Annotated in this window: 50 protein-coding genes (1 of these 50 running past the window's edge); 18 read left to right on the forward strand and 32 right to left on the reverse strand. The window is 43.4% G+C overall.

The window, feature by feature from the left end:
- Positions 1-573: 573 nt before the first annotated feature.
- A complete protein-coding gene (gene pfkA, locus ABDV94_RS17575) occupies positions 574-1,557 on the reverse strand; it encodes a 6-phosphofructokinase (RefSeq protein WP_343748521.1) in 984 nt (327 codons plus the stop codon).
- A 46-nt stretch (positions 1,558-1,603) separates the two neighbouring features.
- Here pfkA and ABDV94_RS17580 point away from each other — a divergent pair, with 46 nt between their 5' ends.
- The 4 genes from ABDV94_RS17580 to ABDV94_RS17595 all read left to right on the forward strand — a co-directional run bounded on the left by ABDV94_RS17580 (position 1,604) and on the right by ABDV94_RS17595 (position 4,840).
- Positions 1,604-2,209 (forward strand): sigma-70 family RNA polymerase sigma factor, encoded by a 606-nt coding sequence (locus ABDV94_RS17580; RefSeq protein WP_343748522.1) that lies wholly within the window; start codon positions 1,604-1,606, stop codon positions 2,207-2,209.
- On the forward strand, positions 2,199-3,245 hold the full coding sequence (locus ABDV94_RS17585) for a tetratricopeptide repeat protein (RefSeq protein ID WP_343748523.1): 1,047 nt from the start codon (positions 2,199-2,201) through the stop codon (positions 3,243-3,245). The genes ABDV94_RS17580 and ABDV94_RS17585 overlap by 11 nt, the downstream gene beginning before the upstream one ends.
- Positions 3,246-3,464: 219 nt before the next feature.
- Positions 3,465-4,337, forward strand: coding sequence for a helix-turn-helix domain-containing protein (locus ABDV94_RS17590; protein ID WP_343748524.1), 873 nt, complete (start codon positions 3,465-3,467; stop codon positions 4,335-4,337).
- A gap of 89 nt (positions 4,338-4,426) precedes the next feature.
- Positions 4,427-4,840 (forward strand): OsmC family protein, encoded by a 414-nt coding sequence (locus tag ABDV94_RS17595; protein WP_343748525.1) that lies wholly within the window; start codon positions 4,427-4,429, stop codon positions 4,838-4,840.
- 52 nt (positions 4,841-4,892) lie between these two features.
- On the opposite strand, the gene ABDV94_RS17600 is transcribed toward ABDV94_RS17595, so the two are convergent.
- The 3 genes from ABDV94_RS17600 to ABDV94_RS17610 all read right to left on the reverse strand — a co-directional run bounded on the left by ABDV94_RS17600 (position 4,893) and on the right by ABDV94_RS17610 (position 7,312).
- Positions 4,893-6,029, reverse strand: coding sequence for a 3-hydroxyacyl-CoA dehydrogenase NAD-binding domain-containing protein (locus ABDV94_RS17600; RefSeq protein WP_343748526.1), 1,137 nt, complete (start codon positions 6,027-6,029; stop codon positions 4,893-4,895).
- A 55-nt stretch (positions 6,030-6,084) separates the two neighbouring features.
- Positions 6,085-6,438 (reverse strand): four helix bundle protein, encoded by a 354-nt coding sequence (locus ABDV94_RS17605; protein WP_343748527.1) that lies wholly within the window; start codon positions 6,436-6,438, stop codon positions 6,085-6,087.
- A 100-nt stretch (positions 6,439-6,538) separates the two neighbouring features.
- Positions 6,539-7,312, reverse strand: a complete 774-nt coding sequence (locus ABDV94_RS17610; RefSeq protein WP_343748528.1) for an enoyl-CoA hydratase-related protein — start codon at positions 7,310-7,312, stop codon at positions 6,539-6,541.
- Positions 7,313-7,659: 347 nt separating this feature from the next.
- Between ABDV94_RS17610 and ABDV94_RS17615 the strand changes: the two genes are divergently transcribed.
- On the forward strand, positions 7,660-8,760 hold the full coding sequence (locus ABDV94_RS17615) for a hypothetical protein (protein ID WP_343748529.1): 1,101 nt from the start codon (positions 7,660-7,662) through the stop codon (positions 8,758-8,760).
- A 6-nt stretch (positions 8,761-8,766) separates the two neighbouring features.
- Here the strand turns inward: ABDV94_RS17615 and ABDV94_RS17620 are convergent, their stop codons facing one another.
- From ABDV94_RS17620 to ABDV94_RS17640, 5 genes are all read right to left on the reverse strand, one after another.
- Complete coding sequence (locus ABDV94_RS17620; RefSeq protein ID WP_343748530.1) at positions 8,767-9,786, reverse strand: WYL domain-containing protein; 1,020 nt, start codon at positions 9,784-9,786, stop codon at positions 8,767-8,769.
- A gap of 34 nt (positions 9,787-9,820) precedes the next feature.
- A complete protein-coding gene (locus tag ABDV94_RS17625; protein WP_343748531.1) occupies positions 9,821-11,584 on the reverse strand; it encodes a sensor histidine kinase in 1,764 nt (587 codons plus the stop codon).
- A 360-nt stretch (positions 11,585-11,944) separates the two neighbouring features.
- Positions 11,945-13,369, reverse strand: coding sequence for a TonB-dependent receptor (locus ABDV94_RS17630; RefSeq protein WP_343748532.1), 1,425 nt, complete (start codon positions 13,367-13,369; stop codon positions 11,945-11,947).
- A 47-nt stretch (positions 13,370-13,416) separates the two neighbouring features.
- A complete protein-coding gene (locus ABDV94_RS17635; RefSeq protein ID WP_343748533.1) occupies positions 13,417-14,496 on the reverse strand; it encodes a cytochrome c peroxidase in 1,080 nt (359 codons plus the stop codon).
- A complete protein-coding gene (locus ABDV94_RS17640; protein ID WP_343748534.1) occupies positions 14,493-15,248 on the reverse strand; it encodes an MbnP family protein in 756 nt (251 codons plus the stop codon). The genes ABDV94_RS17635 and ABDV94_RS17640 overlap by 4 nt, the downstream gene beginning before the upstream one ends.
- Before the next feature lie 104 nt (positions 15,249-15,352).
- Between ABDV94_RS17640 and ABDV94_RS17645 the strand changes: the two genes are divergently transcribed.
- Positions 15,353-18,505: a UvrD-helicase domain-containing protein gene (locus tag ABDV94_RS17645; RefSeq protein WP_343748535.1), complete on the forward strand. Its 3,153-nt coding sequence runs from the start codon at positions 15,353-15,355 to the stop codon at positions 18,503-18,505.
- 136 nt (positions 18,506-18,641) lie between these two features.
- Here ABDV94_RS17645 and ABDV94_RS17650 read toward each other — a convergent pair whose 3' ends face one another.
- The 3 genes from ABDV94_RS17650 to pyrH are packed head-to-tail and all read right to left on the reverse strand — an operon-like array spanning position 18,642 to position 20,299.
- A complete protein-coding gene (locus ABDV94_RS17650; protein ID WP_343748536.1) occupies positions 18,642-19,001 on the reverse strand; it encodes a hypothetical protein in 360 nt (119 codons plus the stop codon).
- Positions 19,001-19,564 carry a ribosome recycling factor gene (gene frr, locus ABDV94_RS17655; protein WP_343748537.1) on the reverse strand — a complete coding sequence of 188 codons (564 nt, stop codon included), beginning with the start codon at positions 19,562-19,564 and terminating at the stop codon, positions 19,001-19,003. Before frr ends, ABDV94_RS17650 begins: the two co-directional genes overlap by 1 nt.
- Before the next feature lie 27 nt (positions 19,565-19,591).
- Entirely contained in the window at positions 19,592-20,299 is a 708-nt protein-coding gene (pyrH, locus tag ABDV94_RS17660) for a UMP kinase (RefSeq protein WP_343748538.1), read from the reverse strand.
- Positions 20,300-20,408: 109 nt separating this feature from the next.
- Here pyrH and ABDV94_RS17665 point away from each other — a divergent pair, with 109 nt between their 5' ends.
- Positions 20,409-20,828, forward strand: coding sequence for a DUF2007 domain-containing protein (locus ABDV94_RS17665; protein ID WP_343748539.1), 420 nt, complete (start codon positions 20,409-20,411; stop codon positions 20,826-20,828).
- A 108-nt stretch (positions 20,829-20,936) separates the two neighbouring features.
- Here the strand turns inward: ABDV94_RS17665 and ABDV94_RS17670 are convergent, their stop codons facing one another.
- The 5 genes from ABDV94_RS17670 to rplM form a co-directional block, all read right to left on the reverse strand.
- Positions 20,937-22,634 (reverse strand): right-handed parallel beta-helix repeat-containing protein, encoded by a 1,698-nt coding sequence (locus tag ABDV94_RS17670; RefSeq protein WP_343748540.1) that lies wholly within the window; start codon positions 22,632-22,634, stop codon positions 20,937-20,939.
- Positions 22,635-22,746: 112 nt separating this feature from the next.
- Positions 22,747-23,577, reverse strand: a complete 831-nt coding sequence (gene tsf / locus ABDV94_RS17675; RefSeq protein ID WP_343748541.1) for a translation elongation factor Ts — start codon at positions 23,575-23,577, stop codon at positions 22,747-22,749.
- A 67-nt stretch (positions 23,578-23,644) separates the two neighbouring features.
- Positions 23,645-24,403 carry a 30S ribosomal protein S2 gene (gene rpsB, locus ABDV94_RS17680; RefSeq protein ID WP_343748542.1) on the reverse strand — a complete coding sequence of 253 codons (759 nt, stop codon included), beginning with the start codon at positions 24,401-24,403 and terminating at the stop codon, positions 23,645-23,647.
- Between the two features lie 129 nt (positions 24,404-24,532).
- Positions 24,533-24,919, reverse strand: coding sequence for a 30S ribosomal protein S9 (rpsI, locus tag ABDV94_RS17685; protein ID WP_343748543.1), 387 nt, complete (start codon positions 24,917-24,919; stop codon positions 24,533-24,535).
- 5 nt (positions 24,920-24,924) lie between these two features.
- Positions 24,925-25,380: a 50S ribosomal protein L13 gene (rplM, locus tag ABDV94_RS17690; RefSeq protein WP_343748544.1), complete on the reverse strand. Its 456-nt coding sequence runs from the start codon at positions 25,378-25,380 to the stop codon at positions 24,925-24,927.
- 373 nt (positions 25,381-25,753) lie between these two features.
- Between rplM and ABDV94_RS17695 the strand changes: the two genes are divergently transcribed.
- From ABDV94_RS17695 to ABDV94_RS17715, 5 genes are all read left to right on the forward strand, one after another.
- Positions 25,754-26,443 carry a hypothetical protein gene (locus ABDV94_RS17695; protein WP_343748545.1) on the forward strand — a complete coding sequence of 230 codons (690 nt, stop codon included), beginning with the start codon at positions 25,754-25,756 and terminating at the stop codon, positions 26,441-26,443.
- Positions 26,444-26,684: 241 nt separating this feature from the next.
- A complete protein-coding gene (locus tag ABDV94_RS17700) occupies positions 26,685-27,323 on the forward strand; it encodes a T9SS type A sorting domain-containing protein (RefSeq protein WP_343748546.1) in 639 nt (212 codons plus the stop codon).
- Positions 27,324-27,335: 12 nt separating this feature from the next.
- Entirely contained in the window at positions 27,336-27,779 is a 444-nt protein-coding gene (locus ABDV94_RS17705) for a lipocalin family protein (RefSeq protein ID WP_343748547.1), read from the forward strand.
- Positions 27,780-27,863: 84 nt separating this feature from the next.
- A complete protein-coding gene (locus ABDV94_RS17710) occupies positions 27,864-28,403 on the forward strand; it encodes a sigma-70 family RNA polymerase sigma factor (protein ID WP_343748548.1) in 540 nt (179 codons plus the stop codon).
- Complete coding sequence (locus tag ABDV94_RS17715; protein WP_343748549.1) at positions 28,390-29,796, forward strand: hypothetical protein; 1,407 nt, start codon at positions 28,390-28,392, stop codon at positions 29,794-29,796. The genes ABDV94_RS17710 and ABDV94_RS17715 overlap by 14 nt, the downstream gene beginning before the upstream one ends.
- 77 nt (positions 29,797-29,873) lie before the next feature.
- Here ABDV94_RS17715 and dinB read toward each other — a convergent pair whose 3' ends face one another.
- Complete coding sequence (dinB, locus tag ABDV94_RS17720; RefSeq protein WP_343748550.1) at positions 29,874-30,953, reverse strand: DNA polymerase IV; 1,080 nt, start codon at positions 30,951-30,953, stop codon at positions 29,874-29,876.
- A 75-nt stretch (positions 30,954-31,028) separates the two neighbouring features.
- On the opposite strand from dinB, the gene ABDV94_RS17725 reads away from it, so the two are divergent.
- The gene (locus ABDV94_RS17725) at positions 31,029-32,075 is read left to right on the forward strand and encodes a DUF2891 domain-containing protein (protein WP_343748551.1); all 1,047 of its coding nucleotides are present in this window, start codon (positions 31,029-31,031) and stop codon (positions 32,073-32,075) included.
- Positions 32,076-32,335: 260 nt separating this feature from the next.
- Here ABDV94_RS17725 and ABDV94_RS17730 read toward each other — a convergent pair whose 3' ends face one another.
- The 6 genes from ABDV94_RS17730 to ABDV94_RS17755 form a co-directional block, all read right to left on the reverse strand.
- Positions 32,336-33,112 (reverse strand): enoyl-CoA hydratase/isomerase family protein, encoded by a 777-nt coding sequence (locus ABDV94_RS17730; RefSeq protein WP_343748552.1) that lies wholly within the window; start codon positions 33,110-33,112, stop codon positions 32,336-32,338.
- A gap of 12 nt (positions 33,113-33,124) precedes the next feature.
- Entirely contained in the window at positions 33,125-33,718 is a 594-nt protein-coding gene (locus tag ABDV94_RS17735) for an RNA-binding protein (protein ID WP_343748553.1), read from the reverse strand.
- A 136-nt stretch (positions 33,719-33,854) separates the two neighbouring features.
- Positions 33,855-34,799: a hypothetical protein gene (locus ABDV94_RS17740; protein WP_343748554.1), complete on the reverse strand. Its 945-nt coding sequence runs from the start codon at positions 34,797-34,799 to the stop codon at positions 33,855-33,857.
- A 131-nt stretch (positions 34,800-34,930) separates the two neighbouring features.
- Positions 34,931-36,490, reverse strand: a complete 1,560-nt coding sequence (locus ABDV94_RS17745) for an aldehyde dehydrogenase (NADP(+)) (RefSeq protein ID WP_343748555.1) — start codon at positions 36,488-36,490, stop codon at positions 34,931-34,933.
- Positions 36,491-36,493: 3 nt separating this feature from the next.
- Positions 36,494-36,745 (reverse strand): phosphoribosylformylglycinamidine synthase subunit PurS, encoded by a 252-nt coding sequence (gene purS, locus ABDV94_RS17750; protein ID WP_343748556.1) that lies wholly within the window; start codon positions 36,743-36,745, stop codon positions 36,494-36,496.
- Positions 36,742-37,611: a CDP-alcohol phosphatidyltransferase family protein gene (locus ABDV94_RS17755; protein WP_343748557.1), complete on the reverse strand. Its 870-nt coding sequence runs from the start codon at positions 37,609-37,611 to the stop codon at positions 36,742-36,744. Before ABDV94_RS17755 ends, purS begins: the two co-directional genes overlap by 4 nt.
- Positions 37,612-37,754: 143 nt before the next feature.
- Between ABDV94_RS17755 and ABDV94_RS17760 the strand changes: the two genes are divergently transcribed.
- Entirely contained in the window at positions 37,755-38,861 is a 1,107-nt protein-coding gene (locus ABDV94_RS17760) for a hypothetical protein (protein ID WP_343748558.1), read from the forward strand.
- A 9-nt stretch (positions 38,862-38,870) separates the two neighbouring features.
- On the forward strand, positions 38,871-44,054 hold the full coding sequence (locus tag ABDV94_RS17765) for a C25 family cysteine peptidase (protein ID WP_343748559.1): 5,184 nt from the start codon (positions 38,871-38,873) through the stop codon (positions 44,052-44,054).
- A gap of 53 nt (positions 44,055-44,107) precedes the next feature.
- On the opposite strand, the gene ABDV94_RS17770 is transcribed toward ABDV94_RS17765, so the two are convergent.
- The 8 genes from ABDV94_RS17770 to ABDV94_RS17805 all read right to left on the reverse strand — a co-directional run bounded on the left by ABDV94_RS17770 (position 44,108) and on the right by ABDV94_RS17805 (position 54,790).
- Entirely contained in the window at positions 44,108-45,700 is a 1,593-nt protein-coding gene (locus ABDV94_RS17770) for a hypothetical protein (RefSeq protein WP_343748560.1), read from the reverse strand.
- Between the two features lie 37 nt (positions 45,701-45,737).
- Complete coding sequence (locus ABDV94_RS17775; RefSeq protein ID WP_343748561.1) at positions 45,738-46,985, reverse strand: PP2C family protein-serine/threonine phosphatase; 1,248 nt, start codon at positions 46,983-46,985, stop codon at positions 45,738-45,740.
- A gap of 4 nt (positions 46,986-46,989) precedes the next feature.
- On the reverse strand, positions 46,990-47,913 hold the full coding sequence (locus ABDV94_RS17780; RefSeq protein ID WP_343748562.1) for an LpxD N-terminal domain-containing protein: 924 nt from the start codon (positions 47,911-47,913) through the stop codon (positions 46,990-46,992).
- Positions 47,914-48,002: 89 nt separating this feature from the next.
- Positions 48,003-48,575, reverse strand: coding sequence for a hypothetical protein (locus tag ABDV94_RS17785; RefSeq protein ID WP_343748563.1), 573 nt, complete (start codon positions 48,573-48,575; stop codon positions 48,003-48,005).
- Between the two features lie 89 nt (positions 48,576-48,664).
- Positions 48,665-50,755 (reverse strand): thiamine pyrophosphate-dependent enzyme, encoded by a 2,091-nt coding sequence (locus ABDV94_RS17790; protein ID WP_343748564.1) that lies wholly within the window; start codon positions 50,753-50,755, stop codon positions 48,665-48,667.
- A gap of 97 nt (positions 50,756-50,852) precedes the next feature.
- Positions 50,853-51,896: a Fic family protein gene (locus ABDV94_RS17795; protein ID WP_343748565.1), complete on the reverse strand. Its 1,044-nt coding sequence runs from the start codon at positions 51,894-51,896 to the stop codon at positions 50,853-50,855.
- 90 nt (positions 51,897-51,986) lie between these two features.
- Complete coding sequence (locus ABDV94_RS17800; RefSeq protein WP_343748566.1) at positions 51,987-54,119, reverse strand: DPP IV N-terminal domain-containing protein; 2,133 nt, start codon at positions 54,117-54,119, stop codon at positions 51,987-51,989.
- Positions 54,116-54,790: a DUF2461 domain-containing protein gene (locus ABDV94_RS17805; protein ID WP_343748567.1), complete on the reverse strand. Its 675-nt coding sequence runs from the start codon at positions 54,788-54,790 to the stop codon at positions 54,116-54,118. The genes ABDV94_RS17800 and ABDV94_RS17805 overlap by 4 nt, the downstream gene beginning before the upstream one ends.
- A gap of 121 nt (positions 54,791-54,911) precedes the next feature.
- Here ABDV94_RS17805 and ABDV94_RS17810 point away from each other — a divergent pair, with 121 nt between their 5' ends.
- From ABDV94_RS17810 to ABDV94_RS17820, 3 genes are all read left to right on the forward strand, one after another.
- Positions 54,912-55,388, forward strand: a complete 477-nt coding sequence (locus ABDV94_RS17810) for a hypothetical protein (RefSeq protein ID WP_343748568.1) — start codon at positions 54,912-54,914, stop codon at positions 55,386-55,388.
- A gap of 333 nt (positions 55,389-55,721) precedes the next feature.
- Entirely contained in the window at positions 55,722-56,102 is a 381-nt protein-coding gene (locus ABDV94_RS17815; RefSeq protein ID WP_343748569.1) for a MarR family transcriptional regulator, read from the forward strand.
- Between the two features lie 142 nt (positions 56,103-56,244).
- Positions 56,245-57,671, forward strand: partial view of a 3-hydroxyacyl-CoA dehydrogenase/enoyl-CoA hydratase family protein gene (locus ABDV94_RS17820; protein WP_343748570.1) — the 5' portion only. 979 nt of this gene lie beyond the right edge of the window; 1,427 of the gene's 2,406 nt are visible here — the first part of the coding sequence; it begins with the start codon at positions 56,245-56,247; the stop codon falls past the right edge of the window.

Consider the following 57,671-nt stretch of genomic DNA (forward strand, 5'->3'; position numbering starts at 1 on the left):
AGCGTTCATCCTGAGCCAGGATCAAACTCTCCGTTGTAAAAAACTTTGAATTTGTTGATGTCTCGTTTAATTTTTCTGTTTACGCTGTTTCCTTATTTCCTAATCTGTCAAAGAACTTTTCTGTAGATTCAAAAGGTGTCACCCTCTTTTAATCCTAAAAACAAACCGCTGCCTGTCTTTCTATTTTTTCATTTTAAAACCGAACCGCTGTTCAAGCCTTTCTTTGTAATGTTTCCCGTTGTTTTCGGGGTTGCAAAGGTAATCAAGTTTTTGTTTCTAACAAGTGTTTGTGAAGAAAATTTTAAACTTTTTTTCAACCCCTCAACTCAATCACCGCTCGTTTGCGGGGTGCAAAGGTAATCAACTTTTCTTTTCTAACAAGCCTTTGTGAAAAATAATTTAATCTTTTTTCTAAAACCCTCAACTCGTCAGCCGCTCGTTTGCGGGGTGCAAAGGTACCCACTCTTTTTACTTTTACAAGCCTTTTTATCACTTATTTTTAATACCAGCTTAAAACGAGCATTTAATGTGCTGAAATACAAATCATTAAACATTAAAACTTTTTCAATGTTTTTAGCCCTTCGTGAGTAATGACTCTAATAATTGAATTCCGGAATCGTCATTCGGCACTGTTCCCGTGGTTCCTTCCAGGATATTATGGGTTACCAAATCCCTTCCGATCTGCCCGATCATCAATGATTTTTTCCCTTCAACCAGCAATTCAACAGCTTTTACCCCCATTCTGGTAGCCAAAATCCGGTCGAAAGCAGACGGACTTCCTCCCCGTTGAATGTGTCCTAAAATAGAATAGCGCAAATCATATCCTTCCAAATACGGTTTCACCTTCGCCATAATCTCTTTCGCCCCACCTTCATCATCGCCTTCCGCTACTATAATAATAGAGCTGCGGATTCCTTTATTCTGATCTTTGATCTCTTTTGCAAGCAACGGAATATCCGTAACTGTTTCCGGAATCAGGACGGATTCTGCTCCGCTGGCAATCGCACTATTCAATGCAATGTAACCGGAGGCCCTTCCCATCACTTCCACAAAAAACACGCGGTGGTGACTCGATGCCGTATCCCGGATCTTATCCACTGCTTCTACTACCGTATTTAAACAAGTGTCATACCCGATGGTGAAATCCGTTCCGTGAATGTCATTGTCAATCGTACCCGGAAGCCCGATTACCGGAACATCGAATTCATTTGTCAGGGCCATTCCCCCGGCAAAGGTTCCGTCTCCACCTATTAATATAAGTGCGTCGATTTGATGCAGCTTCAGGTTTGCAACTGCTTTTTCTCTCCCCTCCCGGGTTTTGAACGCTTCGCTGCGGGCTGTTCCCAGGATGGTTCCGCCGAGATGAATCACATTGTTGACATCTATATAAGAGAGTTCTTTGATCCGGTTTTCGATCATTCCTTTATATCCGTCTTCAATTCCGAATACTTTCAGTCCTTTTCCGATTGCCGCTTTTACCACTGCACGGATGCAGGCATTCATTCCCGGTGCGTCGCCTCCCGACGTCAAAACTCCAATTCTTTTCACTTCACTCATCGTACGTGTAAATTTAAGTGCTTACTTTTAGAGTCATATCAATTTTATGGAATTATTTCATTTCATGCATCTCTATGTCATGATGCTGTTTCAGCGCGGGCATAAGCGATTTCGGTCACTGACAGATCTGGAGTTGATCCATCTGTATAAAGAGGAAGCAAATCTCTTTACGATACCTTTATTATATGAACGCTACGGACACCTGGTGCTTGGAACCTGCATCAAATATTTGAAACGCTATGAAGATGCTGAAGACACAACGATGAAAATTTTCGGGGAATTAAACCAGAAAATTGAGAAACACACGATCCAGCACTTCAAATCCTGGCTCTACCAGGTAACGAAAAACGAATGCCTGATTCATTTGCGGAAACAAAAAACAACACAAACGCCAATTCACGAGAATCTGCTGCAAACGGAACCGCTGGAAACAGAGGAACACCTGGAACGGGAGTTGAAACTGACCAGGCTCGAGCAGGCAATCCAGCATCTGAAAGAAGAACAACGCATCTGCATCGAACTCTTTTACCTGCAGGACAAAAGTTACCAGGAAATCAGTGATGAACTCGAGATTCCGCTCAACACCGTAAAAAGCGCCATTCAAAACGGCAAACGAAATTTAAAAATCTGGATGGAAAGTCATGAAGAATAAAGATTACATATCACGGGATGCATTTGAAAAACTGCTTCGCGACCATTCGGAACATTCTTCCAATGAACAACTGGATGCATTTGACCGGGACGCCCTGGAAGGATGGCAAGAATCTGGCATTTCATTTTCCAGGATAAAACAACTGGATCGCAAAATGAAGTTCTCCAAGCCTTCTGTTACACCTTACATACTAGGACTGGCTGTTCTGATCATCGGAACGCTCGCATTTCTCCTCCTGAAAAACGATCCGGGTGCAATCGCACCTCAAAAACAGCTGATCGTGAAGGTCGAACACACCGATATCCGCATTCCGGAGGCGATTGACACCCTGGAAGTCATCCCGCAAAAGGATCAAATCACTGTAAATGAGGTGAAAAACACTCAAAACGAGATCAAAAACCTCTCTCAGGAGGCAAAAATGGAAGAAATCACGGATATTCCTTTCCCGGAAACCGTTTTGACACCGCTTCCACCGGTGATCGAACAAAAGCCTGTGACTGTTTCGCAGCAAAAACTGGCGAAGGAAATTTACATCCAGGATCTCAAAGCGATTGATTACTCCCAATACCGCGTTAAGCCAACCGTTTTGATCGAACAATTCATTCTTTCGGGAGTCCCCGCAAACCAGGAAAGTAAAGAAACCATTTTACAGGAAGAGCCTCAAATGCAGATGGCGAACATTCCGTACGTGGATTACCTGGAAAAAACACTGCGGTATACCAACCGCGGTAAATGGAAACAGGCACTTTCACGCTTCAACGAGATTCTCAAAACATACCCGGATGATCTGAACGCACGCTTCTATTCCGGCTGGTGTTACTATAATTTAGGCCAGTATGAAGACGCCTGCCTCAATTTCTCTGCCTGCTTACAACTGGAATTCTCCAATTTCAACGAAGAAGCAGAGTGGTATTTAGCACAAAGCCGACTGGCAAACGGGGAAAAATCGCTGGCGAAAGAATTGTTCCAGAAGATCAAAAATCAAAAAGGATTCTATTCCAAGCAGGCTGACAAGGTTTTGAAAACCTGGAAATAGGTTGTTTTTGCAGATCCGATCATGAACATATATTCTCTGCAATGGTAATTTTTGCTCAATCGGGGAAAAATGAAAATACGAATCTGTTCAAAAGGTTTCACGAGCTAAAAAGTTCAAACAGTCTATTGAACCTTTTCAACTTTTTGAACGCTTTCCACCTGTATATGACTAGCAAAAGTTCAAATTCCCGGAATACTGGGACAAAACAGAAATGAAGAAATGAAGGAAACAGAACAAAACAGGCTGAAATTTGAGTCGAACTATAAATCCTTTGAGTCTTTTCACATCCGGAATGAACAAGACCGGGAAATATACAATGCCCAGCCATTTAAAAAGGATATCAGCATCCTGTTTGTTCCCGGTGATTGCAAAATCCGGATTGATTTCCGCGAATTCAGTACCACACAACCTACCTTGTTTTTCTGCGGTTACCAGCGAATCCAGGTTCTTGAAGGCAAAAACATCATCATTCTGAACTACAGCAGGGATTTTTACTGCATCCAGATTCATGATGCGGAAGTGGCCTGCGACGGTTTACTCTTTAATAATGCCGGACAATTTCCCGCAACGGAACTTTCAGCGGTCGAAAATCCGGTGATCGAAAACCTGTTCTCCGAAATCGGAAAAGAATTGAGTCTGAACGATTCGTCGATGGAAGAAATGGTCCGGATCCTGCTGAAGCAAATCATTATCCGCGCAACACGCTTGTGGAAGCGACAGCAACTCCCGCTCCAGGTGTCGGAGTTACCGGCAGAAGTGGAGTTTTACCGCAATTTCAACCAATTGGTCGAGATTCATTTCAAGCAGTGGCACACCGTTTCGGACTATGCGGAAGCAATGGGATTGACCGCAAAAACGCTTTCCAACAAATTCAAACGCCTCAATCTCACACAGCCGAACGAACTCATCAAAGCCCGCATCATTCTTGAAGCCAAGCGTTTACTCTGTTTCACTGATTGGTCTGTAAAGGAAATTGCCTATGAACTGGGGTATGACGATCCGGCTTATTTCAACCGTTTGTTTACCGGGAAAGCCGGAGATAGCCCTGCAATTTTTAAGAAAAAATTCCTTGAAGGGAAAAATGTACAATAAAAACGACTATTTCTATCTTTTCACAGCCACATCACAACTCTATCTTTGTCTCGTTAAACAATTCAAACAATCATCAAAAACGAGCAATCATGAAAAGAAGAGCACAAGCCATCTGGAATGGAACAGTAAAAGAAGGAAACGGACATTTGACCACTCAAAGCACGGTACTAAACCAAACACAATACTCTTTCAACTCCCGTTTTGCTGACGGAATCGGGACAAACCCGGAAGAATTGCTGGCAGCAGCACACGCAGGATGTTTTACCATGAAATTGAGTTTGGATCTGACTGAAGCCGGTTTCGTTCCTGAAGAATTAAAAACTGATTCAACCATTACGCTGGACAATGGAAAAATCACCCTTTCCGCCCTGAAATTGACAGCAAAAGTTCCCGGAATTTCCGATGAAGAATTCCAACGTATCGCAAAACATGCCGAAGAAACATGTCCGGTTAGCGGTGCATTCAGCTTCGATATTACCCTGGAAGCAGTATTGGAGGCATAAAATTCTCCGGTCAAAAAAAATGCTGACAAGCAATTTGTCAGCATTTTTTAGTTTAGTTTGCGAGTCTTTTCAGCAACGGATTCGGTCTGTAACGATCTTCCCCGTATTCAGCAAACAGCTTTTCCAATCGTGAAAGCACTGTTTTCAACCCGATTTCTTCCGACCAGGCGAGCAATCCTTTCGGATAGTTCACCCCTTTGGTCATCGCCGTATCAATATCTTCCCGGCTGGCAATATTCAGGAATAATGCATCGTATGCTTCGTTGATCAGCATCGCCAGAACGCGATCCACGATTTCCTGCCCCAGTTTTTCATCCTTTTTCGGAACCGGCAATTCTACTCCTTCCGCGTAATCATAAAATCCTCTTCCGGTTTTTCGTCCCAGGAAGCCAGCTTCCATGTGGCGTTTTTGCGTAAATGACGGTTTGAATCGCGGGTCGTAGTAAAACGCACCGAACACCGTTTCCGTCACCGTATAGTTAATGTCGTTACCGATATAATCCATCAAAGTAAACGGTCCCATGCGGAATCCTCCCAGTTCGGTCAAAGCCCAATCGATCGTAGCAAAATCTGCCACTCCTTCTTCATAAATCCGCAAAGACTCACCATAGAATGGTCGTGCCACGCGGTTCACGATGAATCCCGGCGTGTCTTTACAAACCACCGTCAGTTTTTTCCAGGAATCAATCATCGATTTTGCCTGCTGCAGAGTTTCTTCACTGGTTTGGACTGCAGGAATAATTTCCACCAACGGCATCAAAGGAGCCGGGTTGAAAAAATGGATTCCAATCACACGGGAAGGGAATTTCAGAACAGCCCCGATCGATGCGATCGACAAAGAAGACGTATTCGATGCAATGATACAATCCAATCCAACTACCTCTTCGATTTCCTTGAAAACGGCATGTTTCACTTCCAGTTTCTCCACAATCGCTTCGATTACCAGCCCAGATCCTCTGAAATCTTCCAGTTTAGCCGAAAAATGCATTCTGTTCAGGATGTCATTTTTTCCGGATTCATCCAGTGTTCCTTTTTCAATCAACCGGTCAAGTACCTTCACCAAAGCAAGTTTCGCTTTATCCAACTGTACCTGGTTTACATCTACCAGAACCACCTCGTGTCCCGACTGCGCTGCAACCTGGGCAATTCCCGCCCCCATTGTTCCTGCGCCTAATACACCTATTTTCATTCTTAATTGACTTAAAGAGATAAGAGGCGTGAGTCAAGACTCATTCACTCTATCTCTATATTGAATTACTTAATTTCTTTTTCAATCCACCGATCAAACGTTGGATATTTTCAAGCTTTCTAACCGAATCTGACGCATCTAGCTCAAACAAATCTGCACAAATCAAAAGTTGTGTTTCCAATTCATAGGCTGAAGAAATCGCTACATTCAAAAAATAAAGAAACTCTTTATCGGTTGTACGACCGGAACCTTCCGCGATATTGGATGGAATCGAAACCGCACATCTTTGAATTTGACTCTTCAACCCGAACTTTTCGTCATTCGGTAATTGTCCGCTAAGAGCATAAATTTCTTTCACTAAATCAAAAGAAACTTTCCACGAAGTCAATTCTCTAAAATTATGTCGCATAGTAATACCTTGAATACTGGTTATTACTTTAATATACGAAATTTTATCTGAAAAACTACTGACTTACAAAGCCTTGACTCCTGACTCTTAGCTCCCGATTCTATTTTCCTTTAAAAACAGGAGCCCGTTTCTCCAAAAATGCAGTAACCCCCTCCTGGAAATCTGCTGATTTTCCGGCCAGAGTCTGCAATTCCTCTTCTACAGCCAGTTGCTGCGTCAGGTTATTCGTAACACTTGCATTCATCGCACGCTTGGTCAGTCCCAAACCGTAAGTAGGCATGGAAGCCAGGTTTTCAGCAAACTTCACGATTTCCTCCTCGAATGAGTCATCGGAAACAGCTTTGTAAATCATGTTCATCGCTTCCGCATCTTTGGCAGATACTTTTTCTCCTGTCATCATCAAGGCCATTGCTTTCTGAGCACCAATCAAACGCGGCAAGAAAAAGGTACCTCCTGAATCCGGGATCAAACCGATTTTAGAAAATGCCTGGATAAAAGATGCCGATTCTTTGGCAATAGCAATGTCACAAGCCAATGCGATGTTTGCTCCTGCCCCTGCAGCAACCCCGTTTACCGCAGCAATAATCGGTTTTTCAATGTTGCGGATGCGCTCAATGATTGGATTGTAATGCTCCTTCACAATGGATTGCATCTCCGGACCATTCGGGTCGGTAGCTTCTGCCAAATCCTGACCGGCACAAAATGCCTTTCCTTCTCCTTTTATTACGATAGCACGAACTGATTCGTCTTTTTCGCATGCATCCAGTGCCTGCTGAAGTGAAAGTGCCATCTCCTTATTGAAACTATTAAAAACCTGAGGTCTGTTTAAGGTCAGCGTACAAACGCCATTTTTGAAATCCTGGATCAGCGTCATTTTATTCTTTTTCTAACAAAGATAAAAAAAGCCTTATCCCGTCAAGTAGAATCGGGGAATTATTCGAGTTTTGAACGCCTTTTCTTTAAACCGGATACTTTTGGAGCATGTTGCCAAAGCAATTCCAATGATTTAGTCATTTTCACCACAAAACTTCCTGATTACACAAACGGATTCAACGAAATAAAATTTCGCCATGAACAAGCAATAAAACATGGTAAAAGCACTCATTATCAACTAATTTATTAAATAAATTACAAGTGTTAAAAATCGCTTTTTCAATGTTAAAATTCTGAAAAACCGTTTTGGAATTCCGTAACTTTGAAGTAACCATTATTTACTCGGTCATGTTGAAGTCCATTATTCTCCCGGTCGCATGCTGCCTAGTACTTGCTCCTGATACCACCCTGGCTCAATGCGCAGGTTCAGGATCAAATTTAGTAGCACCCTATGCCAGCAACAGCTCCAATAAAGGAGTCATGTTCAATATCACTGCGACAAACACAGTGACAATCTTTTGCTTTGATGCAAATCTTCCCGCATTATCCATTGGTGGATATGAAATTTATTACAGATCCGGAACGTATGTCGGTTCCGAAACCAATGCTGCCGGCTGGACACTTCTCGGCTCTGCCGGATCCATCCTCAGTATCGGGTTAAACGAAGAAACTCCGCTTACGATTCCCGTGAACCTGATCATGACTGCCGGACAGACGTACGGTTTTTACATCACGGCCAGCAACCCGATTCTTTCTACCGGTTTACTGACCACAAGCAATGCCGGTTATGGAACCATTAATTCCAATGCAGATATTTCGATTCTCGGAGGAGCAGGAATCACCTACCCTTTTGGTACGGTCACGGCAAACCGCAGTTTCAACGGAACAGTCCGGTATGCTCCCGGAGTAGTGCTCCCTGTTACCTTCAAGGATTTCAATGCTTCAAGCATGAATCAGTTTGCATTGCTGGAATGGAGAATGGAATCGGAAGCAAACACCAATTTCTACTCCATCGAACGATCTTCTGACGGAACCAATTGGGAGGAAATCATTATTACGGAAGCTTCCGAAGGGGATGGCAGCAGCGCACATCTCTACCAGGAAATCGATTATAATCCGCAGGAAGGAATCAATTATTACCGTCTGAGCCAGACCGATAATGACGGAAACCGGGTGGATCTCCAAACCGTTTCGTGGAAAAAAGTCACAGACTTTAGTGAGGGTGAACTAAACGCCTTTCCAAATCCCGGCAAAGAAGTCGTCAGGATATTTGCAAATTCGGCGGAACTAAAAGAACTACAAGTGTTTAATGCCATGGGACAAAACATTTCCGAAAACATTGAAATCCGGAATTACAACGGATACTCGGAACTTCATTTCGGTCAATCAAAACCGGGATTAGTTATCGTGAAAGCAAAAACCCTGTCAAAAAGACTCATGATCGAATAGCTTACGCTACACTTTATACTGGTAGTTTTCAACCATCGCTTTGACGCGTTGTACCATATGGTCGACCAAAAGCGGTGGTTCGAGAACAATCAACTCTCCTCCATAAGACAATAATGCGCGAATCAATTCCTCTGAAATAAAGACGTTCATTTCAAAGGTACTCTTGTTCTTGCCCTCTTTCACCATCTTTTGAGATGCATGGAAAGGTTGTGACTCAATGTATTTGGCTGCAACATTGTCTGCTTTAAACACTACAGTTTCCGGCTTTCCGTTACTTGCCGTGATTCCGATCGCATGCTCAAAAAACTGATCCGGATTGAATGAAACAGGTGACCGAAAAACTTCTTCCGACTTTTGCAGATCGTAAATCCGATCCAAACCGTAAGTAATGATATCTTCCTTAACCAAATCGTAACAGAGTAAATACCAACGGTTACGGTACTCCTTCAGCAACAGGGGGAGTACCTTTCTCGCTTTACGCTTTTGGGTTTGAAAGCTTTCGTAATCAAAATAAAGAATTGTTCCGTCCTTAATGGAAGTCAGAATCGGGTTGAGAAACTCACTTCCCCGTGATGAAACCGGCGTTTCGAATTCCACAAAGCGCTCGATGGATTTATCGTTGATATCGTTCGAAATATTCACCCGGTCTACAATTTTATCAATCGCAAAGCCGAATTGCCGGAACATCCCGACATCTTTAAACTGGCTGAGTGTGTTTGCCGCAAAGCGAATTGCTTCGATATCCGATTCGTTCAATGGAATTTCATCCAGGGAAAACCCTTCATCGCTGTAATAATAGCCGCCGTATTTTTTAGAATATTTGATCGGAGCATCGTGTTCCATTTTCATGGCAAACATGTCCTTTTCAATCGTCGAATCACAAATGTTTTCCCCGTCAACACCTCCAAACAACGCTTCTTCGCATGCTTCACGCAGCATCGCTTTCGAAGGGTAAGGTTTGTATTGATTTCTCAAGGCCCGGTCAATAATCCGGAATCTCAACAAGGCATTCTTAATGTGTGGCATAATTCAACTTTCAATCTAAGATATCAAAAAAATCTCAATTGAACTTGGAATGCCGTTCGTCAATAGCAAATTGAATGAATAATCCGAAACCGGATCCGTCATTGATATAGGAGTACTTCGCATCCAGCTGTTGGATAAACGCGCTGATTATTTCCACTCCGGTGGAAGATTGTTCCAAAAATTCAGTCTCTCCTTTGTAGCCCGCTCCGTTGTCTTTCACCAATAATTCGTAGTTCAGACTGCGTTCCGGGTTGTTTTTCAGCTCTACCTCAATCACGCCTTCTTCCTGGTTTTTGAATGCATGTTTGTACGAATTCGACAACAATTCACACATAATCAATCCCAGCGGAACTGCATAATCAATGGCAAGGTTGATCTCCTCTACGTTGACAATGACCGAAATGTTCTTGTTGTAGCTGGAAAATGACTCCCCCATCTGGCTGATCAGTTTATTCAGGTAACCGCCCATTTCAACATAGGCAGAATCATTATTCAAATGCAATTGATTATGAATCAAGGCAATGGCACGAATCCGGTCTTTTCCTTCTTCGATGATCCGCAGTGCTTCCGGATCGTGTACATTCCGCGACTGCAAATTCAGGATACTGGAAACAACCTGCAGGTTATTCTTCACCCGGTGGTGGATTTCCTTCAGCAGGTTTTCCTTCATCGCCAGCGAATTTGAAATTTCCCGGTTTTTTTCATCGATTTCTTCTTTCTGCTGCTGTAAAATGCGGTTCGAATCGCTTTTCTGACGAATAAACAGGTAGGAAATACTGATGATGACCACAATACTCATCAAAATCAGGATCAGAATCAGGCGCAGCTGCTGGTTTTTACCACGCTCTTCTTCCAGCAGGTATTGGTTCGATTCTGTCTGAAAATCCTTTTCCAGCTCAAAAACCAGGTTTTCACTGCGCAGGTTTTCCAGCAAATCATCAATTTCATTCCGGCGGATCGAATAAAAATAGGATGAATCCATGTTTTTCTTCAGTTCATAGTAATGTTCCAAACATCCGTAGACCTGGAACAAATCGCGCAACTCCGTATTCTGTTCGTTTTCCAAAACCATGTCGAAGTACATTTTCGCCCGATCCATCTGGTTGGTATAAAGGTAAATCTCTCCCAAACTCGCATTCGCATATTGCTCAGCGTATTTCCAGTGATTGGTTATTGCCAGTTGTTTGGCAAAACGGAATTCTTTCAAGGCATGCGCCACCTGGTTATTGAAGAAATAAACCTGTCCGGCAGAATTGGCAACCTGGAATAGAAATGCAGGATTTCCCTTCTTTTCCGCAATGTCTTTAGCAAGTTCGATTTCCCGGATCGCTTCTTCGTAATTTCCGTTTTCGCTGAAGCAATTTGCCAAGACCAAATGGCACTGGAGGAGTAAGTACTTATCCGACTTCTTCGATTTTTGGAGAATCTTCCTGGTTTTGGTGATTAGCAGGTCAAAATTCTGACCGAGACTTTCATATACTGCACCATATAAATCCAGGTAGAGTTTGTCCTGCTCATTTGCCTGGAAAAAAAATTGAAAGCGCTTTGCCTTATTGATTTCAAATTTCACACGGGTATAATCACCGTATGCGCTGAAAAATTTAATTTTTTTGATCGTAATGATGTAGTTGATCTCCGGGTCGTGCAGGTCTTTGTACTTTTTCTCTAAAAAACGGAGCGTCTGGTTCGCTTTGGAAATATCCACGATCATTTCTTCCTGCAGACGCTCAATTTCCCGATGAAATTCGGCACGATCGTATGCTTTCTTCTGGGCAATACCAACTAGGGAAATCTGCAAAAACAGGAAAAGTACAATGAAACGTCTAAATCTGAATAATCGTATGCTTTCCGGACGTAAAATCATGGGTAGTGAAAGTAGCTTTTGACCAAGTTAAGTAATAAATCAGCAATAAATGAAATTTATTCTCAAACTTTTTGAGGAACAGAATCCTACTAACCAATCTGTTAGTTACTACAACACGAATCCTTTGTCTTAATTTTCAATGTCTTTGAAATGACGACACCGAATAAAGAAGAAAAGTCCATACTTCGACAAGCTCAGTATACTTGTTTCAAATGTTTAAATTCAACATTGAACTATTGAACAAACAAAACATCATTCAATAAATTTCAAGCGTATTATAAAACAGTGTTTTACTTAGCAGTTTACCGCATCTTTCTTCTTATCGTAACCGAACAACTCGAAATACTTGATTGCTTTTACCACATTTTCAGGAACATCCTCTTCCCAACTTGAAATCCCGGCTCTGATTTTAGACAATACATCGTCTGACAAAATTTTCAAGGCCTGAGAATCAAATTCAGACAAAGCTGCCAGTTTATTATTGTCTTTCAGGAATTGAACCAATCCGCGCAGGTGCTTCGGAATAGCCAGTTCATCCAGGGTATATAAATCTCCGGTATCGACATTAATCGCCGGGTAAACATACATTTTTACATTGTGCCCGAACCCGATTCCGAATGCTTCCAGCAAACCTCCCGGAAGATTGTCGTAATAGCGCTCATCAAAAATGGTATGCAGGTTATAAATTCCGGCAATGACACCCATTTTCTGACCACGTGCAATAGTTGCCAGGTAATCCAGCATTTTGTAATGCTTCAGGTAATTGGAAATCATGACGGTATACCCCAGTGATCCGAGCAATTCTGCACGATCAATGAAGTCTTTATCAGAAATTTTACCATCTGCAGTCAAATCTTTCAGGGTCAGCTCAAAGATTACAGACAAGTTATCTTCACGCACACCGTCTTCTTTCAAAAACTGCTCGGTTCCGCGTGCGATCATATCCAGGTGAACTTTCGTTACCGGTCTGAAACGTCCGCGCATCAACAAAATATTCTTTTTATACAAAGCAGCTGCAGGCTGGAGCACTGTTCCACACAGGTCGAACATCGTAGCATCTGTCATACCGCGTTTTACCAGGTTCAAAGACAGAATCCGGTTGTCTACCTGTCCTAAATCCGGACCGGTTACACGGAGCATGTCAACTTCCACCCGGTCGCGCGGAATGCGGTGAACCAGGTTCGTCAGGAACTCATCCAGGTCGTCTGTAGAAAAATAGGCAGCGTGAATGAGGTTTACTCCCAAAATCCCCAATGCTTCCTGCTGGGCTTTATGGGAATTATCATGCATTTTTACGTGCAGGATGATATCGTTGAAACCACCGCCCAGTCTGGACTGAAAGCGCAAACCTACCCAGCCTTGTCCCTGGTTGGTTTTGTGGTAATTCAATGCTTCAACAGTATTACAAAATGCGAAAAAGCGTGCTTCCTGCAATTTCTTAGGAAGTCGTTCGCAAAGCGTATTGTACTCAGTAGTCAACATGGTCAGAAGGCGCTCCTCACAGACATAGCGGGAAGCAGCACCATACATGGCATCAGACACTTTCATGTCATATGCCGACTGTGTATAGGCAATCGTTCCCGAACTACCTCCGGCTTTAAAAAAGTTGGCGGCTACTTCCTGTCCTGCCCCAATTTCGGCAAAACAACCATAAATATCGCTTGTTAGATTAATCTTCAAGGCTTTCTCCTCGGTCGTTAATCTTCTTTCGTCTACCATTTCTTCCATTTCACTTCTACAAATGTACTAACATTAGACTTAGTACCCTAGGGGTTTAACGGTTTAAAGTCCGGATTAGTTACAAATTTATAATCTGTTAACGTTAATAAGAAGGCTTTCAGCTGATTGCGCTCTTCTTCATCGAGATGAACACCTCCTACACTCGCAAATTCCATCAGCGGATCAATTGTTGCAGAATGCTGAACACCAGTTGAATAATGCTCGATTACAGCGTCCAGATCCACAAAACGCCCGTCATGCATATAAGGAGCTGATAAAACAATGTTTCTCAGGGTCGGAACCTTGAATTTTCCGTTGTCATTAGCATTGTGTGTAATCGCTCCTCTTCCCAAATCCGTGAACACTGCATCGAGGCCGTTATTGGCAAATTTCTGCACCTGAACCAACACGCCGTTGTGACAATGAAAACAGTCCGCACCATTCAAATCCTGAAACGAGCCGTAACCTGCCCATTCTTCTGCCGTAACGGTATTTTTGACTGCCACTTCCGCCGCAGTCAGCGGAATGTTATTCGCAAATTTGTACATCACGTCGTACTTGGAATCTCCTGAGATCATCGTTCGCAAAAATTGCGCCAGTGCTTTAGCTACGTGCGTCGAATCGAAATCAATGACTCCGAATGCTTTGTAAAACTGGTTCAGGTAAGTCACATCCGATTTCAGACGCGTAACGGCATCTTTCCATTGCAGGTGCATTTCCACCGGGTTCGGCACCGGTTCCAGGATTTGATCTTCCAGTGTTTGTGCTCTTCCATCCCAGAAATAGCTGGTCTGCCACCCCAGGTTGATAAGCGCCATGGCATTCCGTGTTCCAATGGTTCCTCCCACTCCCTGCGAAAATGGTTGAGGGTCGGAGAAAGATGCATCCGGAGCATGACAGGTTCCGCAGGAAATGGAGTAATCCAATGAGAGTTTTCGTTCGTAAAACAACATGCGTCCCAGCAACACGCCTTCTTCTGTCATCGGGTTATCGGCCGGAATGGGCATTTGCGGAAAGTGGCTCGGAATTTTCAGCGTATACGGCGTTGGATCATAACCGACCTTTTCCTTCGTACATCCCAAAAAAAGGATCAACAATCCCAATATGCTGATCAGGAACCTGTTCATAAAGCACTGAGTGAGGCGGCAAAATTCTGTCTTGCTTTCTCGGTTAAAGCGGCTTGCGAAGAAGCACTGTGCGTGGATGTTTCTGTTTTCACATCAATCGGACTCGCCGGATTTTCCACAAAATTCTTCAGATTGAGCTTCAGCCACGCTTCATTCAAGGTACTACTCACAGCCGACCAGTTCAGATTGGAAATGGTTTTAGTTGTGAAGTAGGTATCTGTTCCTACGTGATACACAAGGCTCAGATCACAATTCGTCACTGCATCCACAATCGTATCTGCTTTTGCTTCGATTTTGAAGAAAATATAGCCCGGGTTCCAATCCCAGTGCATGTCGTTGGCAATGGCAATATTCAGCGGGTTGGTATTTGCAAACGTACTTGGGTCGTTGTGATTCACCGAAGACGGCACTCCGATTCCGAATTGAATGGATGTCGGATTCGTTACCACCTGATCTGCCTGGAAAACCAGTGTTCCGTTGTCGCGGTAATTGAACAAGGCAATTTCTTTCAAAACGGTTCCACCGGATTGAATGTCTGCGAAATAAGCTTTCAGTTCCAAAAACTGGATTTTATAGCCGTTGTTTAAGGTGTAAATGGAATCCAGATACAGGTAATCCGAATCAAACATGGGTCGAAGCGATAACCTTGCTTGCTGCACTACCGGGGTGTTCTCAGGCTCATCCACTTTCTTCTTAGCACAGGAAGAAAGCCCGGAAAATAAAAGCAACGCAAGAATCAGAATCTGTTTCATCTGGTAGTTTTACCAAATTTAAAACAATGCTCAGAGAATTCCTAAAAATGCGCCGGAAGAACGGGCTATTTTCGGTATTTTCGAAGGATTATTGATTGAATGGTATGAATTCGGAAGTGAGCAAACCTTTTCTCATCGTAAATGCTTCAGCAGGAAGTGGTAAGACGTACAACCTGGTGCGCAACTACCTGCGGCTTTTACTTTCCGAAGACCAGGATCGGGCCGAAATCAGCCAGATTATGGCGATGACTTTTACCAATAAGGCAAGCATTGAGATGAAAACCCGGATCATGAGCGATCTGAATAAGCTTGCACACGGAGGCGAAGAGAGCCGGAATTACCTGGAAGAAATTTCAACATTCGTTGGCGCAACGCCGGAAGCGGTTCAAAAACGCGCCCGGACCGTTTTGCGGAAGATCCTGCATCAGTATGAGGATTTCAATGTCATGACAATCGATAAATTCAATCTCCGCCTGATCCGTTCTTTTTCGAAGGACCTGGATCTCCCGGAGAACTTTGAGATTTCACTCGACGATACACTCATTTTGGAGAAAGCCATTGACGAATTACTGAGTAACATCGATGCGCGGAACCAAACCAAGCTCTACCTCCTGGCTTTGAATTTTGCCAAATCCAACCTGGAAGAGGAAAACGACTGGAACCTGAAGAAAATCCTCCTTTCGAAAGCCAAGATCCTGACGAATGAGGGGTATTTCCGGATCATCAAAACGCTTTCCAAAACGGATTTCAACAAGGAACAGCTGGATTTATGGAAATTGCAATTCAAGGCAGAAAGAGAATTGCTACAAGAAAAAATGCGGATTCTGAAACGGCTTTTTCACGATTCGGGCGTCGACAGCAATGCCTTTGCCGGAAAAACAACGACTTTCAAACCCATTGTCTTCAACCTTGATTTGAACCCGGAACCTATTTTTTTTCTGCGGGAAAGCAAACGGACGGATGCCAATTACAACAATATTCTCAAGACGATTGACACGGGAAGTGAAACACAATTTGCTCCCGCTTACCTGGATTTCCTGAATTTTATCAACGAGAAAACCGCTTATTGGATTGAACTGGATTTTAAAATCCAGCAGTTTCATTTACTGGCAATCCTGAAGGAACTTGCTCTGAGCATGGACGAAATCCGGAACAAAGAGTCGATTATCCGTGTGAGTGAGTTCAACAAACTGGTGGCGGAACTGGTTCAAAACGAGGATGCGCCCTTCATTTACGAACGGCTGGGTTCGCGCTTCAACCATTTTTTCCTCGACGAGTTCCAGGATACATCGCGCTTGCAGTGGCTGAATATTGTACCGCTGATTCACAATTCACTGGCAGGAAATTACTTCAATTTCATTGTGGGCGACCCGAAACAGTCTATTTACCGTTTCAAGAACGGTGTTGCGGAACAGTTCATTGCGCTACCGGCGATTTACAATCCGGAAGGTGAACCTGCTATCGAACAGCGATCCAAATTCTTTCAGCAAATGGGAAAAGTGGAAGGTTTGGAGGACAACTGGCGTTCGGCAAAAGAAATTGTGGAATTCAACAACCTCTTTTTCCAGGAACTGCTTGCTTTTCTTCCTGAAAACGGCAAGGAATTTTATGCGCACCTGAAACAAAACCCGAAGGGTAAACCGGGTGGTTATGTCGAAATGATTATGCTTCCTCAGAAGGAGATCAACACCACAGAATTCACCAACAATCAATTGCTTGAATGGGTGGAGCAGTGTCTGTCGGATGGGTATAAACCGTATGAGATTTGTGTATTGGGGCGGAAAAAACGAGATTGCAACCAGTATGCGAACTTTTTGAAATCGAAAGGATACCAGATTGTTTCATCGGATTCGCTGCTTGTGAACAGCGACAAATATGTACAGCTGGCAATTTCTTACTGTAAATGGAAGGTAAACCGTTTCGATTTTCAGCGGGCCATGCAGTTTGCCTATTTTTATTTTGAAACACTGCACCCCGAAAATTCTTTTGCCATTTACAACAGTTGTTTCCGGGAAGTAACAGAAGGCGATTCTACCGGCATCTTTTTCCTCGAAGAATTGTTCTTTGAGAACAGTCGTTTGAATGCGGATTTCCTGGATGCCAGTTTTCAAAACATCTACTCGCTCCTGGTCGATTTTCTAAAATTGCTGGAACTTGACCCGATTGAAGATACGTATTTGCAGCAGTTGCTGGATTTGGCATATCAATTTGACACCTCGAACGGGCCGGATTTGATGGATTTCATCCATTATTACGATAAAAACGAAAACAAATTCAGCGTCCAGCTCTCGGAAAACGAGCACGCAATCCAGATCATGACGGCTCACAAGTCGAAAGGATTGGAATTCCCGGTGGTGATCATTCCTTCGTTCCATTTTTTCACGGAAGGAAATCTCCAGGATTCGTTCCTGATGGAAATCAACGAGCACATTGTTGAAACCAAAATGAGCAAGTTCGAATCTGCTATTCCGGCAATCAAAGTGGAAGCGGAAAAAGAAGATGCCGCACAAAAAATGGATGCAATCAACCTGCTTTACGTGGCTTTTACCCGTCCGCAGGATCGTCTTTACGCCATTAACCTGAAAGGATCGCGGAATTCGTTCTACGATAAATTCAATTCAGTATTCCATCAGCTTTTCCCGGATGCGTTTGAGGATGGAAACATGCATTTGAAGTTCGGGGAAATTCCGGAAATCAAGCACCATTCGAAAAATGAATCCGGCGAATACAGTCCGCATTCGATTCAAAATTTCCTGTGGTTTCCTGAAATCAGCATTCAACCAGCAAAGGAGCAAGTGGATGACAGCCTGACCTCCGCACAACGGATCGGGAAGCAATTTCACTTCATCATGGAGAAGTCGCAATCGAAAGAAAGTGCTTTTTCGGCGCTTCGAACAGGAATTCTAAAAGGTCAGATCGAACAGGAATTCGAGGAAACACTAACCAAACTGGTAAATGATGCGTTTGAGAATGAAACGCTGGTTCAGTTATTCAACAGCGGAAAGCATCTCAATGAACGCACCCTGATTTTTGACTCCAAAACCAAGCTTCGTCCGGATAAACTGATCGTTTCAGAAAACAGTACACTGGTCATTGATTTTAAAACGGGTGAACAAAGCACCAAACATGCCGAACAGGTCAGAGGTTATCTGCGGGTTTTGAAGGAAATCGGTATGCCGGAAATAAAGGGATATTTGTATTATACGGAAGGATTGGGGTTAGTTGAGGTTCCGGCGGGCGGAGAGTTGTGGGATTAGAAAATAATTGAAAAAATATGGATAGACATCCATCTATTAGCCCAGTGGTGGCGGGATTTTCACACATCCCGATAGCAGCTATCCGGGATTATAAACTGGTGTTGTTTCCTCCCCAAAAAACAATCGATTGAAAGCATCACTGCTTATCCAGAAACATTACCCCTTCCGATACGCGAACCACCAGCGAATGGTTGTCCATATCTTCTATCAACCAATTGATCGACTCGGTCATCGCAGCTGTTTTGACCTGGATCATGTTCTTTTTGGAAACACGGTACGTCCCCTGAACAGTATCCGCACCATAAACAACAAAAGGGAGATCAGACGCATCTTTATCTCCCCCTGTAAATGCATAAACTTCTGTATGCGATTCATAAGAACCATTGTTCAACAGCATCTTCGTATAATTCCATTTTCCGTCCAAACGGTTTACAATGCGCTGCTTTGCGCAGGAAAAAAGGAAAAAAAACGAAGAAACAAACAGAACGAAACGCATCAGATTGTCATTATATCTTTTTCTTTTGCATCCACCAATTCATCTACTTTTTTGATGAATCCATTGGTGATGTTCTGAATTTCATTTTCAGCGTCTTTGCTCATATCTTCAGAAAGCCCGTCAGCTTTCAGTGATTTCACCATATCCAACGCATCTTTGCGGTTATTTCTCACACCTACTTTCGCGTGCTCACCTTCTGATCTTGCTTTTTTCACCAAATCACGACGACGCTCTTCCGTCAAAGGCGGAATCTGAATAATCAGCTGTTCTCCATTGTTTTGCGGATTCAATCCCAGGTTTGCGTTCATAATTCCTTTCGCGATTTCATTCAGCATGTTTTTTTCCCACGCCTGAACAGTCAGTGTGCGGGCATCCATGGTTCCGATATTCGCCACCTGCTGGATTGGAGTCGGAGAACCGTAGTAATCCACCATGACTCCTGTTAGCATGGAAGGAGTTGCTTTTCCTGCTCTTACTTTCAGCAGTTCGTGTTCCAAGTGATCGAGTGATTTCTGGCTGGATGACTTAAACTCATCATAAATTAGCTGTAACTCTTCAGTCATAATTGATCTAATTGAATCTTTCTCTATTTAATTTCTTACAATGGTTCCGACTTGCTCACCGTCCATCAATCTCAGGAGATTTCCCGGAGTATCCATATCAAATACAATGATCGGCAAATCGTTTTCCATACACAGGGTGAAAGCTGTCATATCCATTACTTTCAATCCTCTGCTGTATGCATCTTCAAACGTAATGACGTCGAATTTCGTTGCCGAAGGATCTTTTTCTGGATCTGCCGTGTAAATTCCATCTACACGCGTTCCTTTCAGGATCACATCTGCATTGATTTCAATGGCACGCAAAGAAGCCGCAGAATCTGTTGTAAAATATGGATTCCCGGTTCCTGCACCGAAGATGACCACACGCCCTTTTTCAAGGTGTCTGACAGCTCTTCTTCGTACATACGGTTCGGAGATTTCTTTCATTTCGATTGCAGACTGCAGCCTGGTTTGAAGGCCTGCCGATTCCAAAGCCGCCTGAAGCGCCATGGAGTTAATCATCGTAGCAAGCATTCCCATGTAATCACCATGAGTGCGGTCCATTCCACCCTCTTCTGCCTGAACACCACGGAAAATATTTCCACCTCCAATAACGATCGCCACTTCAACACCCAAATCGTGAATTTGTTTGATTTGCTGAGCGTACTCACTAAGCCTTTGATTATCAATTCCAAATTGTTTATCTCCCATGAGAGATTCACCACTTAATTTGAGCAGAATGCGACGGTATTTCATATTTTCAGAAAGAAGTTGCGCAAATATAGTGGGAAATCTTCGAAGTTTGGAAACCTATCCCAAAATAGTGACTGATAATACCTAAATTCGACATTCAAAGATTTATCTCATGGGACTTATCACTTTCAAAACATTTGACAACTCCGTCGATGCTCACATTTTGAAGATCAAACTGGAGAGTGAGGGAATCAGCTGCTTTTTGTTTGATGAGCATATTGTATCGGTCAATCCGCTTTATTCGAACCTCGTGGGCGGAATCAAACTGAAAATCAACGAAGAGGATTTGCCGCATGCAAACAACGTATTGTATGAACTGGAACAAACGCCCTATACCACGGACGATGAACAGGTCATTTCCTGCCCGAATTGCCAATCCACACACCTGGAATCGGGTTACAAATCCATGCGCAGTGTTGGAGCGGTGATTTCAGCCATTGCTTCTTTCCTGTTATTCATTTTCCCGGTTTACCGCAAGAACGTATACAAGTGCCTGAATTGCGGACATGAGTTTAACCTGAAGCGCAAATAAAAGAGTCCCTACCGGTCGACTCGAAGTCACTTATTTAGTTGAATACCTTGTTCCAAACTAATTAACAGATATCTTAATCACCTGTCTATTTATGGGGTGGGGAAAACCCTATCTTTTCTGAAACTTCACTGTTGAAACTGTCGTTCCGTCAGACACCCGGATGAAGTACAAACCGGTAGCCAATCCTGAAACATCAATCGGCTGATTTCCTGATCCCGAAAGCATTTTTTCTCCTGCCAGGCTGTAAATCCCGTAATGTTCAATCGGAGAATCCATCAAAACAGTCACATCTGAAGTTGCCGGGTTGGGATAAACCGACATAGTCTGCTGCATCCATTCAGTCATTCCAGCTGTTGTCGATCCATACTCATCAGCGCCGCAATCGATGACGTTTTGCTCCACTCTCAATTCATTGAAATAATCGGTTTCGTCACTCAAAACGGTTGTGGAAGGATTTCCTCCATTTACCGCCGGAGAATTTGCTGCAATGTGAAAATCCGGAGCATTCAACGATGTGGAAGCCAGCAAGGGGTCACCAAAAACCGCATGAGAATTGGTGGAACTTCCGGAAATAAAAGCGGAAAAACTAGTATAAAATGTCCCGTTCCAGTCAACACTTGTTCCGGCATTTCCGCCAGCACTATAAACGACATTGTAATCGAAATACAGCGCAGGCTGCGTTAATTCGGCATAAGCCAGCTGATTTTGTGAAGACGTGTAAAAAATGTTGTTTTCGATCGTACTGTTTTCGCTGTATGTGAGGTACAACTCCCCCACTCCGGAATTGCTGTAATCATTGGAAAAACAGGTATTGTTTCGAATCAGTGCGCGGGTCACTTTTCCCGATCCCGAAGGATAATCAAATCCCCCCATGGCAATGCCGCTAATTTCGTTGTCGTAAAACACATTATTGCGGATGATAATTGAATCGGTTGTTGCTCCTGTTTTTTCACATCCGACTTCAATTCCATACCCGTTGCGATACGACGTATTCTTTTCGACAACCATTCTCTTTGCTCCATCAATATAGATTCCGCCGGAAGTTGCATACGCCGATACACAATGGTGAACGGTATTCATCCTGACAATTCCGTTACGCGCCTGGTCATTGGCGGCGGAAGGTGAAGTTCCTTCATGACCAATTACATCAATCCCGATATTCGTCAAATCATACACCGTATTGTTTGAGATTTCGAATCCGTCCACGTTTCCGTTTACCGCAATTCCTTCGCTGTAGCCCAATCGGCAATTGTATAAGGTATTGTTCTGCAATTTCAGATTGGTCATCGGGGTCGTTGATCCGGTTCCAAAAACGATAATCCCCTGTGCGTTGGTTGTTTCTGAAACAGCTGCATTTGGGTTGGACGAAAAGTGGATGTCGTGAATCACACAATTTTTCACCGTGATATTTGCCCCGCTTCCTTCAATTAAAATGCCCTGGGCATCGTTTTGAATGTTGTTCCGGAGTTCCAGGCCTTCAATAAGGACATTACTCCTGTTTCCAATGTAAACAACCGGGTTTTGAGTGGTGATTCCCGTCGCATCAATAACCGGCAGAGTCGATGAATCATTTTTGATCGTGATATTGTCTATCGGAACAGTAATCTTCTCGTTATAGGTTCCCGGCATGACGTTTAACACATCCGATCCTGCCAGGTGGTTCAATGCGTACTGAATCGTTTGCCAGGGAGAAGATACCGAACCGGTATTCGAATTATTCCCGGTTGGTGAAACATAGTAATTATTTTGGCTGAAAGACATGACTGCACACATCATAAACGGCACTAATACGATCAATCGTTTCATCTTCTTTGATTTTAAACTAAAGCTACAATTTTAATCCGATACTTGATTCAAACAAAAATCCCGTTGCTCTTTCGGGCAACGGGATTTTCTATTTTGTTCGTTTCTGTGAGTCTTAGCTCAAAGACAAACGTTTGAATTCAGTAACAGTCAATCCGTTTTCAGTAGAATTCAGGAACTGCTCAACAGTCAATTTGTTATCGCGGATAAATTCCTGGCTCAACAACGTGTTTTCCTTGAAGAATTTAGCCAAACGACCCTGAGCGATTTTCTCAGCCATGTCAGCCGGTTTTCCTTCCTGGATTGCCAATTCTTTACCAACTTCGATTTCACGCTCGATTGTACGTGCATCAACACCGTCTTTGTCCAAAGCGATCGGGTTCATTGCAGCAACCTGCATAGCCACCTGGCGACCAGCTTCAGCAACTGCTTCACCTCCTTTGTTCAAAGCAACCAAAGTAGCCAATTGGTTTCCCGGGTGGTTATAAGCAACCACAGCATCACCTTTCAATACAGCGTATCCTGACAAATCCAGTTTCTCACCGATTACACCAACTTGCTCCGTGATTTTCTCATCAACAGTCAGTTTGTCATCGTATTTCAATGTTTTCAACTCTTCTGCAGTTGCAGGAAGGTTTTTCATTGCGATATCAACCAAAGACTGAACGAAGTTGCGGTAGTTATCGTTTTTCGCTACGAAGTCAGTTTCACAGTTCAATGTTAATACGACTCCTACAGTTCCTTCAGGGTTTGTCTGTGCGAAGATAACTCCTTCACGTGCTTCGTTCTCACCGCGTTTAGCAGCGATTTTTTGTCCTTTCTTACGCAGGATATCAACAGCAGCTTCGAAATCACCGTTTGCTTCTACCAATGCGTTTTTACAGTCCATCATACCAGCACCTGTTTGCTGGCGTAATTTGTTTACATCTGACGCAGTAATTGCCATGACTATAAATCTTTTAAATGTTTATGCAAAGAAGAGTCCCCGGATTTACTCCAGGGTTACTTCTTTATTATTCTTTTGTTTCTTCTACTTTCGCTGCAACTTCTTCTGTTGTGTCTTCTTTGTCTTTCACAGCAGTTGTTTTGCGGTCATCCAAACCTTCTTTGATAGAAGAACAGATAGCATCCAGGATGATTGCAATTGATTTTGTTGCATCATCGTTTGCAGGGATTGGGAAATCTACCAAACGAGGGTCAGAGTTCGTATCAACCATTGCAAATGTTGGGATCCCCAAACGTTTTGCTTCTGCCAATGCGATGTGCTCTTTCAGGATGTCAACGATGAAGATCGCTGCAGGCTGACGAGTCATATCTGCGATAGAACCGAACGTTTTTTCCAATTTCTCACGCTGGCGAGTCTTGAACAAACGCTCACGCTTGTTCAATGTTTCCCATGTACCATCCGTTTTCATTTTGTCGATAGACACCATTTTACGGATAGACTTACGTGTTGTTTGGAAGTTTGTCAACATACCACCTGACCAACGCTCAGTTACGAATGGCATGTTAATCGCTGAAATTTTATCAGTGATGATTTCTTTTGCTTGCTTTTTAGTAGCAACGAAAAGTACTTTTTTACCCGACTTAGCAATTTGTTTCATTGCCGCACATGCCTGATCAAGATGTGCAATTGTCTTATTAAGGTCAATAATGTGGATACCTTTTTTCTCGTCAAAGATATACGGCGCCATTGCCGGGTTCCATTTTCTTTTCAAGTGTCCGAAGTGAACACCTGCTTCTAATAAACTATCAAAATTTACTTTAGACATAATCTTTTGTTTTAATTGTTTACGTTCCTTAGTAATTTCAGCTGTAAAGGGATCAATCGAAAGACTGACAATACTTTATGCTTGGATACTAAACAACCTTCCCGCCATAACGGGAAAATAAAATTCGAATTAACGTTTAGAGAACTGGAATTTCTTACGTGCTTTCGGCTGACCTGGTTTCTTACGCTCAACCATACGTGGGTCACGTGTCATCAATCCTTCTGCCTTCAACAACGTTTTGAAATCAGCAGAAACTTCTACCAATGCGCGGGAAATTCCCAAACGAATTGCTTCTGCCTGTCCGTTAATTCCTCCTCCTGCTACGTTTACTTTGATGTCGTACTGACCCAAAGTATCAGTCAAGTTGAACGGCTGCTCAACTTTCCCTTGCAAAATAGCTACCGGAAAGAACTCTTTGTAATCACGTTTATTAATTGTCATCTTGCCCGAACCTTTTGTCAGGTATACACGAGCAACTGAAGTTTTTCTTCTTCCTAATGCGTTTACTACTTCCATATCCTTTATTTAATAGCGTTTAAGTTAATTGCTTCAGGGTTTTGAGCGTCGTGTTTGTGTTCTGCACCAGCATACACTTTTACATTTCTGTACAACTGACGTCCCAACGTATTCTTTGGCAACATCCCTTTAATTGCTTTTTCGATTACACGCTCAGGGCTACGCTCTAACAATTCCTGCGCAGTCAACGAACGTTGTCCTCCTGGATATCCAGTGTATCGAACGTACTCTTTGTTCTCTAATTTCGTACCAGAGAACGACACTTTTGCTGCATTAATAACGATCACGTTATCTCCACAGTCAGCGTGCGGTGTGAAGTTAGGCTTGTGTTTTCCACGTACCAACTTCGCTACCTTACTTGCTAAACGACCAACCGTTTGGCCCTCAGCATCTACTAACAACCACTTTTTATCAGCGGTTTCCTTGTTAGCAGAAACAGTTTTGTAACTTAAAGTATCCACTACCTTTTATTTTTTAAATAAGACAATATCCCCAATTTGGGGGTGCAAAGATAGAAACTCTATTTTTTATTAACAAGGGATTTTTTAAGAAAACTGAATATTAATCATTTAGATTCCAAATTCTCATTCATTTTCAGGAAAATCGGCCTTTTGAATTGAAAAGTGAGAAGGGAAAAGCGAAAAGAATGCACCAGATCCTTTACCCCGGCCGGCTATGTGATAAATTGAAAATGCAAAATGCAAAAAACGGAATCGCTGGCAACCCTTTTCAATTCTCACTTTTCAATTCTCTTTGGAGAATCTCCTGTTCCGTCATTTTTATCTTAAATTTACTGCTTAGATCGTCAAAAAACCAACCTTCTAAAAAAGAAGAATGAATAGCATAAATCACATGGAAATGCCTAAAATCTATCTCCTTCTGCTGACAGTTTCTCTCATTGGTTTAACCGGCTGTAAAAAAGAGAAGAACAAATCTGCCTTTATTGCCGATGACATCTACTTTCAAGAGTTTAATCCATTTCCGGAAATCACTTCAATAGACAGCATTCACAACTTCCCCGGAAATCCGGCTCCGACCATTTACCCTTCCGATTCCAGTGCGAGCTATCTCCTGGATATCGACGGGGACGCGAATCCTGATTTCAAATTAACGACGAAACATTGGTATCAATGGGTAAGCAATAGCTCTCCGGGAGCCAACAACAACTTTGAAATTTTTATTGCAGGAATTGATAGCACCTCTGAAATATCGGGTATGACACCTGTAGCAGAAGCTTCCATACTTGGAACAGTAGTTTATGCTCCCGGAGAATCCATTCATGTGAATGCGAAATGGGTAAACACTTCGTGGCTTGTTCGTTCCGGAGGCTCTGTTTATGGCACACAGTATCATTTGACGGGAACCTATTATATCGGACTGCGCATAAAAAAAAGTGCGCTTCCGAACTATTGCTGGCTTAAAGTCAAAGTAGCAGACAATGGGTACCAAAACAACCTGCAAATCATCGCATTCGGCTACAATCATTCGATTGGTAATGACATCTCAGCGGGGCAGCAGGAATAGCGCTGTTTTTTAAGGAAAAATTGAAAAGAATACGTCAGTTCTTGTACATAGCTATGCGTTAAATGCAACATAGAAAATTCAAAAAAAGGAATCTCTGGTAAATCTTGTCAATTCTCCCTTTTCAATTTTGAATTTTGCATTTTCATTTTTTTAATCCTCCCGGGCAACCTTTCCGTTTTCAGTTTTGTATTTAGGAAAACAACACGAATCAATCGTGCACAAAATTACAAATATACAAGCTATGAAAATCAAGCCTTTTATTATCTCAGCATTCCTGCTCCTGGCACTGAATGGATTCAGCCAGATCCCAGGAATAGATAGCGTAAAAATCCTACCCGCAACTCCGCTTGCCGGTGATGAAGTACGCGTAATCTGCTACACGGTTTTTCCATCCGGAGACTGTGAACCAGGCAATCACTTCGTGATGCAAAACGGCAACCAGATTCTGTTGAACATCGAATACGCGCCGGGAATGCTCTCCTACATTTGCCATCACACCGATACGCTTTCACTCGGAAATCAAAACGCGGGAGATTACGAATTGGTTGTGAACCTGATCAAGCAACCTATGGGATACAGCGTTGATCTGGATACCAGTTACTTCACAGTTGGCGATGCACTGGGCTTACCTTCCCTTTCGGCCTCCGATTTGTCCGTTTACCCGAATCCTTTCAACCAGGAATTACGTGTCAAAGCGGCAGTTTCGATCAAAAAAGCAGTGATCTGTTCCCTTTCCGGGCAAAACATCCTGACCTTGAACGAAACCGTTTTTAAGTCCGGTCAACCGATTCCGGTTCCTGAACTGAAATCCGGAACTTATTTGCTCATACTCACTGATGAAAATGGGAACAACTATACCCAACGCATCATCCGGGACTAAATTTTGAATAGTATGAAACAATCTATTTACACACTCGTCCCTTTATTGCTGGTTCTTCTAATGATCAGTTCCTGCAAGAAGGAAACACCGGCAAACATTACACAACCCGTAACTACAGGAACCAATTCGATCAACGGAACCTGGAACCTGATTCGTATCTACGGCGGAATTGCAGGCATCAATGAAACGCACAATAGCGGAGATGTCGAATGGACATTTGACACCCAGGCCGGCACTTTGACAGTCAACGACAATGGAAATTCGTCGGCTTACTATGACCTTCCTTCGGGAACGTACAACTTTCAGCAGATTTCCAGTTCAAACCAGCATTACCTGGCAATTGAAGCGAATGAACTCGGGCAGTTCACCATTTCGGGAAATCAATTAGTGATTGATGAAAACAACAAATCAGACGGAGAGGGAGCCTGCGGGTTCTACATGGTACTGGAACGCTGAGTGAAATGCCGGGAGAACCAACCGTTTTTGCTCAAGTTGCTTTATTTTTGACGAAAACATTGTTTTAAGCACTGTTAAACCAGGATGGAAGAACACATAGAAGAATTTATCAAAGGAAATAAGAAAGCTTTTGACCGGGTGTATGAAAAATATGCCCCTTCTATGTTTGGTATTTGTATGCGTTACGCAAATTGCAGGGACGATGCCCAGGAAATTCTGCAGGAAACATTCATCAAGGTGTATGAAAACAGGGAAAAGGCAAATCCTCAGCTCACACTTGGCCCATGGATTAAAACCATTACTATCCGTACGGCGATCAATTATCTGAAAGCACAGAAAAAGATGCTCCTGCAAGAACACGAAGATTTTTTCGAAAGACCTCAGGAAACCCTGATTCCGGAACAAGAAACCGGGAATGATCAAAACTCATTGCTCCGGCTGTTAAACGAAATGCCTACCGGCTACCGAACCGTTTTCAACCTCTTTGTGCTGGATAATCTGACACACAAGGAAATTGCCGAATACCTGGAAATTACGGAAGGATCTTCAAAGTCGCAATTGGCAAAGGCTAAAAATTGGATGAGAAATAACCTGGAAAAAAAAAGAAACAATGAAAGAGCTTGACGAAATAGACCGCTTATTCCAGTCGGAATTTAACGGGTTTGAGCCCGTTCCGGATCCGGTCGTAAAGGAAAACATTGACCGCGCTATTGCTTCCAAAAAGAAGCGCAGAAAATTCCTGTTTCTTTTATTTCCGGTTCTTTTCATTACTGCAGCAACAGCCGCCGTGCTTTATTCCCATTCTTTTTCCGGTGATGATCGGTCGAAAGCGCTTATTTCTCAAAGCACGAAACCTCATGCTGATAGCGGGCGTAATAGTGCGTTTTTACGTCACGAAAAAAAACAAGTATTGGAAAACAAATCCGATGGCAGCATCAAAAAAAGCATTGAAAGCCCGGATAATCAAACCGTAAAAGAGATTAGCATTGACGGACATAACAACGTACTATTACGTCAGGGAAAAAGTAACTTGTTGCGAAACAAATCCAGGCTGACAACCAATATACATACTGCAAACTCAAACATACACTCTGAAAAACAGCCTGCTGCCAACGGACGTAATAACATCCTATTATACCCAGCTCATCCCGGTTCAAATCCCGAAACAATTACCGGAAGAATCAGTCCCGCAACGCCTCTCATTTCTGATTCAGTAAGCACTCGTCCCAACCCGACAAGTGAAATTGCGGAAGTCAGTAAACCAGACAGTACTTCACTTCCCGCAAGTGATTCTGCTCAAAACACCATTTCTCAATCAACCGAAACATCTCCTCAATCGCTACCAGAACCACCAAAAATGGCTTCGAAATGGTCATGGGCTATTCTCGGAGGCTGGGAAGCAGAGAAAAAAAGATCCTTTGAATCCTTCGATACCACAAACTTTGTTGGTAAACGAAAAGAATTTGCTGCTGTTCATAGCTCGTCGTTCTATGGAAAACTGGAAGCAAACCGGAAGTTAAATCCGCAAATGGATCTCATTCTCGGAATTGGTTTCCGTTCAACGAAAACCACCCAGTACACCTCTCTGTACACAAGAGACAGCGTCATTATTATCGACGGTGTGAGCAGCGCACCGCCAACAGATTCGGTTCATTACTTTATCCGAAATCAAACCGGAACGCAGGTCTACCGCATCCATTCCATCATTGTTCCTTTGGGATTGTCCTGGCAAAAACCGATCAGTTCCAAATTACACCTGCGTTTTTCAGGTGGAGTTGAACTAGCTTATGGCTGGATATCCAAACAACAAGTCCAGGCAGATTTCAGCACACCGAAATTCCAGTCGTTCGGATGCAATCTGTGGCTGCGACCGGAACTTCATTACGACTTCGGAAAAGTCCGTGTATTTGGTTTCGGTACATTGAACCAGGGACTCAGCCAACAATTGAAATGGGATTTTAATGTTCGTCGAAACCCGATGTTCGGAGCGGGAATCGGGTTATTTTTCGAATTGTAGAAACCCGTTTTTTTTCAGGTTTGGGATGCATGTTCGCGATATTGCATACAGGCCCCGTCAAACCTGGGAATCCGTACTTAAAACTGGATTGTCAACTGCGTTTCTTCCTTCGGGTCATCTGTTGCAAATTTCGACAAAGACAAACCCAGCAGGCGGATCGGTTTCTCCCAATCGTTTCCGGCAACCAGCTCCTCCACTACCGGCATGATATCCGCTGCAATCCGCATTTCGAGTTCCCGCGTATACGACCGGGTGATTTGAGTAAAATCGGAAAACTTGATTTTCAACGTCAACGTTTTTCCTCCCAACTGGCGTTTTTCCAGCCGGGTTTCCAGTTCCGAAGCAATGCGTTCCAGCTTTTCCAGCACGGCCCGCTTTGAATGCAGGTCACTTCCATAGGTATGCTCCACAGCCAGTGACTTCCGTTCCCGGTTCGGCTTCACGGCACTGTGCTGAACTCCCCGCACGATGTTGTAATACTGCCTCCCCGACTTCCCGAAATGCTGGATCAGAAAAGCAAGCGATTTTTTCTTCAGGTCTTTTCCCGTGCGCACTCCCAGTTCTTTCATCTTGGTTGCTGTTACCTTTCCGATCCCGAAGAAACGGTCGACGGGAAGTTTTTCCAAAAAGCTTTCGACCTCAGCAGGTGGAACCGTCAATTGTCCGTTCGGTTTGTTGACATCTGAAGCGATCTTGGCCGTAAACTTATTAATCGAAATCCCTGCACTGGCAGTGAGTCCGACTTCCTTCAGAATGCGCTGCCGGATTTCCTGAGCCAGCAAAGTCGCTGATTTCAGCCCTTTTTTATTGGAAGTTACGTCCAGGAAAGCTTCATCCAGGGAAAGCGGTTCAACCAAATCGGTATATTCATGGAAAATAGCCCGTATTTGAAGCGAAATTTCCTGGTAACGATCAAAACGCGGACGCACAAAAATCAAATCAGGACACAAACGTGCTGCCGTAGCACTCGGCATAGCAGATTTTACCCCGAATTTCCGCGCTTCGTAACTTGCAGCAGCAACCACTCCGCGCTGTTTCGTCCCTCCTACCGCGATTGGTTTTCCTTTCAGCCCCGGGTTGTCCATCTGCTCAACGGAAGCGTAAAACGCATCCATATCAATGTGAATGATCTTCCGTTCTTCTAATTGATTTTCCATCGCAACTCCAGAGTGAAAGCAAAGATACTGCGAATAGAAACGAAGAAAAATAATAAATTTGAGAAAATGCAACCCATGAAAAAACTGATTTTCCTGCTACTGTTCGGCTCATCGCACGGCTTTTCCCAACAGATTTCGCTTCCGGAAGCAAAACGCCTGCTTGCGCTCCCGTTAAAATGCGTACAACAGGAATATCCGAATAAATTGGGACAGGTTCTGAACGATCAAACGGATTTAAAATCGCCCTCGGTGCTCCATCCTTCGTTTTACGGGTGTTTCGACTGGCACTCATCTGTCCACGGTCACTGGCTGATCGTGCGGCTTTTGAAGGAATACCCGGAACTGGTGAATGACACCATTCTGACAGTATTAAAAACCAACCTGAGCGAAATCTGCATCACACAGGAAATTGCCTACTTCAACACGAAAAACAATGGTTCTTTTGAGCGCACTTACGGCTGGAACTGGCTACTCAAATTGCAATTGGAACTGGAAACGTGGAAACATCCGATTGCAAAAGAGTTGAGTGATAACCTGCGGCCGCTTTCAGAGCTTTTTTGTCAGAAATACATCGATTTTCTTCCGAAACTCAATTATGCCATCCGTTCCGGAGATCACATCAACACGGCTTTTGGACTCACTTTTGCTTACGATTACGCGCTTGCTCACGGAAATGATTCACTCAAAAATGTCATTGAGAAAAGAGCTCAGTATTTTTACCTGAACGATAAGGCTTATCCGCTTCACCTGGAGCCAAGCGGTTATGATTTTCTTTCCGGTGGTTTCGAGGAGATCGACATCATGCGCCGCATTCTTGCGAAAGACGAATTCAAACGCTGGCTGAAAGGATTCGCACCTCAATTGTTCAGCAAGAAATTCATGCTTGAACCCGGAAAAGTATCGGATCGTTCAGACGGCCACCTGGTTCATCTCGACGGACTGAATTTCAGCAGAGCATGGTGTATCTACGGAATCACGAAGACTTTACCCGAACTCTCGTATCTGAATGCCATTGCCGACAAACACATTGAAACTTCCCTGAAAAATATCGTAGACGGCGACTACATGGGTGAACACTGGCTGGCAAGTTTTGCGTTGCTGGCATTACTGAATAAAAAGTAGATTTCGACTCCGTTCAATCTACTGCTATGTTTGTCCCTAAACTCCCACAAGATTTACTTCTAACTTGATAACAGACTGAGCGGAGCCGAAGGCAGCTATCAAAAAAGCCGTTCTATCCGAACGGCTTCATCTATTTCTTTATCAACGTTTCCCAGGATCGAACAATTGGTGATTGTTCTTCCCGGTCTTCGCTAAACTGTCGTTTTCCCTCGCACTGAACAATTGGTGATTGTTCTGCTCAGTCTTCGCTAAACTGTCGTTTAGCTCTTTTTCTTGAATGAATTGATTGCGTTGATCGTGAAGTCGGAAAGTACCAAGGTTCCACTGATTACAGCTCTGTCTGACAACAACTGATCCCAATTTTCGGTTCCTTCCCAGAAAATTTGTTTCAGTTCTGCCATTGCTTCCGGGTTTGATTTCGCCAAAGTGGTCGCAAGACGTCTGATTTCGTCGTCCATTTCCTCTTCGTTATCAAACACATCTGCATACAAGCCATTTTGCATTGCCCATTCAGCAGTTCTCCACTCTGTAGCGTTGATTGCCAGCTGAGACATTGCAGAAAGTCCCATTTTACGTTGAACCGCAGGGCCAACCACAAACGGACCGATCCCCACTGCCAACTCCGACAATTTCACTTCTGCAAAACGCGTAGCATAACAATAGTCAACAGCGGAAGCAATTCCTACTCCTCCACCTACAGCTTTTCCCTGAACGCGTCCGATGATCAGTTTCGGGCATTTTCTGCACGCATTGATCACTTGAGCGAAACCAGAGAAAAATACTTTCCCGGTGTCCAGATCCTGGATGGAGATCAGTTCGTCAAAACTTGCTCCGGCACAAAATGCTTTGTCTCCGGTAGATCTCAATACAATGACTTTGACTGCAGGATCTTTTCCTGCTTCGGTGATGGTTTCGGCCAGTTTTCTAAGAATTTTTCCCGGCAATGAGTTACTTAAAGGATGTCCGAACTCGATAGTAGCAATCCCGAGTTCATCCACACGCATTTCTACGTGCCCCTGGTTAATAGCTTCTGACATGGTTTAATTTAACTAGTTATCAAATTTTCTGCGTGGTCGCATCTGACGTTCTCCTGAATTTCCTCCTTGTCTGTCGTCGGAACGGTTTTCACCACTTGAGCGATTTCCATCTCCATATCGATTATCACCTCCAGAGCGGTTTTCGCCACCTGAACGATTTCCATCTCCGTATCGGTTTCCACCACCGGATCTGTTATTTCCTCCTTCGCGATTGAAATTCGAGTTACGGTCATTGGATCGGTATCCGCCGCCGCCTTGTCCTCCTGATCTAGGTCCGTTATTAAACTTTTTCTGTCCTCCGAAACCTCCCGGCTTATTCCCGAATGTTTTTTTCGGTTTATCCTCCGGTTTCGGGCGGTTTGCTTTTGGAGATGCAATTTTCACATCCAGCTTGCGTCCGTTTACTTCAAAACCATTCAATGCCTGAATTGCATTAATGGCTTCTTCCGCACTTTCCATTTCAACGTAACCGAAACCTTTTGATTTCTTCGTTTTGGCATCGAACACAACATGCGCAAGGTGAACTGCACCAAACGCCGAAAACGTTACTTGCAAATCCTCTGATGTAATCTCCCAATCGAGATTTGCGATAAAAATATTTGTCATTTACCTAACTTTAATTTGGGAATTGAGTCCCGTCTAATTTACCTAAAAACGCTTCAACGTTTATTATTTTATTGTTAAAAATACAGCTTCGAAGTGAATTAACCCTCCGAAGCTGTAAATCTTTTTGTTTTTCTGCTTATTTCAATGTGAAACTGTCTGATCCGATTGCTTGTCCGTCACAGAAGATTTTCACTTTATAGTTTCCTTTAACCGGCTCTTCTCCGTTGAAATCGTAGAAGATCGTTACGTCAACCGCTTTGTTGTTGTATTGAATATCGCGTTTTGCAGAGTATACGAAGTTTCCTCCGTCTGCAGCACTCGCCGTACCACCTGAACGCCCCTGCAAGGTTTTTCCGTCCGGATCGATGATCTGAAGGTAAACCGTTCTGTCTCCTGCAGCCGCAATCTGGTTTTCACCGATTGAGAAGCTTGATCTTGCCTGAACACAGTTACGTGCTTTGGTTGTAGGTTCTGTTGTATCGTTCAGCTTCATACGCAATCCGGTTGAACTGAATCCGTAAGCGGCCAGTTTCGAACCTTTTTTCACCTGCTCTGCACTTTGCTCTGCCTGGTCTTTGTAAGTATCGCGTTCTGTTTTCGTTTCTGCCAGCTGTGTCGACGTTTCATCCAATTCCGAAGTCAGCTTCAGATTCATGGTATTCAACTGGTCGATCTGCTTCACATAGCTGATCATGATCTGGCGCAACGTTTCGTTTTCACGTTTCAACTTCGCAATCAAAGAAGCCGTTACACGACCATTTTTCTTCGCAGTTTCCAACTCGTTCATCAGCCCCTGGATCTTATCTTTCTGAGCATTCAAACTATCTGATTTCGATGCATCTTTTTTCAATAACGCATCATAGGTATCCATCATGTTGTTGAAATCCGACATCAAATCGTTTGTCGTTTCACTACCTAAGAACGGAGCCATCATCTTGTTCATTTCCGCAATGTCGGCCTGAAGTTCTTCATTCTTTTTAGTGGCTTCTTTCAAAGCACCGTTTTTTGAACTCCACAAATAAGTCATCGTTCCTAACAAGACAACCAACAGCACGATAATCGCTGTTAACACTGGTGTCATGTTCTTTTTTGAGCCTGATTCTAATTCTGACATAATCTAAAATTTAATTACAAATATAAAATAGAATTGAATGAACGATAGGGAATTCATCGAGACAAATAACGTGTTTTTAATTCTACCTATCAATAGGTTTACACGTATTTTCCGTTAAGAAAATGTAAAAAATGGGCGTTTTCGTTGAATTTCAGATGCTTATTTTCGAATGCTCCCGGGAAGTTTTGAAACGTAACGGGTCTCTGAAAACGCTTGATCGCATCCCAGCCCACGGAGGTGAAATACGAGTTCAAACTGCTTGGAAACGGCCCGCCGTGCTGTTGTGCAAAACTAACTTCAACCCCGGTAGGAACACCGTTAAAGATGATTCGTCCGGCTTTCATGGTCATGACTGCCAGCAAATCCTGCAGGTCTTCCTGCTCTTCTGCGTAAACACTCATCGTCAGCTGGCCTTGAAGCGATCGCAGGCAGGATTGAAGCTCCGAAGCATCTTTGCACCGAATAATCGTCAGGTAAGAACCGAATACTTCTTCCTGGATTTTCGGATTCGACAGAAAGGCCTCTCCTCCTGTTTCTGATAAGGTAGGTTGTATGAAATTTCCTTCCGAGCGTCCTTTGTAAATGACTTCCACACACGTTTCATGCTCTTTGGCACGTTCAAAATAGCGTTTGGAAATTCCGGGATGCAGCATACACTGCAATTCGCTTTCGGAAAAATACCGGGAAATTGCTGCTTTTAAATGATTGAGCTCCGCACTTTCTTCTACGAACAGCAAACCGGGAGACGTGCAAAACTGACCTGCATTCAACAGCACCGAAGCACTGATTTGCTTTGCAATTTCGTTGGTGCGGTTTGCAAGTGCGGTTTTAGTCACCACAATCGGGTTTGAACTTCCCATCTCCGCATAGAGCGAAATCGGTTCGGAACGTTCGTTGATCAGATTCTGCAAGGCCATTCCTCCACCAATGCTTCCGGTAAACCCGACGGCTTTTGTACGCAAATCCTGCACCAATTGTTGTCCGACCGTGAAATCTTCTGCCAGCAGGTGCGAAAAAATTCCGTCCGGCATTCCGTGTTCACGGGCCGTTTCAAGAATGAGCTGTGCTGAAAGCGAACTCGTATGCGGGTGCATGGCATGTGCTTTCACCAAAACCGGACAGCCTGCGGCCAATGCAGAAGCCACATCTCCTCCCAAAACAGAATACGCAAACGGGAAATTACTCGCCCCGAAAACAACTACCGGCCCAACCGGAACGTTCATTTTCATCAACGAAGGTTTCGGAGCCGGTTTGCGATCCGGGTTTGCCGAATCGTGTTTTATTTCGAGTGCATATCCGGTAGCAACGGCATCCGCATAATATTCAAACTGGTAACAAGACCGGTTCAATTCTGTTTCGGCACGATCTTCCGGCAAGGCACTTTCGGTGCAAAACCAATGAATCAGGGCTTCTTTGTTCGCCTTCGCTTTTTCGGAAATGGCTTTGAGAAAGGCAACCCGTTTTTCAACCGGAATCAGCCGGTACACTTCAAAAGCCTGTTTTGCTTTTTCAAGTGCTGTATCGACTTCTTCTTTCGTTGCCTGGATAAATGCCGTTTCAAACGGCTCGTTGGTCTTCGGGTTGATCCCCAAAAAAACACGATCGCCAAGAACACTTTCCTGATAACCAATGTGATTTTGACCGAAGATCCGTTTCATGGCTTACGCCTCCTCTACTGTATAGGTGTAGCTTTCCATGATTTGGTTTGCAAGGAGTTTCTTACAAGCCAACTCTACTTTTTCTACTGCCGCTTCTTTAGACGGAGCATCTACGAAAAGTCGTACGTGTCTTCCAACGCGTACACCTGTAATTTCAGACAGACCGATTGTCGGCATACTGTTAGTAACTGCTTTTCCCTGAGGGTCTAACAATGCCTCCAATGGCATCACATCGATTTCAGCTTTGAATTTCATGCGTTCGATTTTTTTCGAAGAATGTGTTGAATAAATGATAATAACAGGTACAAAAGTACAATAATTGGAATGGACCAAATCAATAAAGTTGAAATAAGTATTCCACAACTTATCAAGAAGATGTATCGAAACTCATTCCCTTTCCAGTTGAAGTTCTTGAATTTCAGCGCAAACAAAGGCAATTCCGCGATTAAAAGAAGTGACATAATCACCACAACCGGAACCAAAACTGCCGGTTGAACCAGCCATAGAATCACATCGTGCTCCCAGCCTGTTTTTTCTCCGTATTTCGCCAGCAGTAAAGGGAAAGCCATGAAGAAAATGGTATTTGCCGGCGTTGGCAAACCGATAAACGATTCGGACTGACGTGTGTCAATATTGAATTTTGCCAGTCGGAACATGGAAAAGAACGGGATGATCAAGCCCAGGAAAGGAAGCCAATTGATGTTTTTCCACTCAAAAAATGCCGTTCTCCAGGCTTGCAGTGACATATTCAATGCCTCCAGGCTAAAAAACGATGTTCCAGCCGCTTCGACCTCCACCTTATTAGATGTTGTAATGTATTCGCCGTGAGCAAAAAACAAGCTTTCCGGATCTACAAAAGTAGTTTGACCGACCAAAATGACCAGGATCATGATTCCAGGAGCCAGACCGAATGAGATCATGTCCGCCAGGGAATCCAACTGCTTCCCCAATTCTCCCTGCTGTTTGAGTAAACGTGCCAGGAACCCATCGAAAAAGTCCAAAACAGCCGCCAAAAAGATGAAATAGGGCGCAATGTCAATCCTTCCTGCAAAGGCCAGTATGATTGCAAAAACACCACAAAGCAGGTTACTCGCTGTAAATAAATTAGGTATATTGAACATTTTCATCGGGGTAATGAATATTTTGTTGGTCTCGTACTCTGAAAAGGTGTAAATTTACATTTCGATTTTATGAATAAAACATTCAATTGCACAATTTTTTATAAAAGATGCAGTTAATAGCATTCGTGAGGAACTTAAATACTATGAGATTTTACCTAATTGTTTGCATCATTTGCTGCACTTTCTTGTCATTTGGACAAGGCTCTACTGCTCCTAAATATTCCAACGAATTTTTAGCAATCGGTATCGGGGCTGAGGCCCTGGGGCTTTCGAATGCAGTGGTGGCACAAACAAGCGGCGTGAATAGCGGCTATTGGAATCCTGCAGGATTAACCCGCACCAATAAGTGGCTGGATATCGGTTTGATGCACTCGGAATATTTTGCCGGAATTGCCAAATACGATTACCTGGGACTTGCACACCAGATCGATGAAAAAAGTGCTGTCGGACTTTCGGTGATCCGCTTTGCGGTAGACGACATCCCGAATACGACTCAATTAATCGACAACGAAGGAAAAATCGATTACGATAAAATTACCACCTTCACTGCCGCAGATTATGCCTTTCTATTTTCTTATGCACGAAAAACCAAAGTACCGGGATTGTCTTTGGGAGGAAACTTCAAACTGATCCACCGGAAAGTAGGTGATTTTGCCAAATCCTGGGGTTTCGGACTGGATGTAGGTGCAACGTATGAAAAGAGCGACCGCCTGAAATTCGGAGCCGTGATCCGCGATTTGACCTCTACGTTTAATGCCTGGATTTTCAGTCTCGACGAAACAACCAAAGAAGTCTTCACGCTTACCGGGAACGAAATTCCGAGAAACGGACTGGAATTGACTTTGCCTCGCATCATTTTGGGAACGTATTACAAACAGCCGATCGGAAAAAAAGGCATCTACGTTTCGGGGGAAGTGGACCTGGATATTACCACGGACGGAAAACGAAATACCATCGTCAAAACCAATCTCTTCAGTTTTGACCCGCACTTCGGGATTGCATTCGGATTCAAGGAATTGGTAACTTTACGTGGGGGAATATCCAACATGCAGTATATCAAAAACTTCGATGACTCAAAGAAGTTAACCATTCAGCCAAATATTGGTATCGGATTACATATTAAAGCTGTATATTTAGACTATGCTTTCACAGACATCGGTGATGCTTCAACTGCTTTGTACTCGCACGTTATTTCGCTGCGATTAGCACTTAACAAACCAAAAAATGCTGTGAGAGCCGATGAAGAATAAGAAGAGCCTATGAAGAAACTCTACTTAACACTACTTGCACTTATTGCCATTACTTTTGCGTGGAGTCAGCCTTATGGAAATGAATGGATTGACTATTCCCAAAAGTATTACGGGTTTAAAGTGGTACAAAACGGGTTGTATAAAATCGACTACGCCACCCTGAATTCAAATAATGTTTCTGTTTCGGGCATTACCCCGGCAAGCTTTCAAATTTTCGGAAAAGACAAAGAAGTGCCTCTCTACATGGTAGATGGCGGTGACAATTCGTTCGATCCGGGAGATTACTTCCTGTTTTATGCGTACCGCAACGACGGCTGGCTGGATTCGGTCATGTATCCGCATCCGGACAGCATGGCAAACCCGGGATACAGCCTTATCAACGATACCATTACTTACTTCTTTTCCTGGAAAAATGCAGGAAACGGACTGCGTTTCGTGCTTCAACCCGATCAGAATTACGGGAATTATGCTGCCAGTTCTTTCGTTAGATGCGAATACCAATCTGCTTTCTCATCTACTTATTGTGAAGGACTTGTCGAAGAAGAAGCTTCCGGGTCAATTTATTCTACGGGAGAAGGCTGGGGAAATCCCGAACTGGCAACCACTTCATCGAATGTGTCGGCAGACATTCCACTTCCCACCCCATCGGTTTATACCGGGTTGGGAGCAACTCCTGTAACACTGGAATGCCGGGTTTCGACCAATTCCAACGCACTCGTGCCGAGCATCTCAGATCCCAACCACCATGTCAGGCTGACTTTAGGATCAGGAAACGTTTTGATTAAAGACACCACCCTGCATGGTTACCGCCAGGTTAAGACCACATCGGTTTTCAACGCTTCGGATTTAACGAGCGGGACTACCAATATCCACCACACCATCATTGCAGATTTGAATGTCGCAGTAGACCGCCAGGTTTTTACTTATGCTTCTCTTTCCTATCCAAGACTTCCGAACAGCGGAAACCAGGCATTTGACCGTTTTTTCGTTCAAAACGGCACGGTCAAAAGTCGTGTTGACTTAACGAACTATCCTGGAGCTGCTCCGCTGGTTTTGAGTTATGGTTCGGTTCCACGATATGAAATCCCGGTTGTTTCCAGTGGAATTCTCCAGTTCATAATCCCGAACCATCCGGCCAACAACGAAACGGAAGTAATGGTTGTGGACAGAAATGCGGCGCTTCCGGTCGGAACGATGCAGGCTGTTAACGGATCGGGAACTTTTACGAATTTCAGCACCATGAACCTGGATTCGGCCCTGCTGTTCATTTACCCGCCTTCACTTGCAAGCGGAACGGATTCTTACCGCAACTACCGGACTTCGATTTCAGGAGGAGCGCACAATGTTCTGAAAGCAAACATCGAGGAATTGTACTTACAGTTCGGAGGAGGAGTTGTCAAACACCCGGTTGCCATTCGCCGATTTGCACATTTCGTCTACATGAACAGCGCAGCGAAACCGGAAGGTCTGTTCCTGATCGGGAAAGGAATTTCAGTCGGAGAAACGCGATTCAGCCCTTCTGCAAGCGAACAGTGCCTGATCCCACCGATGGGGTATCCTTCCAGTGACATTGCTACCACTGCCGGGTTAACAACTCAGTATACCTGGGCTCCGTTAATTCCGACCGGGCGAATTTCAGTAACAACCAACGCAGAACTGGAAAATTACCTTTCCAAGATTACCGAGTACGAAGACGCACAGAACAATCCCGGGATAAATTTTGTGGAAACGAAAAACTGGCAAAAACAACTCCTGCACTTTGTGGGAGGATCCAATGCCCTGCAACAAACCCAGTTTCAGGGCTATATGAATATCATGAAAGGCATTGTGGAAGACACCATTTTTGCCGGAAAGGTGACCAATTACTTCAAAACATCGAGCAACCCGCTTGATCCGAATGTCGTGAGTACCGTTACACAAAAAATCGAAGACGGTGTATCGATCATGAACTTCTTCGGGCACGCGGCAGCTTCCAATAACGGATTTGAGATCAACATCGATGATCCGAGCAACTGGAACAATCACGGAAAATACCCGATTGTAATCGGAAACTCCTGTTACAACGGAAATATTTTCAAAACGGGAAGTTCCACTTCGGAGAATTTCGTCAATATCCCCAACGAGGGAGCCATTGCTTTCCTTTCGACTATTTCGGTGGGTTACGATTCCCCTCTGGCCATTTATTCATCGGAATTGTACCGCGAGTTTTCCTATAAAAGTTACGGACAAACGTTTGCAAAACAAATTCAAAACACCGTATACTACCTGCAGCAACAATACAGCGGGATGTCATCCAACACGGTTTACTTTGAATCTGCCTGTACGCAAATGACGCTTCACGGAGATCCGATGCTCAAAGTCAATTACAGCAAAGGACCCGAAATCGACATTCCAGCTTCCAGTGTGAGTTTGTCTCCGAACAACGTCAACCTAAGTGTTGACAGCATCGCACTGACTTTTACGGTAAGAAACCTGGGAACATCGATCAAATCTCCAATTTATGTAGAGATCAGACGAGACTTCCCGGGGTCGAACGTAGACTCTGTTCAGTCTTTGTTTATTTCCCGCTTAAATTACGATACGATTATCACTAAAAAGTTCCCGCTTCAAGCGGCAATCAGCGCCGGTGTAAACACGTTTACCATTACGGCTGATATTCCAAATGTATACCCGGAAGAATATGAAGAGATTTCCAATAACCGGGTCACTGCCAATTTCTTCCTGAATATCGACGGAATGCTTCCTGTTTGGCCATACAATTATGCGGTTATTCCATACGATACCGTAACGGTAAAAGCCAGCACCATCAACCCGATTGCAGCAACGAATACGTATTTGTTTGAGCTGGACACCACAGACACATACAACAGTCCGCAACTGAGACGATTCAGCGTAACCGGTTTAGGAGGTGTAAAACAAGTACACCCGAATCAATGGTTATCTGCAAGCGGCGGTTCATTTCCGTTGGTTTGTACCGATAGTACTGTTTATTTCTGGCGCGTTTCTGTTGACACCAGCGCTCCGAACTGGTCTGAATTTTCCTTTCAATACATTCCGGACAAATGGGGCTGGGGACAAGCTCATTTCTTCCAGTTCAAGAACAACTCTTTCTCGGGGATCAATTACAACAGGAATCTCCGAAAACGGGAATTTATTTTGAATGACTGGCACAAAATAGGCATTCAGGTGATGAAAACATCTGACGCGTATGAATCACTGTTCAATTCCTGGACGATCGATCAAAATATCATGGACTACGCAACATGCGGTTACAATCCATATATCTATGTTGCCGTTGTAGACAATATTACCTTAAACGCCTGGAAAACGCATTGTCCCGGATGTGGAGGCGGTAGCAATAACGATCCGTCGATGAACTTCGGAAACCTGAACAATTTGGGAAGTGCCGGCGGACAAGGATGCAGGGATCGTTACGAGTATTACTTCACGTTCGACCAAACGAGTCCGGCATCAATGAACAACTTCATCAACATGATCCAAAACGGGATTCCCGACAGTAGTTATGTGCTGATGTATTCTCCGTTCACAACGTATTTCAGTTCCTGGAGTGCAAATGTATTTACCATGTTCCAGAATCTCGGATTCCCTACCGTAACCAATTCGCAGCCGAACGATCCTTTTGCTTTGTTTTTCCAGAAAGGGACAGCCGCTATGAATCAGGTGAAGTTCTGGACTGACAGCCAGGTGACTAATGACACTCCTGCCGGGGTTCCGAAAATCAAAATTGATGTCGATGTCTTGAAGCCCTCTTATATTGGTGTGGAAAAAACACCACAGATCGGACCGGCATTTAAATGGGAGACCTTGTACTGGAGAAGAGATTCACTGGAATCGCCTTCTACCGATAGTGTACGTATTTTCATTGAGACGTATGACGTAACCAATACGCAAGTTGGAACAATTGACACCGTTTTCACTCCGAATGATTCCATTATCAACCTTCAAAACCTGGTGAACGCTACGCTGTATCCAAGAATCCGCATTGGAATTACGAACTCTGACAGAACCAACCTGACTCCGGCTCAGATAGACCGCATTCACGTCCTTTATCAACCGGTTCCGGAAGCAGCCATTGACGGAAGCAACGGGTATTACGCATCCCTGCCGGGAGATACCATTCACGAAGGTCAAAGTTATGCCTTCGCTGTAGATGTCGTCAATGTGAGCCAGTTCCCAATGGATTCCCTACTGATTAATTACTGGCTCGACAACCAGCAACACATTCAGCACATTATTCCTTATCCGAGACAGGATTCTCTGCGGGTAAGCCAAACATTGAGAGACACGATCCATTTCAGTTCGGTCGGAAACCCGGGATACAACACCCTTTGGATGGAAGTCAATCCATACATCAGCGGATCGCAGGTCCAGACAGATCAGCTGGAACAATACCATTACAATAACATCTTGCAGCTTCCGGTATACATTGCACAAGACGACAAAAACCCGATCCTGGATGTCACATTCAACGGGCTGCACATTTTGAACGGCGATATTGTGGATCCGACCAGTGAAATCCTGATCACACTGAAAGACGATAATCCTTACTGGGTCATGGATGATGTTTCAGACACCACGCTTTTCGGGATTTACTTAACAGGTCCTGACGGAGTTCAAAAACGCATTCCGTTTATTGACGGATCCGGAAATACGATTCTTCAATGGTATCCCGCAACGTCTCAAAACCTGAAGTTCAAGATTGTATATCCGAAAGAGTTTTTGCAAGACGGTGTTTACCAACTTTTCGTACAGGGAAGTGACCGTTCGGGAAATATTTCCGGAGATTATGAGTACAAAGTGAATTTTGAGGTAATCCGGGAATCTTCCATCACACAAATGATGAACTATCCAAATCCATTCTCTACGAGTACGCGTTTCGTATTCACATTGACCGGTACGGAGGTTCCCGATGACATTATTATTCAAATCATGACTGTATCCGGGCGGGTTGTCCGGGAAATTACCGAAGATGACCTCGGAGTAATCCGAATCGGGAGAAACATTACGGAATACGCATGGGACGGAAGAGATGAGTTCGGAGATCAGTTGGCGAACGGTGTGTACCTCTACCAGGTAAAAGCAAAAATCCTTGGAGAAGACATCAAACACCGCGACTCAGGGGCTGACAAATACTTCAAAAAGAATTTCGGAAAGATGTATCTGATGAGATAATAAAAAAGCCGTTAGTTTGACTAACGGCTTTTTTATTCCAACTTTTTCGTTGTTTATTCTTCAAATTCGACCTTGAACATCATGTCGCTTTTTTGCTTGATGTACATTTCAACGGCAAACGAATTATCCGTCAATCCGATTACACGATATATTGAATACTGGTAAACCGGGGTTCCGTCAATTTTCTTGTACCCGAATAGAGCCAGGTGTTTTCGTTCTCCTGTTTCATTGTCTGTTCTGTAAGCAATCACAAAACGCTCTTTCGCAAAACTTGCGTAAGGTCCCTGATCTTCCGGAATATCTGCATTTTTCGGGTTATCGCTGAATAAGATATAGGTATATTTTTCAGAAGTCATCATTCTGAAAGATTCCATAGTGGATCTTTTCGGGAATTTCTGCATCCATCCCAATTCACCGTTTGCATTGATTTTTACTACAATTACATCATCATAGTGATTAACACAACGCGTATTTCCTTTGGAATCCGTAGTACATGTGACATAGAAAATTTCTCCCGAAATCACAATTCCTCCGTCTGCCAGGATTTCCACACCTCGCATGGATAAATTATTCAAGGCAAGCTTGTCATTTTCATCAGCCTTTTCCATTTTCTTTTTACCCCGTTCTGAAATCCGGTGGTATTTTTTGATAAAGTCCAATGAAAACTCATAGAACTTCGGAGTACTCAAGTTTCCTTTTTTATCAAGGATAGAAACAAAAGTCCCATCAATTCCATACGATTTTGGCTTGCGGTAATATCCTGCACAGATGATATCCCCGCTTTTGTTTTCCTTCATATAAACACGGTCCGTCAGGTATTCGCCCAGGTTAAATTCCACTTCGTTGATGTTTCCATCTGAATTTGCAATTAGAATCGCCAGTGACTGATTATCTGCATGTTCACGGTTTTTACGATTTTGCTCTTCCCGGTATTTTTTGATGAGGAAATACCCGTTCCCCTGAGAATCAACTGTAAAATCCAGATTATCCATCATACTTTCGGTATAGGGCATCTCAAAGTCATTCCCCCATACTTTTTCCAGATTCTGGTCAAAAACCTGTAACCCGATAATATCGTTGTTTTTGGAATCGTCTTTTTCTTCCGGATTATGCCGGTATTTGATCACAAATGTTTCTTTGTCACTGGAAACATCGATGCTGAATTTACCCTGAGCCGCATACCGGTAATAAAATGACCCGCTCACTTTCTTCGGAACAGACACCAACAATTTAGGCTCGCTGTCAAATCCACCTTCGCTCACATGAATACTTTGTGCGAAAAGCTGTTCCGTTGTATTGGCCTTGTCGTAAATCGAATAGAAGAAATACAATTTGTCCTTCAGGCGGATGATGTATTCAAAGTTGAATCCTTTTTCTTCCTTCAACTCTGTTTTGGAGCTTTTCAAGTTCAGATTTTTTCCTGAAAAAACCTGAAAAACAAATTTGTTTTGCTTTTTTCCCTGGATTTTTACTGCAAGTACATTCTGATCGTCAATCGGGAAGTACATTTTAGAATACGCATTAACAACAGGATAAGCCTCGCTTTTGGTGATCTTAACCTCAGACGACCGTTCCATTTCATCATCTTGTGCAAACAAGCAGAAACTTCCCAATAGGAAGAGGAGTGTTAAATTGATTAATTTCATAAGTTCTATTATTTTTTGCGTAAATGTAGCAAAAGTGCTAAAAGAACCGGCAGGAAAAAATCGCAGTATCGTCAATCAGTTTTCGGTTTCCACGCCACTCATCCAGCTTGGAAAACACGATATTATTCATATCCTCCATGCTCAGGCGGTAGAAATTGTGGTAGATTTTGATCAGGCGTTCCAGTTCGAAATGACAATTCCTTTCGTCTTCGAGCTCCACTACTCCATCTGTATACAAAATCAGGGTGGTGTTCGGTTTCAGGATTTCTTTCCCTACCTGGATAAAAGGCATCTCGTCGAACATTCCCAAACCTACACAACCGATGTCTAACAGTTTCTGCTCTTTCCCATTGGTTATGATCGGCTGATTGTGACCGGCATTCACATAGGTCAGCTCCCGCGAAGCCGCATCGTACTCCGCAATGAAGAACGTGATGAACTTTTCTCCTTTTGCACTGGTCATTACTTTTTTATTGAGTTCTTCAATCAGGAATTCCAATGAAAAAGGACGGATTTGATACACCGTTGAATAAAACGTCCGGATGGTGGCCTGAAAATTGGCCATCAGCATCGCCGCACTAATTCCTTTTCCGCTGACGTCTGCAATGCAAATCACGTATTTATTGGCTCCCAAGGGGATGAAATCGTAGTAGTCTCCTCCTACTTCGTGCCGCGGAATGTATTTTGCAGAAATGTCCATTTGTTTGTTGGACGGCAAATCTGAAGGAAACAACAGTTTTTGCATTTCGGAGGCAACTTCCAGCTCTTTTTTCAGGCGCTCCCGCTTGAGTTCTTCCCGCGCCATGCGCTTATTCTCAATTGCCATGACCACCATATTGGTCAGCGTCTGCAAAAAATGCATATCGGCAATCGTATCGTGTTTTTTCACGCCGCTCTCTTCCACCCCCGCAATCAGCAGGTAAGCCAGCGGTTTGTCCTTGTGAAAAACGGGAACAATGATGTCAAATTCATTCAGAATCGCCGAATGACTTGATTCAATGACCGTAATATCACGAAAACGGTAGAGTTCTTTTTCGACGGAAATTTCTTTGACTTTGCTTTTCAGCCCCACTTTCAGCAGTGGACTCCAGGTATTTTCTTTATTGAAAAGCAGAAAACGATCATAGCCAAGCTGTTCGCGCATCACAAACTCAAACAAACGCACAAGTTGATCCACACTTTGATTGGTGGCAATTGCGCGCGTCAATTCGAGTAATGAATTAAGCCGGAATTCACCCGACTCAATTTGCGACTCCAGGTTTGCTATGCGAGTCTCGACTTCCATGTTGTTATTTCCCTCCGCTTTCCGAAAGACGTTTCAAGACGAATAATTCTTTCATTTTTGTTTTGGACTCATCACAAGGACTTCCGAAATAAACTTTTCCGCCTTCCAGTGATTTGGCAATCCCGGATTGAGCCAGGACAACAGCTCCGTCTCCGATCGTTAAACCGGAAGCACAGCCTACCTGTCCCCAAATCGTCACATTATTCCCAATATTGCAGCAACCGGCAATTCCGACCTGGGAAGCAAACAAACAGTTTTTCCCCACAATCGTGTCGTGTCCGATCTGAACCAAATTATCGATTTTTGTTCCTTCTCCTATCCGTGTTATGGCGCTAACTCCAGCATCAATGGTCGTATTCGCACCGATTTCCACATTCCGCTCGATATAGACAAATCCACAACTATGCATACGGTCATATCCGGAAGGTTTTTTCTTGAAATAAAAGGCATAATGTCCGATCACAGCATTCGGGCCGATGATCACATTTTCTTCAATCACCGTTCCGTCTCCGATATATGCTCCGGGATGAACGATCACATTTTCACCGATAATGACATCATGACCAATGAAACAATTGGGAGAAAGATGCGCAGAATCCGCAATCCGGCAATTCTCACCGGTCATAGACATTTGAGGTCTGTACGGTGCAAATTTCCGCGTCAGTTTGTTGTAATCATCAAATGGTTCCGGTGAAATGATCAGCGCTTTTCCTTCCGGAACAGCCACTTCTTTGTCGATCAAAATAAACGTTGCCGCTGAGTTCAGTGCTTTATCGTAATATTTCGGATGATCCACAAAAACCAAATCTCCCGGTTCTACGCGGTGAATTTCATTGATTCCGGTAACGATCAAAGACTCATCTCCGACGACACTTCGCCCCAAAAACTGCGCGATTGCGCCTACTGTATGTATATTTCCGATTTTCATAGACTTACTCAATATAAAAGTAAGACCTATTGCCATTCCTTTCGGGGAATGTTCAATTACTTATAAAACCGGGATTGTTTACAAGTCAGTTACCGGGACATCCGAAGCGCAAAACGGATTAGAAACAAAGTAACCATGAGCACAACTATGATAATTGTTTTGGTATTGTCTTTCTTTTCCTCCTTGTCGTTTTCCGCACGCAACTGGCGCAGGTAGTTATTCAGTTTTTCCTTCTGATCGCTGTTCAACGGCAGATTCTTCTGAATTCCTGCAATACGTCGGCCGGAAGAACCGCTTTCCGGATCCAGGTAGTATCTTTCGAACAATTTGAACTGGGCATTGATCAGGTCAGTATCATTCAACTGATGCATCATAGCCGCAAATCCGGCATGCAGAAACATTTCTGATATTTCCGTTTCGTTTCGCAGGGAATTCAAATAATCTTTAAACTCCTGGATGATTTCCTGGCGAATCTCTGCGCGTTGTTCATCCGAAAACAATGCTGTATACGAATACAAAGCACTCACTTTCGTCAGGTCTTTTTGAGCAAATGCCTGATGAAGTGCCTGCAACAATCGTTTCGTATCCTCCGAGGTCAGCGATTCCTTCAAAGCCGTTGTTTCCGGCAAAGTGCGGATCGCCCCATCAAGTGATATAGACATTTTAACTTCAGACAGATCAGATTTGATCAGCTGAATTCGGTCGAGCATGGTTCGTACTCTAGGTGGAAGGTCTTGACTCATCAATTATTTTAGTAGTTTATTAATTTTTCCAATGCTGTTTTTACCTTTTCGGCATTCGGCAACAATTCTGCTTCCAGGATGGAGTTCAATGGAATGGCAGGTGTATCAATCGCGCCAACGATTTCAATCGGAGCATCCAGATGAGTAAAGCAGTCCCGCTGAATACGTCCGGCCAAACCAAGCGTGAAAGATGCTTCGATTGATTCTTCAGTTACCAGCAATACTTTTCCGTGTTTTTGAACAGATGCGGAAACAGCCTCCATATCCAACGGATTAATCGAACGCAGATCCAAAACCTCTACCTGGCCTTCAAACTGCTTGGCAGCTTCTAAAGTCCAGTAAACGCCTCTTCCATAAGTTACAACCACACAAGATTCTCCTTTTTCGACAGCTGCATCAGAAGCTTCCTGTACAATACGTGCCTTACCGATAGGAATCATGTAATTTTCATCCGGCTCGATAGACATCGCACCTTCCGTTCCAGGGATTTTTGACCAGTACAATCCTTTGTGCTCCAAAATTACTACCGGATTCGGATCGTAATAAGCAGCTTTCAACAAACCTTTCAGATCGGCACCTGTTGACGGGTACACCACTTTGATTCCGCGGATGTTAGCCAAAACAGATTCCACACTCGAAGAGTGATAAGGACCACCGGAGCCATATGCCCCGATCGGAACGCGGATCACACAACTCACCGGCCATTTTCCGTTTGACAGGTAATTTGATCGTGATACTTCCGTAAACAACTGATTCAGTCCCGGCCAGATGTAATCGGCAAATTGAACTTCAACGAATGGTTTCAGTCCAACAGCAGACATCCCGACAGTTGAACCGATAATAAATGCCTCCTGGATCGGAGTGTTGAATACGCGCTCGTCCCCGAAAGTTTGAGCTAACGTAGCCGCCTCTCTGAAAACACCTCCAAGTCTTCCCCCCACATCTTGTCCGTAAAGCAATGCTTCCGGGTGTTTCGACATGATTTCACGAACAGCAAATAAAGCGCTGTCCACCATCACTGTTTTTTTCTTCCCGGATGGTTCGCGCTCGCCTACTTCTTCTGTTACAGGAGTCGGGGCGAAAATAAAATCCGTTACACTTGCAGGAGTTGGTTCTTCCGCGTTCAAAGCACGTTCGTAATCGGCATCAACCAATTTTCGCGCTTCAGATTCTATATTGATTACATCCGCTTCACCTTCCAGCTCGCGGATAATTTCTTTCAATTTCGGGTACGGATCTCTGGTTGCAGCTTCTTCCAAATCATCACGATACCATTCTTTTCTCACTCCTGAAGTATGATGTCCCAAAAGCGGCACCTTCGCATGAATAATAAAAGGTCTTCTTTCTTTGCGGACAATATCAAATACTTCCTGCACCGTTTGGTAGGAAAGATCAAAATCACTTCCATCAATCGTGCGCACTTCAATGCCTTTAAATCCCTGGGCATAATAACTGATATCCTGTGCTCTCGTTTCAGCCGCATTTGCAGAAATATCCCAGCCATTGTCCTGAACCAGGTAAACAATCGGGAACTGCTTCAAAGCAGCCATTTGAAACGCTTCTGAAACTTCCCCTTCCGTACAGGAAGCATCTCCCAAAGAACAAACCACGATTGGATTTTCTCCATTGAAATCTTCTGAAAGTCCCAGTTTCTCTTTGTATTGAATTCCCATCGCAATTCCCGTCGTCGGAATGGCCTGCATCCCGGTGGCGGAAGACTGATGTGGTATTTTAGGCATGTCATCACGTTTCAGAGACGGGTGCGAATAATAGGTTCTACCTCCTGAAAACGGGTCATCTTTCTTTGCAAAAACCTGGAGCATCAACTCGTAAGGAGTCATCCCGATCCCCAAAAGAATACTATCATCGCGGTAATAAGGAGAAACCCAATCCTGCGGCTTCAACTGCAATCCTACAGCTAGCTGAATAGCTTCATGTCCTCTGGAAGTTGCATGGACATATTTCGCTGTAACTTCTTTATTCGCTTCGTATTTCTCCGCTAATGTTTTCGCTGTAGCCATCAAACTAAATGCTTTCAGGAAAACGTCTTTGCTTGTACGTGTAGTAGATTCTTTTGTCTTTGAAAGAATATCTGACATTTGGAATGTTTTTCCAACAAAGATAAGATTCAAAAAGTAAAAGCGCCGAATAAATAAGGAATATTCGGCGCGATTTTTTGTGAATTTTTGCGTTATCTTACTTCAAAATGGATAAGTACCTTTCAAGACTTTGCTTTTCGATCTCTGCAACAAAACGAATGAAAGAGTCTTTCTTACCGGATGTCTGTACATCATCCAGTGCCTCATAATAGGAAAACCTGGAAGGATTATCTCCTTTAATATTTGCTATCACAAGCCCGTTCTGAAGCAGAATCATATTCATAATCAAACGGGAAGTTCGTCCGTTTCCATCAATAAAAGGATGAATCGTAACTAAACGCTCGTGCATTTCAGCTGCCAACACCACAGGATGCAGTAAGGTTCTGTTCCGTTCATACCAAATGAAATAGTCTTCCATTTGTTTTTCCACCAAATATGGAGCCGGAGGCAAATGGGCGCTCCCTTGTATCATCACCTGGACACGACGAAATTTCCCGGCTTCTTCCGGGTTTATTCCCCGAAGTATCAGATTATGTATAGCCAAAAGCTCTCGTCTTGTAATGACGGATTCTTTTGCCACCAGGTCTTTCATGTAATGGATCGCATCTCCATGGTTAATTGCCTCCAGGTGTTCTCTCATGCTTTTCCCTGAAATAGTCAATCCACGATTGACGACCAAATCTGTTTCACGGAGCGTAAGGGTATTTCCTTCGATCCGGTTGCTTTCAAAAGTGTACTCCAATTCCAGAGCTTCTGTAATCCGATGATTCTCAAATGAGCGGATATTATCCAGCTCAAGTTTGAGCTTATCGATGTCTCCGAGTATTTTTTCGACAGCCTGGTCTTCAAATTCTCTTTTAGGGTAATAACTTGCCAGTTCTTCCTGAACCATTCCTAATACCTCATCGGCAAAGGCATACTGCTTCACTTCCAACAATACTTTTTCTTTCAACCAGGCTTTCACCAATTGATTCAAATCAATTGAAAGGATATTGGCTATTTCTATGATTTGTGATTCGGTTGGAATCCTTTTTCCATTTTCGAACTTACTAATCAATGACTGATCAATTCCCAGCAAGTTGGCCAGCTCACGCGAGCGCATGCCTTTCTTTTTTCTTGCTTCCCGAATAATGGTTTTCATTTCTTGACTTACATTTTCATGACTAATTTAGTCATGTTTTTTGGTTTTTCCAAAAAAAAGAGAAGATTTAACATCTTCTCTTTCTCTGTGTTACTTATTGTGCTCTATAATGTAATCTAAAACTTTCTGCATCAAATGCACCCGGTCTTTTCCAATAACATTGTGTTTATGCATCGGATAGTGGAAAAAGTCTATCTGAATTCCAAGTTCGATAAATCTTTTAAGTAATGCATCATTATGTTGCGGCACAACGACGTCGTCAACCGTTCCATGGATCAATAACAAGTCTCCTTTCAATTTATTGGCATGCGTAAATAAAGAGGCTTCTTCATATCCTTTCTGGTTTTCTTCCGGGCGATCCATATAACGCTCTCCGTACATCACTTCATAGTATTTCCAATCGGTAACAGGACCACCTGCAACCCCCACCTTAAAGGTTTCTGCTTGCTTCAGCATCAACGAAGTTGTCATAAACCCGCCAAACGACCAACCGTGAACAGCAAATCTGGATGCATCTACATATGGAAGAGATTTCAGGTAATCGATTCCTTTCATCTGATCACTGATTTCTACGGTTCCCAATTGCCGGTGGATTTGACTCTCAAATGCAAAACCGCGCTCTCCTGATCCCCGGTTATCTAAAGTAAACACTAAATACCCCTGCTCTGCCATCCAATACATCCAGAGGTTTGCACCGTCGAGCCAGGAATTGGTAATCATCTGAGCATGTGGACCTCCGTAAACATACACCATGACAGGGTATTTTTTGTTCGGATCGAAATTGCTCGGTTTAATCAAACGAGTATATAATACCGAACCATCTTCCCCTTTGATCTGACCTATATCTGCTGTTCCAATTGCGATGTCGGCCAGTTTGTTTTTCGCGGTCAGTAATGTTTTGGTAAGCTTACCACTTCCTGTTTTCAATTCCACTTTTCCAGGCACGGAATGAGAAGAATACGAATCAATGAAGTTTGTTCCGGCATCATTAAACGCAACGGTATGCGTTCCTTCTTCTAGAGTCAGACAGCGTTGCTTTCCGTTTAAATCAACTGCATAATAAAGGGTGTTCAACGGACTGGTTCCCGTTGCAGCAAAAATGATTTCCTTTCCTTTATTCACGGTTTGTAAAATTTCCTTCACCACAAATTTATTGCTGGTCAACTGCTTGATCAACTTACCGTCAATGGAGTAGTAATACAAATTATTGAATCCGTCCCGCTCCGAAATCCAAACAAAATTCGTTGAACCAGGCATCGGGAAAAACGCAGGATGTTCCGGCTCTACCCATTTTTCATTTTGCTCTTCCAAAAGCGTCCGTACAAAATTTCCTGTCTTCGCTTCATACACATTCAACCACATATGATTCTGTTCGCGGTTCACTTCCGCAATCAACACAAAATTTTCATCCGGTGTCCAGCTCAAATTGGTCAAATAACTGTCTTTTGCTCCCTTCGGCGAAATGTAAACTGTTTTCCCGGCAGCAACCGAGTAAATCCCCACTTTCGGTTTTTCAGAACCCTGACCAGCCATCGGGTATTTGATATTCATCAATTCAGCCGGTATTTTCGTAATGTCAACAAGCGGGTATTCCTTTACTTCTGATTCGTCTTTTTGGTAAAATGCCAGGAAACTTCCTTTCCCCGACCAAAAAATCCCGTCTGTAATTCCGAATTCACTCCTGGCGTAAGTCTGTCCCGAAACAATGTTTTTATCCGTATTACTTGTTACAGCGATTTTTTCTCCTTTTGCATTAATGATCCACAAATTGTTTTCTACCGTATAAGCCGTATTTCCAGATGTCATTTCATACTCGGCATTTGCACCTTCTTCCGGAACAGAAACCAACTTACTTCCAGCTTTTGTTTTCAAGTTATAGCTGTAGTAGTTATTCCCATCTGTCAATACCAACTCATCTGCATTTCGGAATGAAAACCCGTAAAAGTTATACAACTGAGCACCCAAAGCAGTATTGGCATCCTGAATCGATAGAAGCTTCTCAGGATCCGTTTTTTTGACCGATCCCTGATACATGACCTGATAATTGTTACTCAGGTAAACATATGAATCCGTTCCCGGAATCCAGGTAAAAGCATTGAATTGCTCATCTCTGAAAGCTCTGTTCTGCTGAAGAACGGCATCAGAAAGCGTTAATTGTTTTTTTTGTGCGAAGGAGAAAACTCCCGCAATGAAAAAGACGAAAAGTCCGAAATACTTCTTCATGGTCTTTGAATGAATTTATTGAAAAATGTTTCGAGTGGTAATCCCGCACGGAAACAACTATCGATTGTCTCCAGCAGGTAATCCTGTAAAATCAGGTCGGAATCAAACTCCGTCATGAAATACCACTGCTTGTTTAAAATATAAGGTTGTTTTTCTGCCGCTTCCTTGAATTCTTTCGGAGCGATTTTGTTTCGTTCTCCACGAACTTCCCCGAAGACATCCACAAAATTCTTATCCGAAATCAAACTTTCAAATTCTTTTTGATTCTGCGCAATTCCTTCACGAACGGCATACAAATCATCTTTCTCAATCTCGTAAATTCCACCGTAAACGCGCACCGCTTCAGGTCCGAATTCAAAATACACGCCATGAATGCTTTTCGACTTTTTTCCACTTGGAGCCACAACCGCCGAACACAATAGCTTATACGGTGTTTTATCCTTGGAAAAACGGATATCCCTGTTAATTCTGAAAATGCATTCGGATGCTGTCAAATCCTTGAAAACAGGATACGACTGTGCCAAATGATTGATGAACGTCTGAACAAAATCAGCAAAGGGCTTCTTTACGGAAGTTTCATAGCGCTTTCTGTTCGAATCAAACCACTCTTTGTGATTGTTCGCCGCTAATTCGATGAAAAAATCGAGATAGTCTTTTGTAAAATGTGCCATGACTCAAAGATAGTATTAATCCGATTCACAAACTTGTTGATTTTTACCGATCTTCATTGCCCCGATTAATACCGGCAAATTCACCAGATTAAATTACATTTGTATCAAACAATTTAAAAGCATGGCACAAGTCTCTATCGGACACATTGAAGCTGCAATCCAAAAAGTGGACAGCTTAGACGACAACGCATTGGACAGATTATCCGAAGCACAAACAACGGCACAACCTGTTCTTTTGGGTTACATCATGTCGGCAGCCCAGGAATACCAGAACGAAGGATTGGAAAGCCTGCTGATTTATTACTTCACAGTGGTTCTGGAAGCATTTTCCCTGGCGGAGCTGCACCCGAAGAGCGTTTCAGACGAAATGATCGACGAATTTGAAGAACCATACTTTCAATTACTGGACGAGTACTTCGAAACAGAAGACGAAAGCATCCTGGAAGAATTCTCCGACCAGCCTGACCTGGTGAAGTTCATGGCAATGGAAATCGGCATGGAAGACGCAGAAGGAGTTACACTTGACGATGAAACAGCAACACAATTGTTCATCGTAATCCTGGCAATGATTTCACTTCTTTCCAGATCTTTGGATTAAAACAATCTTCAATATATCGTAAAACGAACCGACAAAATCCGGGTGTACCTCAAAAGCATCCGGATTTTTTATGTTTTCGCCCAAACAATCGCGCGATATAATTCAAGCCTGCGAATCAATCATTTAGCTTGAGAATTCAAAAAAGTTTAGTACATTTAACAAAACCTCCCATCCACATCCCGACCCTCAGTCAATCACTGAAAAAAAATCCATTTTTTATTATGCATACATAATATTATTTTGTACATTCGTGACAAGAGTCATCATATGCAAAATAAGCCCCAATATTTAATCGACTTAGATGTTCGATTAACGTGGCACAAAATGTCACGCATGTATAACCAGCGAGCAAACAGCTACGGGATCAGTATGTCTGTCGGCTTTATCCTTCTGCACATCGATAAAGAGGGAACTCCAAGCACGCAGCTGGGTCCAAGAATGGGAATGGAACCAACCAGCCTTTCAAGAACCCTCAAAACCATGGAAGAAAAAGGATTCATTCGCCGGGAGGAAGACAAACTCGACAAGCGGATCGTACGCATTTTCTTAACGGAAGAAGGATTAAAGGCCCGCTACATTGCCCGCGACGTTGTTTTTGAATTCAATAACAAAGTCATTGAACGCATTCCGAAAGAACACATTGAGATTTTCGAATCTGTGATCAACCAAATCCAGGAGCTTATGGATGAGGAAGAATCAAATCCGTCGGAGTAAGAGAAAGCGCAGCTTTCGATTAAAGAACAAACGTTAGTGCAGTACTAAGAAAATTTTCGACCAGAAACAAACAGTTAATAACGAATTGCCGTGAAATAAATACAAAAACGGATCACGGCAGAATCAATAAAAAGAACCGATTATGAATAGACACATCAAGAAAGTGGCCGTTTTGGGATCAGGAGTCATGGGATCCAGAATCGCCTGCCACTTTGCCAATGTAGGATGCGAAGTGTTATTGCTTGACATCCTGCCGAAAGAGCCCAACGATGCTGAAAAAGCAAAAGGTCTGACACTGGAGAGTAAAGCTGTCAGAAACCGCATCGTCAACGAAGCATTGCAATTCGCTTTGACATCTGCACCTTCCCCGATCTACAGAAAATCATTCGCATCCCGGATCCAAACAGGGAATTTCGAAGACGACATGGCAAAAATTGCCAATGTAGACTGGATCATCGAAGTGGTAATCGAACGCCTCGACATCAAGCAGCAAGTGTTTGAACATGTGGAAAAATTCAGAAAACCGGGAACATTGATTTCATCCAACACGTCCGGGATTCCCATTCACCTGATGCTCGACGGCAGATCAGATGATTTCAAAAAACACTTTGCCGGAACCCATTTCTTCAATCCGCCAAGATACCTTCCTTTACTGGAAATCATCCCAACAAACGAAACCGCTCCGGAAATCATCGATTTCTATATGTCTTTCGGCTCCAAAATTTTGGGTAAGAAAACGGTTTTGTGTAAAGACACTCCCGGATTCATCGGAAACCGTGTTGGTGTTTACTCCATGGGGAAAGTCATGGAATTAGCTCAGGATCTTGGTTTGACCATCGAAGAAGCGGATTTATTGACCGGAGCAATCCTGGAACGACCTAAAACCGGAACCTTCAAACTCTCCGATTTGGTAGGTTTGGATACCGCTTACAACGTTACGAAAGGTCTGCAGGCAAACCTGCCGAACGACCAAATGGTCAAAGACATCAAAGATTCGAAAGTATTAAACTTCCTGATCGAACATAAATTCCTCGGAGATAAAACCAAAAAAGGATTCTATTACAAAGAGAAAGATGCATCCGGTGCAACCAACCGATTTGCATTAGACCTGGAAACGTTGGAATACCGTCCGATGCAGAGAGCCAAGCTTCCTGTAATCGAAATGGCGAAACAGGCTCCGGATTTAAAAACACGTTTGGGCATGTTGCTGCTGGACAAAACCAAAGCCGGCGACCTGTTAAGAAAACACTACGCGTCGTTATTTGCCTATGTTTCTCAACGCGTTCCGGAAATTTCAGATGTGCTTTTCAGCATTGACGATGCCATTCGTTCGGGTTACGCCTGGACATATGGTCCGTTTGAAAACTGGGATTTGGTCGGAGTGAAAAAAGGAATCGAATTAGCGGAAAGCGAAGGTTACACCGTAGCCGATTGGGTCAAAGAACTCGTTGCTGCCGGGAACAATTCATTCTACAAATCGGAAGGAGGTAAAAAGTACTTCTACGACATAGCTTCCAAATCATACAAAGTCATTCCGGGAACAGAAAACCTGGTAATTCTGGATGCTTT

It is taken from the genome of Fluviicola sp. (assembly GCF_039596355.1).
Taxonomy (GTDB): domain Bacteria; phylum Bacteroidota; class Bacteroidia; order Flavobacteriales_D; family Crocinitomicaceae; genus Fluviicola.

Excerpts from the sequence above, each read along its gene's own strand:
- pfkA (WP_343748521.1), bottom strand. The coding sequence starts at position 1,557 with ATGAGTGAAGTGAAAAGAATTGGAGTTTTGACGTCGGGAGGCGACGCA.
- ABDV94_RS17580 (WP_343748522.1), top strand. The coding sequence starts at position 1,604 with ATGGAATTATTTCATTTCATGCATCTCTATGTCATGATGCTGTTTCAG.
- ABDV94_RS17585 (WP_343748523.1), top strand. The coding sequence starts at position 2,199 with ATGAAGAATAAAGATTACATATCACGGGATGCATTTGAAAAACTGCTT.
- ABDV94_RS17590 (WP_343748524.1), top strand. The coding sequence starts at position 3,465 with ATGAAGGAAACAGAACAAAACAGGCTGAAATTTGAGTCGAACTATAAA.
- ABDV94_RS17595 (WP_343748525.1), top strand. The coding sequence starts at position 4,427 with ATGAAAAGAAGAGCACAAGCCATCTGGAATGGAACAGTAAAAGAAGGA.
- ABDV94_RS17600 (WP_343748526.1), bottom strand. The coding sequence starts at position 6,029 with ATGAAAATAGGTGTATTAGGCGCAGGAACAATGGGGGCGGGAATTGCC.
- ABDV94_RS17605 (WP_343748527.1), bottom strand. The coding sequence starts at position 6,438 with ATGCGACATAATTTTAGAGAATTGACTTCGTGGAAAGTTTCTTTTGAT.
- ABDV94_RS17610 (WP_343748528.1), bottom strand. The coding sequence starts at position 7,312 with ATGACGCTGATCCAGGATTTCAAAAATGGCGTTTGTACGCTGACCTTA.
- ABDV94_RS17615 (WP_343748529.1), top strand. The coding sequence starts at position 7,660 with ATGTTGAAGTCCATTATTCTCCCGGTCGCATGCTGCCTAGTACTTGCT.
- ABDV94_RS17620 (WP_343748530.1), bottom strand. The coding sequence starts at position 9,786 with ATGCCACACATTAAGAATGCCTTGTTGAGATTCCGGATTATTGACCGG.
- ABDV94_RS17630 (WP_343748532.1), bottom strand. The coding sequence starts at position 13,369 with ATGGTAGACGAAAGAAGATTAACGACCGAGGAGAAAGCCTTGAAGATT.
- ABDV94_RS17635 (WP_343748533.1), bottom strand. The coding sequence starts at position 14,496 with ATGAACAGGTTCCTGATCAGCATATTGGGATTGTTGATCCTTTTTTTG.
- ABDV94_RS17640 (WP_343748534.1), bottom strand. The coding sequence starts at position 15,248 with ATGAAACAGATTCTGATTCTTGCGTTGCTTTTATTTTCCGGGCTTTCT.
- ABDV94_RS17645 (WP_343748535.1), top strand. The coding sequence starts at position 15,353 with ATGAATTCGGAAGTGAGCAAACCTTTTCTCATCGTAAATGCTTCAGCA.
- ABDV94_RS17650 (WP_343748536.1), bottom strand. The coding sequence starts at position 19,001 with ATGCGTTTCGTTCTGTTTGTTTCTTCGTTTTTTTTCCTTTTTTCCTGC.
- frr (WP_343748537.1), bottom strand. The coding sequence starts at position 19,564 with ATGACTGAAGAGTTACAGCTAATTTATGATGAGTTTAAGTCATCCAGC.
- pyrH (WP_343748538.1), bottom strand. The coding sequence starts at position 20,299 with ATGAAATACCGTCGCATTCTGCTCAAATTAAGTGGTGAATCTCTCATG.
- ABDV94_RS17665 (WP_343748539.1), top strand. The coding sequence starts at position 20,409 with ATGGGACTTATCACTTTCAAAACATTTGACAACTCCGTCGATGCTCAC.
- ABDV94_RS17670 (WP_343748540.1), bottom strand. The coding sequence starts at position 22,634 with ATGAAACGATTGATCGTATTAGTGCCGTTTATGATGTGTGCAGTCATG.
- tsf (WP_343748541.1), bottom strand. The coding sequence starts at position 23,577 with ATGGCAATTACTGCGTCAGATGTAAACAAATTACGCCAGCAAACAGGT.
- rpsB (WP_343748542.1), bottom strand. The coding sequence starts at position 24,403 with ATGTCTAAAGTAAATTTTGATAGTTTATTAGAAGCAGGTGTTCACTTC.
- rpsI (WP_343748543.1), bottom strand. The coding sequence starts at position 24,919 with ATGGAAGTAGTAAACGCATTAGGAAGAAGAAAAACTTCAGTTGCTCGT.
- ABDV94_RS17695 (WP_343748545.1), top strand. The coding sequence starts at position 25,754 with ATGAATAGCATAAATCACATGGAAATGCCTAAAATCTATCTCCTTCTG.
- ABDV94_RS17700 (WP_343748546.1), top strand. The coding sequence starts at position 26,685 with ATGAAAATCAAGCCTTTTATTATCTCAGCATTCCTGCTCCTGGCACTG.
- ABDV94_RS17705 (WP_343748547.1), top strand. The coding sequence starts at position 27,336 with ATGAAACAATCTATTTACACACTCGTCCCTTTATTGCTGGTTCTTCTA.
- ABDV94_RS17710 (WP_343748548.1), top strand. The coding sequence starts at position 27,864 with ATGGAAGAACACATAGAAGAATTTATCAAAGGAAATAAGAAAGCTTTT.
- ABDV94_RS17715 (WP_343748549.1), top strand. The coding sequence starts at position 28,390 with ATGAAAGAGCTTGACGAAATAGACCGCTTATTCCAGTCGGAATTTAAC.
- dinB (WP_343748550.1), bottom strand. The coding sequence starts at position 30,953 with ATGGAAAATCAATTAGAAGAACGGAAGATCATTCACATTGATATGGAT.
- ABDV94_RS17725 (WP_343748551.1), top strand. The coding sequence starts at position 31,029 with ATGAAAAAACTGATTTTCCTGCTACTGTTCGGCTCATCGCACGGCTTT.
- ABDV94_RS17730 (WP_343748552.1), bottom strand. The coding sequence starts at position 33,112 with ATGTCAGAAGCTATTAACCAGGGGCACGTAGAAATGCGTGTGGATGAA.
- ABDV94_RS17735 (WP_343748553.1), bottom strand. The coding sequence starts at position 33,718 with ATGACAAATATTTTTATCGCAAATCTCGATTGGGAGATTACATCAGAG.
- ABDV94_RS17740 (WP_343748554.1), bottom strand. The coding sequence starts at position 34,799 with ATGACACCAGTGTTAACAGCGATTATCGTGCTGTTGGTTGTCTTGTTA.
- ABDV94_RS17745 (WP_343748555.1), bottom strand. The coding sequence starts at position 36,490 with ATGAAACGGATCTTCGGTCAAAATCACATTGGTTATCAGGAAAGTGTT.
- purS (WP_343748556.1), bottom strand. The coding sequence starts at position 36,745 with ATGAAATTCAAAGCTGAAATCGATGTGATGCCATTGGAGGCATTGTTA.
- ABDV94_RS17755 (WP_343748557.1), bottom strand. The coding sequence starts at position 37,611 with ATGTTCAATATACCTAATTTATTTACAGCGAGTAACCTGCTTTGTGGT.
- ABDV94_RS17760 (WP_343748558.1), top strand. The coding sequence starts at position 37,755 with ATGAGATTTTACCTAATTGTTTGCATCATTTGCTGCACTTTCTTGTCA.
- ABDV94_RS17765 (WP_343748559.1), top strand. The coding sequence starts at position 38,871 with ATGAAGAAACTCTACTTAACACTACTTGCACTTATTGCCATTACTTTT.
- ABDV94_RS17770 (WP_343748560.1), bottom strand. The coding sequence starts at position 45,700 with ATGAAATTAATCAATTTAACACTCCTCTTCCTATTGGGAAGTTTCTGC.
- ABDV94_RS17775 (WP_343748561.1), bottom strand. The coding sequence starts at position 46,985 with ATGGAAGTCGAGACTCGCATAGCAAACCTGGAGTCGCAAATTGAGTCG.
- ABDV94_RS17780 (WP_343748562.1), bottom strand. The coding sequence starts at position 47,913 with ATGAAAATCGGAAATATACATACAGTAGGCGCAATCGCGCAGTTTTTG.
- ABDV94_RS17785 (WP_343748563.1), bottom strand. The coding sequence starts at position 48,575 with ATGTCTATATCACTTGATGGGGCGATCCGCACTTTGCCGGAAACAACG.
- ABDV94_RS17790 (WP_343748564.1), bottom strand. The coding sequence starts at position 50,755 with ATGTCAGATATTCTTTCAAAGACAAAAGAATCTACTACACGTACAAGC.
- ABDV94_RS17795 (WP_343748565.1), bottom strand. The coding sequence starts at position 51,896 with ATGAAAACCATTATTCGGGAAGCAAGAAAAAAGAAAGGCATGCGCTCG.
- ABDV94_RS17800 (WP_343748566.1), bottom strand. The coding sequence starts at position 54,119 with ATGAAGAAGTATTTCGGACTTTTCGTCTTTTTCATTGCGGGAGTTTTC.
- ABDV94_RS17805 (WP_343748567.1), bottom strand. The coding sequence starts at position 54,790 with ATGGCACATTTTACAAAAGACTATCTCGATTTTTTCATCGAATTAGCG.
- ABDV94_RS17810 (WP_343748568.1), top strand. The coding sequence starts at position 54,912 with ATGGCACAAGTCTCTATCGGACACATTGAAGCTGCAATCCAAAAAGTG.
- ABDV94_RS17815 (WP_343748569.1), top strand. The coding sequence starts at position 55,722 with ATGTATAACCAGCGAGCAAACAGCTACGGGATCAGTATGTCTGTCGGC.